The 41,198-nt window shown below is 60.7% G+C and carries 42 protein-coding genes and 1 pseudogene; 14 read left to right on the forward strand and 29 right to left on the reverse strand.

The genetic code is table 11. From position 1 onward, the window contains the following. Positions 1-51: 51 nt before the first annotated feature. Positions 52-354 carry a transposase gene (locus tag GM79_RS04455; protein WP_035559892.1) on the forward strand — a complete coding sequence of 101 codons (303 nt, stop codon included), beginning with the start codon at positions 52-54 and terminating at the stop codon, positions 352-354. After that, positions 351-1,232 (forward strand): IS3 family transposase, encoded by an 882-nt coding sequence (locus GM79_RS04460; RefSeq protein WP_051718507.1) that lies wholly within the window; start codon positions 351-353, stop codon positions 1,230-1,232. The genes GM79_RS04455 and GM79_RS04460 overlap by 4 nt, the downstream gene beginning before the upstream one ends. Here the strand turns inward: GM79_RS04460 and GM79_RS04465 are convergent. From GM79_RS04465 to GM79_RS04500, 8 genes are all read right to left on the reverse strand, one after another. Then, the gene (locus GM79_RS04465; protein ID WP_051718508.1) at positions 1,229-1,741 is read right to left on the reverse strand and encodes a dsDNA nuclease domain-containing protein; all 513 of its coding nucleotides are present in this window, start codon (positions 1,739-1,741) and stop codon (positions 1,229-1,231) included. The genes GM79_RS04460 and GM79_RS04465 overlap by 4 nt on opposite strands. A gap of 192 nt (positions 1,742-1,933) precedes the next feature. Continuing rightward, positions 1,934-2,620, reverse strand: a complete 687-nt coding sequence (locus GM79_RS04470) for a PD-(D/E)XK nuclease-like domain-containing protein (protein WP_035559933.1) — start codon at positions 2,618-2,620, stop codon at positions 1,934-1,936. Positions 2,621-2,655: 35 nt separating this feature from the next. Further along, complete coding sequence (locus GM79_RS04475) at positions 2,656-2,898, reverse strand: hypothetical protein (RefSeq protein ID WP_035559936.1); 243 nt, start codon at positions 2,896-2,898, stop codon at positions 2,656-2,658. Positions 2,899-2,963: 65 nt separating this feature from the next. After that, complete coding sequence (locus GM79_RS04480; RefSeq protein WP_235183917.1) at positions 2,964-3,695, reverse strand: hypothetical protein; 732 nt, start codon at positions 3,693-3,695, stop codon at positions 2,964-2,966. Positions 3,696-3,769: 74 nt separating this feature from the next. Next, a complete protein-coding gene (locus GM79_RS04485) occupies positions 3,770-4,084 on the reverse strand; it encodes a hypothetical protein (protein WP_035559939.1) in 315 nt (104 codons plus the stop codon). 57 nt (positions 4,085-4,141) lie between these two features. Beyond that, positions 4,142-4,336 carry a hypothetical protein gene (locus GM79_RS04490; RefSeq protein WP_035559941.1) on the reverse strand — a complete coding sequence of 65 codons (195 nt, stop codon included), beginning with the start codon at positions 4,334-4,336 and terminating at the stop codon, positions 4,142-4,144. 49 nt (positions 4,337-4,385) lie between these two features. Then, the gene (locus GM79_RS04495) at positions 4,386-4,793 is read right to left on the reverse strand and encodes a hypothetical protein (RefSeq protein ID WP_152559828.1); all 408 of its coding nucleotides are present in this window, start codon (positions 4,791-4,793) and stop codon (positions 4,386-4,388) included. Beyond that, positions 4,786-5,109, reverse strand: a complete 324-nt coding sequence (locus tag GM79_RS04500) for a hypothetical protein (RefSeq protein WP_152559829.1) — start codon at positions 5,107-5,109, stop codon at positions 4,786-4,788. Before GM79_RS04500 ends, GM79_RS04495 begins: the two co-directional genes overlap by 8 nt. 166 nt (positions 5,110-5,275) lie before the next feature. Here GM79_RS04500 and GM79_RS04505 point away from each other — a divergent pair, with 166 nt between their 5' ends. The 6 genes from GM79_RS04505 to GM79_RS04530 all read left to right on the forward strand — a co-directional run bounded on the left by GM79_RS04505 (position 5,276) and on the right by GM79_RS04530 (position 9,753). Further along, positions 5,276-5,635: an SLOG family protein gene (locus GM79_RS04505; RefSeq protein ID WP_035559944.1), complete on the forward strand. Its 360-nt coding sequence runs from the start codon at positions 5,276-5,278 to the stop codon at positions 5,633-5,635. Between the two features lie 885 nt (positions 5,636-6,520). Continuing rightward, on the forward strand, positions 6,521-6,799 hold the full coding sequence (locus GM79_RS04510) for a hypothetical protein (protein WP_035559945.1): 279 nt from the start codon (positions 6,521-6,523) through the stop codon (positions 6,797-6,799). Between the two features lie 43 nt (positions 6,800-6,842). Then, on the forward strand, positions 6,843-7,250 hold the full coding sequence (locus tag GM79_RS04515; RefSeq protein ID WP_051718509.1) for a M15 family metallopeptidase: 408 nt from the start codon (positions 6,843-6,845) through the stop codon (positions 7,248-7,250). Positions 7,251-7,554: 304 nt separating this feature from the next. Beyond that, positions 7,555-7,968, forward strand: coding sequence for a LexA family protein (locus tag GM79_RS04520; protein ID WP_235183918.1), 414 nt, complete (start codon positions 7,555-7,557; stop codon positions 7,966-7,968). A gap of 108 nt (positions 7,969-8,076) precedes the next feature. Beyond that, positions 8,077-9,396 (forward strand): Y-family DNA polymerase, encoded by a 1,320-nt coding sequence (locus GM79_RS04525; protein WP_035559946.1) that lies wholly within the window; start codon positions 8,077-8,079, stop codon positions 9,394-9,396. A 57-nt stretch (positions 9,397-9,453) separates the two neighbouring features. Then, a complete protein-coding gene (locus GM79_RS04530) occupies positions 9,454-9,753 on the forward strand; it encodes a hypothetical protein (protein WP_035559947.1) in 300 nt (99 codons plus the stop codon). Positions 9,754-10,378: 625 nt separating this feature from the next. Here the strand turns inward: GM79_RS04530 and GM79_RS04535 are convergent. From GM79_RS04535 to GM79_RS04585, 11 genes are all read right to left on the reverse strand, one after another. Beyond that, positions 10,379-11,542: a cysteine desulfurase family protein gene (locus GM79_RS04535; RefSeq protein WP_035559948.1), complete on the reverse strand. Its 1,164-nt coding sequence runs from the start codon at positions 11,540-11,542 to the stop codon at positions 10,379-10,381. Positions 11,543-11,552: 10 nt separating this feature from the next. Next, on the reverse strand, positions 11,553-13,037 hold the full coding sequence (gene brxL, locus GM79_RS04540) for a BREX system Lon protease-like protein BrxL (RefSeq protein ID WP_081867553.1): 1,485 nt from the start codon (positions 13,035-13,037) through the stop codon (positions 11,553-11,555). A 14-nt stretch (positions 13,038-13,051) separates the two neighbouring features. Further along, the gene (locus tag GM79_RS04545; protein ID WP_035559950.1) at positions 13,052-15,367 is read right to left on the reverse strand and encodes a hypothetical protein; all 2,316 of its coding nucleotides are present in this window, start codon (positions 15,365-15,367) and stop codon (positions 13,052-13,054) included. 25 nt (positions 15,368-15,392) lie between these two features. Beyond that, positions 15,393-19,754: a hypothetical protein gene (locus tag GM79_RS04550; RefSeq protein ID WP_035559952.1), complete on the reverse strand. Its 4,362-nt coding sequence runs from the start codon at positions 19,752-19,754 to the stop codon at positions 15,393-15,395. Between the two features lie 66 nt (positions 19,755-19,820). Next, positions 19,821-20,393: a hypothetical protein gene (locus tag GM79_RS04555; RefSeq protein WP_152559830.1), complete on the reverse strand. Its 573-nt coding sequence runs from the start codon at positions 20,391-20,393 to the stop codon at positions 19,821-19,823. Then, positions 20,356-21,624: a DUF4007 family protein gene (locus tag GM79_RS23655; protein ID WP_072008534.1), complete on the reverse strand. Its 1,269-nt coding sequence runs from the start codon at positions 21,622-21,624 to the stop codon at positions 20,356-20,358. The genes GM79_RS04555 and GM79_RS23655 overlap by 38 nt, the downstream gene beginning before the upstream one ends. Then, entirely contained in the window at positions 21,624-22,454 is an 831-nt protein-coding gene (locus GM79_RS04565; RefSeq protein WP_035559959.1) for a phosphoadenosine phosphosulfate reductase family protein, read from the reverse strand. The genes GM79_RS23655 and GM79_RS04565 overlap by 1 nt, the downstream gene beginning before the upstream one ends. A gap of 14 nt (positions 22,455-22,468) precedes the next feature. Then, positions 22,469-23,155, reverse strand: a complete 687-nt coding sequence (locus tag GM79_RS04570; protein ID WP_035559962.1) for a hypothetical protein — start codon at positions 23,153-23,155, stop codon at positions 22,469-22,471. Positions 23,156-23,165: 10 nt separating this feature from the next. Next, entirely contained in the window at positions 23,166-23,573 is a 408-nt protein-coding gene (locus GM79_RS04575) for a RusA family crossover junction endodeoxyribonuclease (RefSeq protein ID WP_035559965.1), read from the reverse strand. 3 nt (positions 23,574-23,576) lie between these two features. Further along, a complete protein-coding gene (locus GM79_RS04580; RefSeq protein ID WP_035559967.1) occupies positions 23,577-26,960 on the reverse strand; it encodes a hypothetical protein in 3,384 nt (1,127 codons plus the stop codon). 6 nt (positions 26,961-26,966) lie between these two features. Next, complete coding sequence (locus GM79_RS04585) at positions 26,967-27,953, reverse strand: DUF4007 family protein (protein WP_051718512.1); 987 nt, start codon at positions 27,951-27,953, stop codon at positions 26,967-26,969. Between the two features lie 365 nt (positions 27,954-28,318). On the opposite strand from GM79_RS04585, the gene GM79_RS04590 reads away from it, so the two are divergent. Next, entirely contained in the window at positions 28,319-29,554 is a 1,236-nt protein-coding gene (locus tag GM79_RS04590) for a Fic family protein (protein ID WP_161787116.1), read from the forward strand. 134 nt (positions 29,555-29,688) lie between these two features. Here GM79_RS04590 and GM79_RS04595 read toward each other — a convergent pair whose 3' ends face one another. The 6 genes from GM79_RS04595 to GM79_RS04620 are packed head-to-tail and all read right to left on the reverse strand — an operon-like array spanning position 29,689 to position 33,853. Beyond that, a complete protein-coding gene (locus tag GM79_RS04595) occupies positions 29,689-30,339 on the reverse strand; it encodes a hypothetical protein (protein WP_035559970.1) in 651 nt (216 codons plus the stop codon). A 6-nt stretch (positions 30,340-30,345) separates the two neighbouring features. Continuing rightward, on the reverse strand, positions 30,346-31,800 hold the full coding sequence (dnaB, locus tag GM79_RS04600; protein ID WP_051718514.1) for a replicative DNA helicase: 1,455 nt from the start codon (positions 31,798-31,800) through the stop codon (positions 30,346-30,348). Positions 31,801-31,811: 11 nt separating this feature from the next. Further along, a complete protein-coding gene (locus GM79_RS04605) occupies positions 31,812-32,657 on the reverse strand; it encodes a hypothetical protein (protein ID WP_035559973.1) in 846 nt (281 codons plus the stop codon). Beyond that, positions 32,654-33,259: a hypothetical protein gene (locus tag GM79_RS04610; RefSeq protein ID WP_035559976.1), complete on the reverse strand. Its 606-nt coding sequence runs from the start codon at positions 33,257-33,259 to the stop codon at positions 32,654-32,656. Before GM79_RS04610 ends, GM79_RS04605 begins: the two co-directional genes overlap by 4 nt. Positions 33,260-33,269: 10 nt before the next feature. After that, on the reverse strand, positions 33,270-33,602 hold the full coding sequence (locus GM79_RS04615; RefSeq protein ID WP_035559979.1) for a helix-turn-helix domain-containing protein: 333 nt from the start codon (positions 33,600-33,602) through the stop codon (positions 33,270-33,272). A gap of 2 nt (positions 33,603-33,604) precedes the next feature. Next, positions 33,605-33,853 carry a hypothetical protein gene (locus GM79_RS04620; protein WP_035559982.1) on the reverse strand — a complete coding sequence of 83 codons (249 nt, stop codon included), beginning with the start codon at positions 33,851-33,853 and terminating at the stop codon, positions 33,605-33,607. A 256-nt stretch (positions 33,854-34,109) separates the two neighbouring features. Here GM79_RS04620 and GM79_RS04625 point away from each other — a divergent pair, with 256 nt between their 5' ends. Both GM79_RS04625 and GM79_RS22750 read left to right on the forward strand, forming a co-directional pair. Continuing rightward, positions 34,110-34,805, forward strand: coding sequence for a helix-turn-helix transcriptional regulator (locus GM79_RS04625; RefSeq protein WP_161787117.1), 696 nt, complete (start codon positions 34,110-34,112; stop codon positions 34,803-34,805). A 297-nt stretch (positions 34,806-35,102) separates the two neighbouring features. Next, positions 35,103-36,452, forward strand: coding sequence for a site-specific integrase (locus tag GM79_RS22750; protein ID WP_051718515.1), 1,350 nt, complete (start codon positions 35,103-35,105; stop codon positions 36,450-36,452). A 210-nt stretch (positions 36,453-36,662) separates the two neighbouring features. On the opposite strand, the gene GM79_RS04635 is transcribed toward GM79_RS22750, so the two are convergent. Beyond that, complete coding sequence (locus tag GM79_RS04635) at positions 36,663-36,857, reverse strand: hypothetical protein (protein WP_035560018.1); 195 nt, start codon at positions 36,855-36,857, stop codon at positions 36,663-36,665. Between the two features lie 71 nt (positions 36,858-36,928). Here GM79_RS04635 and GM79_RS22755 point away from each other — a divergent pair, with 71 nt between their 5' ends. From GM79_RS22755 to GM79_RS04650, 3 genes are all read left to right on the forward strand, one after another. Beyond that, positions 36,929-37,603 carry a thermonuclease family protein gene (locus tag GM79_RS22755; protein ID WP_235183919.1) on the forward strand — a complete coding sequence of 225 codons (675 nt, stop codon included), beginning with the start codon at positions 36,929-36,931 and terminating at the stop codon, positions 37,601-37,603. 55 nt (positions 37,604-37,658) lie between these two features. Beyond that, the gene (locus tag GM79_RS04645) at positions 37,659-38,288 is read left to right on the forward strand and encodes a DUF6266 family protein (protein ID WP_152559833.1); all 630 of its coding nucleotides are present in this window, start codon (positions 37,659-37,661) and stop codon (positions 38,286-38,288) included. A gap of 178 nt (positions 38,289-38,466) precedes the next feature. Next, positions 38,467-38,766, forward strand: a complete 300-nt coding sequence (locus GM79_RS04650) for a hypothetical protein (RefSeq protein WP_035559991.1) — start codon at positions 38,467-38,469, stop codon at positions 38,764-38,766. 560 nt (positions 38,767-39,326) lie between these two features. Here GM79_RS04650 and GM79_RS25355 read toward each other — a convergent pair. The 3 genes and pseudogenes from GM79_RS25355 to GM79_RS25360 form a co-directional block, all read right to left on the reverse strand. After that, a complete protein-coding gene (locus tag GM79_RS25355) occupies positions 39,327-39,473 on the reverse strand; it encodes a hypothetical protein (protein ID WP_161787118.1) in 147 nt (48 codons plus the stop codon). A 47-nt stretch (positions 39,474-39,520) separates the two neighbouring features. Next, positions 39,521-40,435: a WG repeat-containing protein gene (locus GM79_RS04655; protein ID WP_035559994.1), complete on the reverse strand. Its 915-nt coding sequence runs from the start codon at positions 40,433-40,435 to the stop codon at positions 39,521-39,523. Positions 40,436-40,447: 12 nt separating this feature from the next. Further along, a pseudogene (locus GM79_RS25360) lies at positions 40,448-41,198 on the reverse strand (ISLre2 family transposase); the annotation flags it as partial.

Here is a 41,198-nt window from a genome sequence, read left to right on the forward strand (position 1 = left end):
TGAGGTGGTCTAGCTAAGGCGGACAGAAGAAGGACGTATATTTCTTCTGTGATGACAGCTAAAAAGAGCGGAACGTCGCCCGATAAACGACGCAAATACGACGAGGCGTTCAAGGCTGAGGCCCTGCGCCTGGCCAGCGAGAGCCGCAGCACCCAGTCGGCGGCCCGTCAGTTAGGCATCAGCCCCAAGTTGCTCTACCGCTGGCAGCAGGCCCAGGTAGTAGCTGAGGTCGGCAGCGTGGAGGTCGCCCGCGACCCGGAGGTGCGCGCCCTGCGCGCTCGCTTGAAGCGGGCCGAGCAGGAGCTCGATATTTTAAAAAAAGCCTTGGTCATCTTTGGCCAGCCGACCCGGTGAGCACCTACCAGCACATCGCCCAGCGGGCCAGTCAGGTGCCGGTACGCTCCCTCTGCCAAGTGCTCGGCGTGGCCCCGGCCGCCTATTACGCGTGGCAGCGCCGCCAGCAGGTGCCGGCGGTCGAGCCGGCCTGGCAAGTGGCCGTGCGCGAGGCATTTGCCTACCACAGCCAGCGGTATGGCACCCGCCGGCTGCGCGTGGAAGTACAAGCCGACGGCCATCGGGTGGGGCGTTGGCGCATCCGACGCGTGCTCAAAGCGCACGGCCTGCGCGCGCAGCAGCCCCGTTCGTTTGTGCCCCGCACCACCGACTCGGACCCGGCCGTCCAAGCTGCTCCCAACCGCTTGCTCGGCCAGCCGGCCCCCACCGCCCCCAACCGGGTGTGGGTCGGCGACATTACCTACTTGCCCCGCCAGGGCGGAGGCTGGCTCTACCTGGCCGTGTGGCTGGACCGCTGCTCGCGCAAAGTCGTGGGCTGGGACGTGCGCGAAACCATGCCCGAAGACCTGGTCAGCGAGGCCCTGCGGCGGGCGCTGGCCGTGCGCCGGCCCCCGGCGGGCCTCATCGTGCATTCCGACCAGGGTAGTCAGTACCGGGCCACCCGGTTTAAGGACTTACTAGCGCGCCACGGCGCGCAGCAAAGCATGAGCCGGCGCGGCAACTGCTACGACAATGCGCACGCTGAATCGTTTTGGAGTCGCTTCAAAGCCGAACTACTCGACGGCGGCCGCTTCTCCGGGCTGGAAGAAGCCCGGCTCGAAATCAGCCACCACATCGCCTACTACAACGCCGAACGCCGCCACTCGGCTCTCGGGTACCTCGCCCCGAACCACTTCGAAACCCACCTTCAAACCACGTCCCAATTGTGTCCAGCTTAGCTAGACCACCTCATTGCTTCAACCAACTGCTTCTTTTGTCCTGGCTTTAGGGCCTTGAAAATATCGAACAGTTCTTGTAATTCCTGGCTCTTCGATGTGTTTGCCACATCCAGTAAGTCCTTAAGCGCTTCATCGGTCTTGCGCTCAGTCAGGCTGTCGCGAAGCTTGTATGCAATGGAGCCCTTAACTGCTTTAGCAGTTGTAATTAATGTCAGCTTAGTCTGCAGTGGGTCCCACCTCTTTTCTTTCAGGCCTTCACTCCACACCCGTATGCTTTTCCACAAATCTGCGCTGGTATTCGACAGCGTCGCCTGCCGCTTCGTGCCAATATGGTGCTTGAGTTGCTGTAATTCAAAAAAAGAAGCCCCATTTAGCTCCACATCATCTAAGCCTTCGATAACGATGGAATTAGCTTCGTCGTCATCCGCTTTGAGTAGCGTCAATAACGCGTATTGGATTTGGTATAGGTAGCCTAGGGCCTGTGGCCCGGCTGCAAACGGAGTGCTCATGAAGGGAGATGGTAGAAATATCCGGAAAACATGAACCTATTGTTCACAAGGAAGGGAATGCAATCTAAATGAATAATTGTAAGCATATACTTTTAAAGCTTCTTTTTTACCTTACCCGCCTACGCAAGTCACCCGCCAGCTCCGCCTCGACCTGCTAACCAAAATTAGTATTGCTCTCATGCTGCTCACCTTCTAGGCCATCGCCAACGGCGCGGGCACGGTGAGGGGAATGGACAAGCCGGCGACTTGCCGGGCGTGGTGGCGTAGCAGGGCAGTGTACTTCTTGCGGCCCTGCTCAATGAGGCCGGGCATGGCCGTTAGCTCGACGCGCCAAACTTCGTGCGGGGCCTTCTTCTGCACGCCGATGATGAGGAAGCGCGTGGACCCGAGTGCATCAAGGTACAAGGCAGCCTGGCGGTCGTAGTCGTACTTCTCGATGGTGGTGAGGAAGTGGGCGCGGTCGGGGCTGCTGGTGGTTTTGAAGTCGATGAGCGTGAGCTGGCGGCCGGCGCGGCTGTGTACCAACAAGTCGGGGCGCAGCTTTACTCCTATCCCCGTGTCCGTGTGGGTGGCGGTGTAGGATTGTTCGGCTTGGCCCCGATACAGCAGGTCGCGGCAATAGCGTTGGCGGCGCACCTGGCGGGCCAACGTCTCCAGGTCGGCCCACTTGATGCCGCGCTCCTCGGTGCGGGCGTAGTGTGGGGGTTCCAGCACGGCGGTGTGGAAGTGGGAGCCGTAGGCCAGGGCCACGGGGTTGAGGGTGTTGGGCTTGCCGAGCAGCGCGGCCTTTAGATTAGACAGGTCGGTGTTGCTGACGTTGGGCAAGGCGCGGTGCTGGGCCTGGGTCAGGGCGGGGTGATGGGTAAGGGCGTGAAACATGACTTTGCGCTTGATGAAGAATGAGTAATCAGGAATTAGCAGATGAGGGCCAGGCGCTGGGGGTCGTCGGCGCGAGCCAGCCAGATGTGGGCCCCGCCGCAACCGACTCGATAGGCGGGCTCGGGAAAGAGCTGGCGAATGGCCGGGGCTAGGTCGCGCAGGTCGGGCAGCGGCTCGGTGGTGGCTACCAGGTTGGTGAGCTGGGCCAGGCTGACGGCTTCGGCCTCGTCGTGGGGCGGCTGCTCGATGAGCAGTTGGGGCGGGTCGGCGGGATTCATGATGGGGTATTTTGGAAGTGAGGAGCCAAGTGGCCCCCACGGCGGGCACCGTGGGGGCCGGAGCGTTAGGCAGCCTGGGGCAAGGCAAGCGGTTCGGCAGCGGCCGGCTCGGGGCTGTTGGGGTCGTCCTGGGCGGGCACGGTGTAGCCGTGCTGGATGCGCAGGTCGGCGTTGCCGGTGTAGGTTTCGGCGCGCCAGATGGGGAAGTCGCGGGCGAAGTCGCGGCGGGCGGCTACCTCGGCCGCGTCAGCGGCTTCGTAGCTGAACTGGGCGATGTAGTAGGTAGCGGTCTTGCCGTCCTTCGTGGTCTGCTTCTTCTCAGCCGTAACTTTTACCGTCACGTCGGCTAGGGTGAGGTCGTCGTAGAACAGCGGCTCAATCAGGCGGTACAGGTTTTCGACGCTGTAGCCGTGGAAGAGCACGGCGCAGATAGCGCCTTTCTCGTCGGCAAAAAACAGCTCGGCCCACAGCTTGCGGCCCATGTTCAAAATGTCATCCTGGAAGATGCGCCAGGCCAGCGGGATGAAGGAAAGCGAGTTGCCAAGCGGCACGGTGCCGCCGATGTTGAACTGGCCGGCCTTGGCATCGAAACGCACCTGACGGGGGTGGCCGGGTAGGTAGCGGAAGCGCGAAACCTGTACGACTTCGCCAGTGGCCTCGTCGGCCTTTTCGGTGAGGTAGGCGGGCACGGCCGTAATGGGGCCGCTGAGGGTGAACACGGGAGCCTCGGGGGCGGTGGTGGATGCGGTACCGGCTTCGGTGGTGGCGGTGCGCTGAGCTTTTACTTTGGTGGACATGATGGGAAATAGTTGGGGGTTGGAAATGAAAAAGGTGGGGCCTATTGGCGGCCGGCCCCTACGCCGTGGGTATGCTATTTGAATTGCTTATCGTGGCACAGAATGGCGCGGCCCACGATGGAATCCTGGCCCCGTGCTTCGGGCTGGTGGTGGTACCACAGATAGGTGGCCACCAGATTGAGGTAAGCGGGGTTGCGGAACTTGCCTTCGTCGTCGATTATCAAAATCAGCTCGGGCGTGAGGCGGATGACATCGACCAGCTGGCAATCGAGCAGCCGGTACAACTCGGCCAGCTTGAAGCTGCGGCCGTTGGCGGGGCTGACCGGCTGCGGCTGGGCGCTGTGCGGGTCTAGCAATTGGGGTTGGTAGGTGGTAGCGGTTTTGGACATGATGGGACGGTTTGTGGTGGGGCCGCCCGGCTTGGCGGCCCTTGGTGAATAATTGATTTAGTAGCCTTCGACCTCGAACATCATCTGCTCGTATTCGCCCTCTTCCCACGCTTCTTGCTCTTGCTCGTGGTGGTAATAGGCCTGGCGTTCCCACTCCTCTTGCTGCTCGTAGTAGGCGTCCTGGGCTTCATCAGCGGCCATTTCATCGCCGCTCAGGCCGTTTAGCTCGGCCTCCGTTGGTTCGTACTGCATGATGGGGGGGGGCTTTTGGGCCCGCGCTGCTACGGCGCGGGCCGGGTGACTAAAAGCGGGGGTACTTGGCACGGGCGGCCTGCAGAGCGGCACCGGCGGGGCTGGCGTGGAAAGCAGTGGCGGCGGCGGCATAAGCGGCGCGGGCCTGCTGGTAGCGAATGATGGCGGCGCGCAGCTGGGCAAAGCGGCCGGGCCCGGAGCGGTAATCGTCGCGCAGCGCGTACTTGGCGGCGCGGGCATCGAACATGGCCGAATGAGCACGGGCCAGCGCGTGGCGGGCGGTGGTGGTGGCTGGGTCGATGGGAGCCGGCGCGGGCGCGGGCGCTACCTGTGGCCGGGGCGGGTACTTGGCCGCCAACCGTGCCAGGGTGGCCTGCAAGGCGGCCATTTTGATAGCAGCTTGGCCAACAGCCGCACCCGTAGCGGGCGCGGCTGGGGCTAGAACCAGGCTAAGCATGGGCCAGCACGCCGGCAAACTCATCCTCGGCCTTGATAACCTCCCACACGGCCCCAAAGGCATAGCCGGGGTGCGTGGCGCGCATGGAGCGGAAGGCCTCGCGCAGCGCGTGAAAGGGGCACTTGCCGGTGCCTTTGAAGTCCGGGCGGGGCTGCCCTTCGGCAGCCGGCTCGGCCAGCTTGAGGCTGATGTACCAGGAGGTGCCGCCCTGGTCGTAAGTGGCGGCGGACTGAGATACCCAAATGCCGGCGAACGGGCAGAGGGCGGGGCCTTTCCAGGCGGCAGCGGCGAGCTGCAAAAGTTGATTGGGTTGCATGGCTGTATGTGTTAGCCGTGGGGTGCCCGCGCCGTAGGCCTCCGGGTGGGCGAGTAGCTAGGTCCTTCCTTTCTACTCTCTAAAGATACAAACAAAATTTGTAATTACAAACTAAACATTTATAAAATTTTGCTTTACCACAAGTATTTATTTCGTATCTTTAAGCATGGAAAAAGACAATAAAAGAGTAGTAGCGGTGGTGGGCAGCAGGGACGTAAAAAGCTGCGCCGCCCTGCTGGCGCGGCTGGCTGAACTGGAGCCGGCGGAAGTGGTGAGCGGCGGGGCGGCCGGGGTGGACGCCCTGGCGGCCAACTGGGCACGGGCCAATGGGGTACCGCTGCTGGAACTGCGGCCCGACTATGCCACCCACGGCCCCACGGCGGCCACCCACGTGCGCAACGCCGAGATAGTGAAGCGGGCCGCCCTGGTGCTGGTGGTGTGGGATGGCCGCAGCAAGGGCACGCTGAGCACGCTGAAGGCCGCCCGACGCCTGGGCCGCAAGGTGGAGCTGCTGCCCCTGGACTAGCGGCCCCTACCCGACCGGAAACGGCACCGGGCAGGCGCTGACACAACAACCTAAATGCCTTGCCCTGGGGGCTTGGGGGCGGGCTGAAGCCCCCAATGGATACTCGGCGGAGCCGGCCGCTTGAGGGTGGAGCGGCCAACCAACGGGAGGTGGCGGAACCCGAGGAAGATGACCGGGCGTCAGCCGGGGCATGGTGGCGGGGGCTTGGGGTACTCCCCAATGAAACCCTCCGCGAAGCGGGCCTAATGGTTTGGCCTGCGTGGCCTGAACGCAGACTTTGGGGATAGGTGGCCGGCGTTTTCCAGCCGGTGGCCTGCGGCCGCATCAGGGGGTGCTGACGGGCGGCGTGAGGGCCTTTTTTGGGCCTTGCGCGGCACGGCAGCGGTGCGGTGGGTCGGCGGTGGGGGCTGGCTGACCATCGGAAAGCGGGCCGTGGGGTGGTTTTTCGGTAGCGTAGGCTGGCCGAATGCAGCGCCCGGAGCCATAGCAAGCTGAGTGAAGAGGGACGTCAGGAGCGATGAACGGGGCGCCGCGTTGGCGTAGGGAGCGAAATGAGGTGGGCCGGAGCGCAGGGCGGTCGTCGCACTAAGCAGCTGCAGCGTCGGGGGAATGCGGGAAGGATGGGAAGGGCACGACCAACGGGAGTGGTGCGCAGCACGGCAGCGAAGCGGACCCCTGGACAGCCTGACCCCGGCCCGGAGCAGCGTGGAGGGCCGGGGGGCCGCCCAACTACTGCATGTTACTCAACATGCCAATCTTTCAACTATTAAAAATGCAATTACACTGGCATTTATGAGGCCGTCTGCTATATGCAACCAAAATTGTCTATTCAGTGTAAATTTGCAAGGTCAATAGTGACTAGCAACTTTTTTAGACAACATGCATATGTTCAGCAGCACGAAAGCCGGGCACTTGGCCCACATTGGAATGACGGCCCTGCTTGGGCAAGTGGCCACTCACGAATTAGTGCCGCCCGACCCGACGGCGATTGAGCACTACGGACGGCTGATAATTCAGGCACTGGTGGCCATTGTGACCATTTGGGCGACGATACGCAAGACCCTGCAGAAGCCCGAGGAAGTGGTGAGGGTACCGGTGGAAGCAGTGCCCGGGGAGAAGGCCGGCAATAGCGGCAACGGGAGCAATGGTAACGGAGCAGAATAGCGCGTCGACGAGGTTACGGCTGCTTCCGCCGCCGCGGCTGAACGTGGCGCAACGGCTGCGGCAGGCTACGCGGCTGTCGCAGGTGCGGACGGAACTGGTGGAAGCCTACCAGGTAGCATTGCGGCGCTGGATGGGTGACCCGGTTCTGATGGCGCTGGGGCTGCCATTTGTGAGCGAAGGGTACCGGTCACCGGAACGGCAGGATGAGCTGTACACCCACGGGCGGAGTGCGCCGGGGCCTATCGTGACGTATAAGCGCGGCGGGGAAAGCAAGCACAATACGCTCCCAAGCCGGGCACTGGACGTGGCCTTTCTACTGGCCGATGGGTCAGTGTCGTGGTCGGGGCTGCTGCTGAGCAAGTTTGCGCGGCTGATGAAAGCAGCCGATGCACGGGTGCATTGGGGCGGCGACTGGCCGGGGTTTAAGGACCGGCCGCATTTTGAGGTGTAGGGAGGAAACAAAACGAGCGGGCCAGATGGTCTGCTCGTTTTGGTTCGCGGCATAATTGAATGGTACTACGGGGACTGTATACTAAATTTTATTATGCTATAGGTCAGTTTATTAAAACTAAAATTGACATCATATTTAGCAATTACAAACTAAATTTGTTAGTCAAGTCGTATACTTGTGGCGGCTAAGCAACTAAAGTAACCTTAGCCGTCTACAATATTTAACAGCCCTAACCTATTTTCAGATGGACCATGTCATTTTATTGGGCAAAGCCTATCCCCTACTTTCAGCGCCTCCCCTGCCCATGATGAATATGTTGCTGTCGTGCGGGTTTCCATCACCGGCAGCCGACTATGAATCGGAGCTGGTAGATTTGAACCGGTTGATGTTGCGGCACCCGGACGCTTCGTTTCTGGCGCGGGCCCATGGCCAGAGCATGACGGGCGCGGGCATTCACGATGGCGACGTGCTGGCGGTGGACCGCAGCATGCTAGCCCAAGACGGCGACATTGTGGTGGCCTGCGTGGAGGGGGAGTACACGGTGAAACGGTTGTCGCAGCGGGTGGACTCGGTGGCGTTGGTGGCGGAGAATCCAGCCTATAAGCCCATTGTGGTGCGGAATGCCGATGAATTGAGAATTTTTGGGGTGGTGGTGTTGGTGTTGCATCCTCTCGTGACGGAGGGAAGAAGGGGACTGAGCTACGTGCGGCCCCAATAATTGCATAGGCTCCACGGAGCCCCTAGCTTCTTAGGCAAAGAGCACCTGACTTATTGGTTTTTACCCTGGCCCCTTCCGAGAGAAGTGAGTCCACTCCCCTACTGCCGTATGTTTGGCCTGGTCGATTGCAACAATTTTTACGCTTCGTGTGAGCGGGTATTCCGGCCGGAACTGGAAGGGCGGCCGGTGGTGGTGCTGTCAAATAATGACGGGTGTGTCGTGGCCCGGTCGCAGGAAGCCAAGGCGCTGGGGCTGAAAATGGGCGTGCCCTACTTCCAGGTGAAGGCGGAATATGAGCAGCGCGGTGGGGTGGCGTGCTCCTCGAACTATGAGCTGTACGGGGACATGAGCCGGCGCGTGATGTGGTACCTGCAGCAGCGGGCGCCGGCGGTAGAAATCTATTCGATTGACGAGGCATTTATGGACTTGCACGGCATGCAGCGGCATTTTGACCTGGCGGGCTGGGCCGGCGACGTGCGCGGGGCGGTTCGGCAGCGCACCGGTATTCCGGTGTGCGTAGGCGTGGCCCCGACCAAGACATTGGCCAAGTTGGCCAACCGACTGGCCAAGTTGGCCAACCAGATGGTCAACTCGACCAACCAGTTGGCCAACTCGGGCTCAGGGGTGGTGTTGCTGGATGACGAGGAGCAGCAGCGCGAGGCGCTGGCGCAGGTGGCGGTGGAAGACGTGTGGGGCGTCGGGTACCGGTCGGCGGCCAAGCTGCACACGGCGGGCATTCGCACGGCCGCGCAGCTGGCGGGCGTGGGCGATGCCTGGGCCCGCAAGAACCTGGGCGGCGTGGTGGGGGCGCGGATGCTACACGAGCTGCGGGGGTTTCCGTGCTCGAGCGTGGCGGTGGAAGACGAGGCGCGCAAGTCCTTGTGCTGCTCCCGCTCGTTTGGGCAGGTGCTGACGCGGATGGAAGACGTGGCCGGGGCGGTGGCCTCTCACGCGGCGCGGGCCGGAGAGAAGCTGCGGGCGCAGGGCATGGCGGCGCGGCTGATGACGGTGTTTATCGAAACCAGTCGGTACGGCAACATGCCCCCGCCCTACTCCTTCTCAGCGCAGCTGACCCTGCCCACGGCGACGGACGACACGCTGGTGCTGACGGGCTGGGCGCGGCGGGGATTGGAGCGGCTGTGGCGGCCGGGCATGCGGTTCGTGAAGGCCGGCATTATGCTGGATGGATTGGAGCGGGCGGGGGCGAGCCAACAGGCAGCGCTGTTTGCGGATACGGCCCGGTCACCGGAGCGCGCCAAATTGATGGGCGCGCTGGATGCGCTGAACAAGCGCTATGGGGGCGGTGCGGTGCGCGTGGGCGCGGCCGTGACAATGGCAGGTCAGCCGGAGCCGTGGGGAATGAAGCGGGGGGCGAAGAGCCCGGCGTTTACGACGAAGTGGGGCGAGCTGTGGCAGGTACGGTGCTAAACCATTCCCGCCCTGAATCAAACATCAAATTATTTGAGCAGATTTTACAGAAACGAAATGGCAAACTTGATAATGTTGCTGGGAGTACGGGTGGAGAGCACACCAGGGATGGTGCGAGAATTGGTGGTTACCCGACCGGGCGCTTCCTGGGAGTGGCGGGCCGGGCTACCGGCGCTGATGGACCAGCGGCCGGCCCCGGCCGTGCTGGTGGAATATCTGGTGCGGCTATTTCAGCGGCAGCGGCCTACTGAAGCGGCGTCGGTGGGGTTGCTGAGTCTGGCAGCGGTGGTACGGATGGCGCTAGCAAGAGCGAATGAAGAAGACGAGGAGTGGGAATGGGCGCAAGAGGTGGCGTGAGGCGTGTCCGACACACGAGCTGAAACGCGCGGTAATCGCAGCAATCTGGACGAGACCAGCTTGGTCCCTTTTTCATTAGAGCTTGGTCCCTATCACTGACTAAATGTGAGCAAGAAGGTGACAGTGGCACTTTTACCCAAATTCAGCTTAGTCCCTACTGGTACATTAGCGCGGCCGTTGAGGTAGCAATGAGGTATTGGAAATGGGCGTAGCAAATGGCATGAGACGTATCCGGCACGTACGCGGATATCTGTGTCCGCGAAATGGGTATTTGTGTCCGTGCGTCGGACACTTATGTCCGCAGGGTTTGGTGTTTGACCGCGGTTTGGCCGCCTGTTAAAGCTCAGAACAACTAAAGAGCGACAAGGGAAAGTCAGTAGTAACCGACAAATAGAGAGTGCGTCTAAACAGGCACAGTTTGAGCCCATCGTGAGCCTTTTCTTAATGAGCTTAAAACGCCTACATACGGCTGTGTGGCACAATTTAGGTGATATTATATGCTACTGTGAGCCCATCATGAGCCCTTCAGCGTGTTGGCGAACTTAGAGGCGCAAAGTCTCTACTAATAGGGATACCAGCGCTTAACGGAACCAATTTGAGCTCACCAAACAATTTAATACGTTGTTCAATAGTTATTTATCAATAAATCCAAGTGTCGTACCTGCTGGGTAATAGCAGCGCTGGCATCAAGCAAATCCGGCCAGATTGTGAGCCTTCCTAAACCCACTCGTACAGTGGCACGGGCATCATCACGCGATAAGCCGATAGCCAACAGCGTGGGGGATGGTTCGATGGTGCCAGCATCGCAGGCAGAGCCAGTGCTCAAGGCCAGAGACGGCAGGCGGGCTAATAAGGCATCAGCTTCGATGCCGGGGAAGGTCAGGCTGGAGTTGTGGGGCAGCCGGGATAGAGTGTTGCCGTTGCGGTAAGCATTGGGAATGGCGGTGAGGATAACCGATTCAAACTCATCGCGCAAAGTGGCCAGACGGGTACTCTCCTCCGCTAGCACCTGGGTGCAACGAGCACATGCGGCACCAAAGCCGACGATGCCGGGAACATTGGGGGTGCCAGGACGCCAGCCCCGCTCCTGCCCACCGCCGTAGCCTAACGGTTCGAGTTGGGTGCGGCGAGGATGCCGGACGATAAGAGCCCCGATACCCTGGGGACCATAGAGCTTATGACTGCTAATGGAGAGCATATCAGCGCCCCAAGCCAGCATATCGACGGGAATTTTACCGACGGCCTGAGCAGCGTCGGTGTGGAAGAAAGCACCGGCGGCGTGGGCTAGCTGGGCTAGTTGCTGGATGGGCTGAATAGTGCCGACTTCGCCGTTGGCAGCGTGAACAGACACGAGCAGGGTATCGGCGTTGATGGCCTCAGCGGCTGCAGCCATGTCTATGGTGCCTTGCGCATCGACGGGCAGGGTAATTATTTCAAACCCTTCGCGGGCTAGCTGCTTAGCGGGGTTGATAATGGCCTTGTGCTCGATGGCCGAAATGACGATGCGGCGACGGGGATTAGTGGCGCGGGCAGCACGGGCGTAACCGAGCAGCGCGAGGTTGTTGGCCTCGGTTGCCCCGCTGGTAAAAATGACTTCACCAGGCTGGGCTCCTACCAAGGCGGCTACCTGCTCGCGGGCTTGCTGCACGGCATCGGCGGTGCGGGTGCCAGCGGCATGGGCAGAAGACGGGTTGCCAAACTGCGCGGTGAAGTAGGGCAGCATGGCTTCCAGCACGAGTGGGTCGCAGGGCGTGGTGGCGTGGTGGTCGAGGTAAATGAGCGGTGGCATTGATAGCAAATTAAGGAGCCACGAATTGCCCGTACTTGCGATACTCGGGGTCGAGGTTGTAAAGCTGGTCCCATACCCCTTGGCGCAGGTCAGTGGCAGGTTGAACACAGTACTTTTTAAAGTCATCGTCACTAACCTCGCCGTGGGGGAAGAGAAGTTTCATGTAGCCACTGGACAAGGCCCGAATACTTTCCTGATTGCGCTGATAAGCATCGGGACCGAGGTTGATGTGGCGGGCGCAGTAGGCATCAATTTCCAAGTCCTGACGCAGTAACAGCAGAATATCGCTGAAATAATCGGCTTTGAGGCCGCTCTGTTCGGCGAAGCTGGCAGGTGACAGTTTGGGTATTTTCCAACCTGGGATGAGGCCCCGGATACGGTCAAGAAAGGCTGTTTCTTGCAAGAAAACGGGCAACTCGCTCACAATGGGTTGGCGAGCGGGCCGTTGGTTGGCATCAAGGGTAATGTTGGCCAATAGCACAAACCCGCAGTCGGAGGCCATTTCGTGCTTGCCACCCCGCGATATTTTACCGTTGGCCAAGTAACCCTTGAGGCCGCCGACGATTTCGGCCGGGTTCTCAAATTTTAAAGTCTGTACTTCATCGAGTACCACAACAGCATAGCGGGCCAAGATGCCGGGCTGGTTGGTTTGGTTATTGACGAAAAGCACGGCGGGCGACACGTTGCCGCCGCTGATGAGGCGCACGAGGGGCGAGATATTCTCATACACGTAGCTTTTACCGGTGCCCTTGGGGGCTAGTTCCATGAGATGCACGTTCTTTTGCACCAATGGCAACAGGCGGGCCAACACTAGTAATTGAGCTTCGGGGGTATAGGCAGCGGGATTATAGCCCATGGTGAGCATGAGCAAGGAGCGCCATTCCGGAAGGCTAAACTCGCGCCGGGCTTCGCGCCAACGGCTCAAGTCCACGGTAGATTGCATGGGCTGGAACTCGGTGATGACAATGCCTTGGTCGCGGATGTAAAGCAGCTGGGCCACCCCCCACATTCCTTGTTGGAGCAGGGCTGGGTATGCTTCGAGCAGGTGTTCGGCAATCTGGGCTCGCTCCTCACCAATCATGGGCAGCTTGGCCACACGTTCAGCTTTTTTGCCAGTCAGGTTCACATCCACCTGTACGGGCGTGAGGATACGCACGGCCTCGCCATTTAGCAGGCGGTTGCGGATTAGATTACCCTCGTCGGCCTTGGGCACGACGCGGGCCGCCCACTCCAACACTGTAGTTGCATCTTCGGCCGAAAGAGGCCCTCGGCCTGGGGCTCTGGATTCAAGTACCCACTCGGCCACATAACCAGGGATGCCCCGGCTTTGCAACTTGGAAGCCGGCAGGCGACGCTTATCGATAGATACGTTGCCGAAAACCCGCACTACTTTGGCTTCGAGCGCAACCAAGTCGACACCGTTCACGAGGTTGGGCAAGGGCAGGGTGCCTTCGTCAAAGAGACTACCGAATAATTCATCAGAAGCAAGTGCCATCGGAGCAGAAATAATTAGAGGTCGCCAAGCAGGTCGGCTTGGCGGGTTTGGAATTCGTCGGTGCTGAGTTGATTGGTCAGCGGAAACTGCTGTTCGCGGCCATCGGCCAGCTCGACGGTGAGGAGTAAAGTGGCCGTGCCGATGCGCAAACCATCGGGCCAATTCGGGAGTGGCACGGGGACGGACGTGCTCTGCTGGTCAGGCAGGGTTGTGCTCACATCAGCTTCAATAAATGAGGTACCCGACCAGCTAATTTGCAGCCGACGTAAGCGAACGGAGCGGTCGGCTTCGTTGAAAAGTTGCAGGGTGATGGTGCCGAGGGTGCCCGCCCGTGCCCGGCCGGTGGCAGTGCCCGTGACCTTGATGGGTACGGCATCGCGCTGGAGCGTGAGCCAGGGCACTACCACTTCTTCGGGCCAGATGCCGCCGTGGGAGAAGTTGTCGGGGCCACCGGACTGGCTGCCGTCTTTGCGGAGCTTGAGAAAGCTGCGCTCGTCGCGCACGACCCCAGCCCAGCCGGGTAGGCTGAAAAACTCGGGGTCGAGCCATTCAATATCTGGGGAAGGCGCAGGACGGGGGCCGGGGGCCAGGCGGTAGGCCACCCGGCCGTGGGCTTCGAAACCGTCGGGTACGGCCACTGCGCGGGTGCCGGGGCCAGCCATGCGGCCATGGTCGGTGGTGAGCAATACCCGCAGGGCCAGGGAGCGGGGAATTTCCTGGGCTACGTCCACAATGGTTTGGGCCAAAGTAGCAAGAATGCCCACCGCATTGCGGCGCACCACCGTAGCTTGGGCCGACTGGTGGTAGGTGGCATCGGGTTGCAGGGGCTTCCAGACCAGAAGCTGGCCGCCGCCGAGCTGGCGGGCGTGTTGCACGGGGTCCTGGCTGTCGCGCACGTCAGCCGCCGCTTCGGCATCCAGTTGGGGCAAACGACCCAGGGTGTTTTGGTAAGGAATGCCCGCCCGAACAGGCACTTTGGTGAAGTGGGTGATGGTGGGCAGCAGACCAAAGCAGCGAGCCGCTTCGGTGGTAGCTAGGCGGTTGGCGGACAACTCACCTATTTTCTGGGCCACGAAACGGGCATCGGCCCAACTCAGGCCATCGGCAATTACCCACACTACCACTTCGTTGGGAGACTGTGGAAGTACCCGGCTGGGCTGGGACCAGTAGAGGTGCTGGTACGGATGGGTGGCCCCGGCCAAGCGAGCGGGGTAAGTGGCCAACAGCCAAGCGCCAAATGCCAAGGCGTGGTGACGCACGGTGGCAATGGCGGCTTCGTCGGGCTGGTCGAGGGCCGCTTGCCAGAGGCGGTAAGGTAGGTACTCGTCGGTCGTCCAGCGCAACACCGCCTCGGGCTCATCAGGCAGGGGGCCGGGTTCGGGTGGGGGCAGGTAGCGAACCAACCGGGCATAATCCTCGGGAGCCATACTGGCGCGCAAAGTGCGCAGAAGGTCGGCGGTGAGAGCAGCCCGGTGCTGATAAACATACTGCACGGCTACGTTGAGAACCAACGGCAGCAAGTCGGGATGCAAGAACTGGTTATTGGTTTGCGCCCACCAAGCGGCAACTGCTAAGCCAGCCTCGGTGCCGGTGGGTCGGGCATCTACGTAGCGCGGCAGGTCGATTTCCCAGTGCTGACGGGCGGCGGCGGCCCACGGGGCGGGCACTGGCACTGGGCAAGGGCCAGCCCAAGCGAAAGCCTGGCGCAAAGGCCGGGCTAGCGGAGCCGGGGCCAATCCTACCCAGGCCTGGTAAGTAGTCAGGGCTATGTCCGGGTCAAGCGGCATCAGAAGGACTGCCTGGGGGGCGGCTTTTTCCCACTCAGCCAGCCATGCGGTCAGCAAGGCAACGTGTTGCGGTGGCCACTCAACTCGGTCGGTATGGTGCAGCCAGGCCAGCCACTGCCCGGCAATGGCCACCACGGCGGCAGGCTCGGCATCAGGGGCTGCTTCCCACAATGCCTGGGCGGACGGGTATAGTGCGGTGATGACGGCCGGCAGCGTGAGCGGAGCGGGCCACGTGTCAGCTCCCCAATGGGTATGCAGTTCCTCCGCTACGGCCTGAGCGGTAGCGGTAGGTAAGGTAGCTACCAGGCGTTGGAGCGTGTAGCCGGGCGAAGCCAACTCCTGGCACTCGCCGCCTTTAGCTTCCCACCACTTGCTGGCCCACTGCGTGAGCGCGAGGCCACGCACCACAACGGGCGGGACTGAGAGGCCGGCGCTGGTGGTTTCGCGTAGCCATTCCAACTCGGTGGCAACGACAGCATAACCCACCGGAACGCGGGCATCACCGTGGGGGTCAAGCAGCAGAAAAGAGGTAACAGCGGGCACGATATTGAACAGGTATGACGGAAGACTAAGCGGTTTGCAACTCTAACAACTGCTGGAGGCGTACCAACAGCGCCTTTTGCTCGGCGCGGCTGCCAATGTCAAGAAAGGCCTTTTCGGCGACGCTGGCGCGGTCTTTAGCTACGCGGCGCTTCAGGTCTTTCTCCAACGCATCGCGGCGGGGTTTATCTTCGGCGGGTAGAAATTCAAGTTTTCTCTCCACATCAGCCAGCAGCGAAGCGGGGGCTTCCTGGGCTTCGTTGCGGCGGATTAGCTCATCAAGCTTTTCACGGGCAGCCTGGCGCTGTTGGTCGAATCGGCTCTCGAATTCGGTGCGTTCCTGGGCAACGAGAGCAAGCTGGGCCTCGGCCAAGCCATCACGGGCTGCAAGGCGCTCGTATTCCTTGACAACGCGGCGCATGTCGTCGGCTGTTTTGGGCCTCTCACGCCGCAGTTCTTTAAGGTCGGCCAATAAGGTAGTAGTCCGCTTGGCGTGAAACTCCAATTCCTTGATTTGTTCGGCCTCAGGGGTACCCTCAAACTGGGCGGCGCGGCGGTTGAGGTCGCGCTCGAAGGTGGCGATGGCGGCACCTTCGGTGAAGGCCTGGGCCCGCTCCTGCATGGACAGCAGCCATGCTTCGGCCTCCTGGCGCTTGGTGGTAAGGGCAATAGTGGCCTCGGCTACCATTGCTACCGTAGAATCAGCTTTGGGGTCAGCGTTATCAAATAGATTGAGCAGCTCCCGTACATCGGCTAAAGCATTGGCCTTACGCGACTCGGTCACCTTATCGCGAATGTCCTTATCCAGTCCTTCTTTACCGAACTCTTCATTTAGTTTTTCCAGCTGCTGCTGGGCATCGCGCACCCGGCGCTCCAAGTCGGGCTCGCCCAAGGGAGCGAGCAGAACCAGTAGTTTATTCAGGTTCTGCTTGTTAAGCTCGTAACTCCGCACTGAGGCGTTGGCCAGTTCCGAGCATACATCGCTAAGCAGGGGCCTGAGCTTAATACTGGCACCCTTCTGAGCCTGGCCGATGGCGGCTTGGCTGGGGGGCAACACCCGGCCTAACGGTACCCCGGCTTTGGTGGGGTCGCTGAACAGCTGGTAAAGGTCAACAAGCTGCTTGATGCCGTTGGCGGTAGTGGGCACGGCTTCCAGACTGCCGAGGCCGTCAGTTATGCGAGCTTCGTACTCCTGGGCCTGCTTCACTTCATGGGTGAGCTGGCGGGCAGCTTGCTCCGCTTCGTCGCGTAGGTGGGGTTTGCTGCCTTCGGTGCTGGCAAACTGGGTAAGCTTTTGAAGCACGGTATCGGCCTCGGCCAGCGCCATGGGTGTGGGGTAGCGCAGCTTGCTGAGCAACTCCTGCACTTCGTCTTCTACCATTTCCTCGTCGCGGCGGGTAGCCCGCAGGTCGTAGGTGTGCAGTATGGTTTCGAGAATAGTCTCAAAATTGTTGCCAGTACCCAACCATGTTTTGTAATCTAAAACTTTGCCGGTAGCATCAGTTATCTGGAGCTGGTGGCGGTTCACGCCGCACCAAGTAGCAAAAAGCAGGCCCAGCGACCACGGGTCATAGCCGTATGGAGCGTTGAGCAATTGCAGTAGCACCGGACGCAGGGGCTGGGATTCAGCACCTGGAGGCACCGCGGCTTCGAGCAAATCCCAGGCGTGTTTCACCAAGGACAACTTGGGCGCAACAACCCGTTCGCTGGTATCGACAACGCCCCAGGAACCGGGCGAACCAATGCGCAGCACCTTGCTGTAGAGGTCGCGGGCACGGCCTAGATTGCCCCGCTCAGTATTAGCCGCCCAATCCAGGAAATTGCCTTTGTAGAGACGTACTGCGGCCAGGCCCACGGCCTCGCGCAGTTTGGGGCCGCGGGTGGGCTCGCCCAAGTAGGGCGCGAAGCGGTAATACACCGTTTCGTAAGCAGCGGCCAGCAGATGGGTCAGGTTTACGAGGCGCTTGCTCGTGAGCAAACGCTCGATACCGGAGCGGTGCAAGGTAGGCACGGCGTATTCGGTAGCGGCGCGCACTTCGGCTTTGAGCACATCGAGGGCACTTTGTACGGTGGCGCGCACGGCGGCACGGCGCAAGGTGAGCGGCTCGGTACCAAGGTCACGTTTCTGCGCTTCGGACAAGTTGGCCAGCACATCCAGCTCCAGCACCGCATTGAGCAGGGCTTCGTGGGGCTTTTTGGGTAGCACTACTACCACGGGGGGCACCTGCTGCCGGTCGGCGAAGGTGGATACAGCCTGATTAAGGTCGGCCTCGGCGTGCTGGCGCAGCCATTGCACGTCGCCTTCGGTAGCGGCCAGAGGAACCAACACATAGCCCCGCGCCGCGGCCGAGAGCCTGCCGTTTTCCAGGCACCGGGGCTTGAGCAAGTCGGCTAGGTAAGCCGAATTCCACAGCTGGCGCGGCACAAACATCACGCTGGCGCTCCAGTCGGCGTTGGTAGAGCCGTGGAATACGACTTCGCCCACCGGCGCAAACTTGGCTTCTTCGTCTTTCAGCCCCCGGTAAAGGGCGGTGAGCATCCGGTTATCATCGCGCCGCAATTTTTCGAGGCCCTCAGCTACTGCTACACGGACCTGAGAACCGTCCTGGTTGTTGGCCCAAAAGCGGTAAGTGGCGCTCACTGGGTCGAGTTCGATGTAGCCGGCGCTTTCGAGTGTTTCGAGGGTGCGCTTCACCAGGGGCCGGGCCAGGCCGGTGAGCACCGCCAATGCCCCTGAGTAGTCGGTAGCGTCGGTGTCGCCGGGCGAGAAGCCGGCGGTACTATAGAGCAGCATGGCCTGGAGCGTGGCCTCGGTATGAGGAATCTTTGCGGGGGCCGCTTTGCCCAACGTGGTTTGGAACTGCTTCCAATCATCATCGGATACGAGCTGGTGCTTGTAATAAGCCACCAAGGCAATGGGACGCACCCAGCACAGGCGTTGGTCGTCGGCCAAGGCGCGACGGCCCTGCATGTCCTTCATCGTGTCGGTAACGAAGGAAAGTACCGTGCGAGCGGCTGAGCCAGCCCGTAGAGTGGCCGAACACAGCAGGGCGGTGGTGAGCGGGTGCAGCGGGTGACAGCCGTAGGCCAGCATGTGCCGGATGCGGTCGAGCGTCCAGCCAGTAGCATCGGTGTAGCGCTGGGGAAAGAAGTTGCGCACGGCATCTACGGCATCGACTACGTCGTTGTCGGCTACCGAGTCGTCGGGTGTGAGTTCTTCCCACACGGATTTGTCTTGCTTGAGGTAGGCATCGAGCACAGCCTCCATGGGCGAGTAGAGCGGGTTGCGGGCCTCGTTCGGCAGGCGAGTTAGTTCTTTTTTGAGGTCGCCAAGGGCGCTTTTGGTGGCGCCGCGCTCGCGCATGGCCAACTCGGCAACGTCGTCGGGGTCTTGCTGAGAAAAGGCTAGTAGCACGGCGCGGTTGCGCTTGCCAACCTGGCCGGGGTCGGGCTTCTGCAAGTCGCTGATGCCGTCGAGTAGACTTTGCAGGGGCTGACTATCGGTGTGGCGGCCATATTGCCGGGCGTAGGCCTCGACAAAAGCCGCGAACTCATCAAACAGAACCAGGATGCCCGCGAAGGGCTTATCGGGGCCGCAGAAGTCGCGGCCTACTTTGTTGAGCAACTCACGGGGCGTGAGGGCAGCCCCAAAATTGGGGTACACGCCCAGCACATGCTCAACCAGCTGGTGGGTCAATTCGCGGTGTCGGCCGTCGCGTAGGTCACCGTGTAGTGTTGCCCGCAAGGCTCCCAGGTCGATGTTTTCGCCGGGAGCAGTGGCTTCAAGATACTTATTGGCGATGGCGACTTGCTCGGGGCTAAATTTATCAAGGGCGGTGAGCGCCTTGTCGAACCACAGGCCGAGGTCGGTGCCGCGGGTGTCGGGGTTTTCGTTCAGCGCCTTTTCGAAGCCGCGCACTACGGCGGCGGACAGGCTGTCATCGCCGCCCCCGGTGAGGCGCAACACCAAATGGGGCTTGCGGTCGGCTTTGAAGGTGCGCAGGCGGGTTTCTACGCCAGGAGCGACGTGCTTCACGCCAGCCAGAATGGCCTCTACTTCGTCCGAGCCAGAAGGTTGGCCAAAAAAGTTGGCCAAGGCGAGGGCCAAATGGGACTTGCCGTGGCCATAGGTAGCCTGTAACACCCGGCGAGGGTCTTCTTTTTTATTGGAATCGTGAGCACTGTACTCATAAGCGTTGCACACCGTTTCTAGTACCTGCACCGACGGTTGCTCGTCGGCCCCGATGCGCTGGTTCGTCCACTGGTAGGCTTTGGCCAAAGCCAGGTTGTCGGGGTCGGCGGGGTATTGGCTTAGCCGCACGTCATACACGAAGCGGAAATCGGGATTAGGGACTGTTACATCACCAATGAGGGTAGAATTGAGTTTCATTAAAGGCAAACGCTAATTAGGACGGAAGGAACCAAAAATCAATACAGTAGTCGGTAAGGCAGCATCTCAGAGTTCTACCCCCCGGCAGGGCTCGGCCTGGAGCCAGCGGTTGGGTTCAGGGGGGCCGAAGTCGCGGTAGGTCTGGGGCAGGGCCAACAGCAAGGGCGGGCGCTGACGCAAGTCGAAAAGGGCCGCCCAAAACACCTGTATTTCGGCCGTGGGCAGGCGGGTGAGTAAAGCGTCGAGGCCCCAAAGCCAAGTGCCGGTGGTGCCGGCAGTAGCGGTATGTAGATGACGGAGCAGGTCGGAAGCACTGGCAGGGACGCGTTGGGTACCCTGGGCTTCGCAGGTTGCCAGCACTTCGCGGCCCAGGTGCCGGGGCTGTAGCTCGAGGCAGTGGGTAGCCCAGCGGGGACCGGCGGTGTAAGCAGCTGGCGACAGCCACAGCACTGCGCAGCGCCGGGTGGTAGTGCCGCTGGCCAGTGCTCGCACCAAGGCCCGCACGGGCATGGGCACAGCGGCGCAGTCGAAGGCCGGTTCATCGTCGAACCAGTCGGTTAGCAGGGAAGCAGGTGGGGCGGGCGACATGGTGGCGCGGGCGTTAGCGGTAGAGGTGGGTTTGCCAGAGGGTGGCCGCATCGAGGCTAGGCTGGCGGATAATCTGGTACGGCAGGTGCTTGCGCTGCCGCTTCACAAGGGCCATATCGGGGGCAGCAAGGGAGCCGAGCAAGTCGTTTACCTTGTTTTCGCTCAGCAGCAGCACCCGCGCCAATTCACCCTGGGTTACTTGTTCAAGCAGCACATCGGCGCGGTCGGGCCAGTGGCGTTGCCAGTAGTCGGCCAGTAGGCAAGCAAACGCACCAACCGACAGTGCCCGAGGCTGGCGTACCGTGTACTGGCTGCGGCCTTCAGCCTCTTCGAGGATGCCTAGTGAACCCAATGAGTCTAGGTCGCTGTAAGTGCCAATGAAAACAGCCGCTGCCTCGCGATATGTGTCAGGAGCCAAGGGAGCCGCCCCCCCTTCTGTTGTAATTTCTCTTATGTCGTCAGCTAAGTGAGAGCTGGAAACAGGTCGGCCAGGTGTAAAACCTTCATTTACAAGCCTATTCCAATACAAAGGGCCAGGCATATGAGAAACACTCATTCCATAATGCAAACACCATTGTGTATCCGCTTCGGAAAGGGAAGAATCATTCTCAACTACTGTCTGTCCGAACGGAGTAAGAGTTAAATCTTCGTTAGTTAGCCCTGATGCTTTGAGATAGTTACGGTAGCTTTTAACTTGATTGTTTCCTAGCGTGGTAGCTTGCTTGAAATCATCATAGACCAGTGTATTACCGGGCTTATTGTTTTCAACAACGCGAAGCATTTGCGCCAAGCCATTACGATTTAATTTGAACTGCTCGTGAAATGCAGTCCCTAATTTTTGGCTAACAATCATGCTGTTTATGGTTTCACGGAGCCGCGTCCTGAAGTTTTGTTCTTTTATAATTAGCCATGCCTTATCGCTAAAACGGGCAAAATCAATATTTTCAGTTATTTTCTTCGAGCCTCCGCCTGGTGTCGATATTTTATCGTACTCGGGTTTGCGGCCTGGTTTGATTTCGTGTTCCCAAAAGCTGGAACTACGCAGGTGAAAGAAGGGCTGACTTATTTGCATCCAATCACCCGCATCTGCAAGCAAATTGAATTGTTCGCGAAATGCCTTGCCTAATTGGTCGTCATAGTAAATCCGATTCTCGGAGATTTTACCAGAATCAAGCAGGTCAAATACTGCAAGCAAAAGCAGTAGTTTATGCGGCTTCTCACGGTTATTAATGACCCGTCTTTTAAGCGAGGAAACTTCGGTTATTAGGTCGTCTAAGCTCATCACAGATGGCAGATGTTACAGCCGTTTTCAGAATCATCATCCTCGCCAAGCAAGTCAATTAGCGAAGGGTTGGCCTTTTTACCGGCTTCTTTTCGCGAATTGAAATCAGCCATGATTTTGGCAACTCTTTCGGGTTCCGCCAATTCTTCAAGGCTTTCCTTTTGGTTCCAGGTGTAGCGCCTTCCACTTTCTTCATCGAACTTTTCAAAAGCCTTGGCTTTTTCGAACAAGTCGGGGTGGCGCTCTTTCAAACCTACCCACTCGTTGCGCTGCTGGTAGAAGCAGAAGTAGCATCCAGAACGGGAACGCCACTCGTAATATTTAGGCAAGCCTAACCCGCTGTCATCGAGAATTTGCATGACATCATCGTAACCTAACCCATCGTCTTTAAATGGTAGAATCGGAATGATGTTAGGCTTGCTGGAAATGTAGCCGGAACGGTTTTCGTCGCCACGGATGCCAACGTAAGAATAAACTAAGTCGTCGCCAACAAAATCCTCGAAAGGCTTTATTTTAAGTACACGAGTACACCAGCGGGTACGGGCGTCCGGCAGCATATTGTTCCACAAATCCAGAAAGTGCTGAAAAGGCCTGTCGGGATTGAGCCGGTCAATTTTCTTACCTAATTGGGCTTCGAGCAGGGCAAGGTAGTCGTAGGTTTCGGGCAGCTCCTCACCGGTGTCGGCGAAGGCATACTCCATATCGGGCACCTTATCGCGCATATACAGGGCAAGGGCTGTAGAGTCTTTGCCGCCGGAGAGGCAGAGGATGTGGCGCACCTTGGCTCCTTCTGGGTGGAGGGGGCCAGTGTAGTTAGGCTGATTTAGCATGGATAAGAGCGGTACTAGGCAGCGGGAGATGCTTCGGCGGCCCACTCTTGGAGTAGGTCGTTGAGCAAGGCCAGCAGCTGGTTAGCGGCGGGTTCGATGGGCTGGGTGGGCTGGAAGCCGTGGGTCAGCTCGTCGCGCAGGGTGAGGGCTTCGAGGGCGAAGTCGTAATGGGGGATGGAGAGGTGGCCGAACGAGTAGAGCTGGCGGAGCAGGGAGAGGTCGGCGAGTTGGTCGAAGGGCAAGGCCTGGGCTTCGGCGTGGCGGCGAAGCAGGGTTTCGAGGGCCGCCCAAGCCAGCAGGAACGCGGATTCGGAGTCGCCAGTGGCCAGCAGATGCTGGGCCCGCTGGGCGCGGGCGCGGGCACTAGCCCAGGGCAGCAGCTCGGTGGTGCGTCGTAAGTGTTGCACCGGCTCAGGGCGGTCGGGGGTGACGAGCAGAAAGCGCCAGCCGGGGTGTTGGCGCACGGTGAGAATCAGCTCCTGCAAGCGTTCTATTGGAATAGGCGCTTGCGCACCCTTGACTTCGATGAGCAGGTGTTCATCTTCCTTTTCGGCCAGCAAGTCGGGGCGATAACCGCGGAGGTCAAATGGCACGGCCGTGGCGGGCGGCCCGACGCGGACTTTGTAGCCCTGCTGGATATAGCGGCTGGCCAGCTCAGGAATGAAGTCAGCTTCAAATTGGCGGGATATGGTAGCAGGCATAACGAGCGGGTTAGAATAAGGCAAGTGGAGTGGGCGCTGGCCCGGCCGACACCTGCACGTACACACATTCTTTTTCGTTGCGAATGGCGGTGATGAGGGTCTTGGGCAAGCGGGTGAAGTCAGCCGGGTCGGCAAACTGGCGACGGTGGGCTACGAGGTCGGTTATGAGTACGTCGTCGGGGTAGACCACGCCGTTCAGCGCATCGAGAATAGGCTTGAGAATGTTGTCAATATCAATGGGGTCGGTATCGTACAAGAACACAACAGTGGCGGCAAATGCCGGTTGGGCCAGCACTGGGCGATTCCACAGCTTTTTGGCCTGACGGCGCACCTCGGCTATCCAGGCCTGTTTTTTTCCGCTATCGGCTTGCACCGAAAGCGGGCGGCGCTTAACAATCATTTCGAAAACAACGTGCATAACTTATTCGGCGGTCAGGTCGTCTTCGAGGGCATCGAGCCATTCGAGCACAGCGGCCCGCACGAGGTGGGCAGGCGGGCGGGGGCCAGCCGCTGGGCGGGCAACCTGGTCGAGCTGCATCACTAGCTGCTTGACCTGCTTTTGCTCGGCCCGTGAAACACGGGGCCGGGCGGGAGCGGCTACCGCCCCGACGCCACTCCAGGCTGCTTGCAGCGCCGCACCGAAGGGGGCGGCGTAGCTGGGGAAGTTAGTCAGGTCGGTATCGCGCCAGAGATTGGGCGGTCGGTTGGCCACGAGAGCTAGCACGCGGTCGAGGTCAGCAGTTGGGTCTTCGGTATCGGTAAAGCGACTGACGAAGGGGCCAAGCAAGGGAGGCAAGGTGAGTGCCGGCAGCGTTTGAATGCGCTGGTGGAGGGTGAGCCACCCTTCGGGGCCGGTGGACAGGCCACAGGCTTGGAGCAGGTGGTCGCGGGCTTGGTCTCGGGCGGCGGGGTAGGCGGCAGCCCAAGCTTGCAGCGCCTCGTTGAGTTGATTGAAGAATTGCTCGACGCGCACCGGGTCGGGGTCAGCATCGGCCGACCATGGCGGCAGGTTGAGCGCTGCCGGGGCCGACTGGAATAGCACGTACTCGGGGGCGCGAGCCTGCTGGAAAGCATCGCGCAGGGCGCGGGCCGGAGCAGGCAGGTGGCGGGTTTGCTGGGTGTATTCGGGCAAGCCGTCCTGCATGCGAAGCAGGCGGCGCACCACGGACACTAGTTGGGGCCGTACTCCAGTGGCCTGGGCGATACGCTCGACGACTGCCAGGCGGGCACCCGCGACGCGGGAATCGGCGATGGCAAACATATCGGGCCGGCGCACTAGCAGCTCCCAATCGGCCTCTTTCTCCTCGGCTAGAAACTGACCTTCGCGGTAGAGCGAGGTATCGCCTTCGCGAACGCGGCGGAACGTGGCCAGCAGCACGGGCAATACCCCGTCGGCGATGCCGTAGGGGGCGGCGCGCAACTGCTCGTAAAGGGCGGGCAGCGCCAGCGGCTCATTGGACTGGAATACCAAACGCTCGATGGCTTCCCACACGGGCACTAGGTTGTAGGGGTCGTGGTTATCGAGCGCAGCAGGAGCACGCCAGGCCCAAGTGCCAGCATTGGTGAGGTAGTGCAGGCCAGTGGCTGACAGCACCGAGGCATACATAGCGAACTCAGGCGGGAAGCCAGTGAAGCCGAGCCGGGCGGTGTCGCCCTTGGAGAGCATTGCCTTGACCAAGGCCCCACGGGCCGCCGCGCCGGCGGAAGAGAGCTGGCGGCGGTTGAGAATTTCGTTGCGCAGCGTGGGCGTGCGGCTGAAGGTATGGTCAGCCATTAAAGAAAGCTGACGGCTGAAAGCGCGGGCATCGGCCAGCGGCTGGGGTTCGCCCTGCCAGTACCAGTTTGCAGCCAGCGCGGCAGCAGCGGCAGTGGCAGGTGTAGCACCTTCACCACCCAAAGCCGAACCGAACAGGCGGCCCCACTCGGCTCGGAACAGGTTCTCGGCTTCGTGGCGGCGCAATGCCAACTCGCGGCGGCCGGCGCGGTCGCCCGCCAGGGCCGTCACGGTATCGGCCACGACGCGGGCGGCGGCCAAGTGGTAAGCAGCTTCGCGCAGGGCCTCAGTTTCGAGGGCAACGGCGACAAGTAGGTTAGGCTGACGCAGGCGCTGGGCTTCCTGCTCCGCCAGGGCTTGCGTCTGCGGGTCGTTGGCGAGGCAGAGCAATACGGCTAGGTCGGCGGGGCGCTCAATGGCGCGGGCCAGCAGCTGGTCGGGGCGCAGCACCTCCACTCCTACCGGGCGCAAGGTGCCGGTGCGGAACGAGTGACGACGGGCCACCAAGCGGGGCAACGGGAATAGCGTAGCGTCGCCAGTAGCGGCCAGCAGCACATCGCCGGCGAGGGCGGCACGGGCGGTGGTCAGCTCGGCTTCGATGTCAACGTCGCCGGCTTCCCACAGGCGGAAGCTGCCCCGGGCCCGGCTCCACACGACCAGGGAGCGGCGCTCCAACTCATCGAGGGCGGCGGGGGTATCGGCACCTAAGGCAGCGGTTAGCACTACGCGGGACGCCGGCAGGCGGGTTTCGCGCAACCAGCTCAGCAGAGCAATGCACTTGAGGGCGCGGGTGGCCAACGGGCTGAGGGCGGGGTCTTTCTCCTGGGCCTGGGCTACCAGCTCCACGGCTTCGAGCCAGGGGCGGGCCGTGGGGCCAGTGTAGTGGGCCAACAGCACGTCGCGGCCGTAGTCGAAAAGGCCATCAAGCGGGAAGAACGCGGGGTCGGCAGGGTCGTAGGCCTGCTCCAGCAAGAAGCTACCCAAGGCACCGTTTTCCTGGCCTTCGAGGAAGTTGAACAAGCTGCGGTGGCTCTGGCCGGCTCGCCGAAACAAGGCGGGCACAGCTAGTAGCGTTACCGGGTGCAGCGGGTAGGCGGCGCGGGCCAGCTTTTCGAAGCGGCTGCCCGCCAGGCCGGTCGGCAGGAAAGTGCTGTCGGGGGCAAGCACCGGTACCAGCAGGTCGGACAGGTGCCCGTTGAGGTGCAAGCTGGGCGACTGACGCAGGGCTCGGCCGATGAGGTCCATACGCTCCACGTCGGAGGGGAACAGCGGGAGCTGGCGGAAGCGCTGGGCTACTTTGGCCCACTCGGCCTGCTGGGTGCGGCCGAGGCGGTTGGCGTAGGCTTCGGCGTTCTGGTGCAGCACGGTAATCACCCACAGCGGGGCCGATTCCGGAGCACGAGAGGCCGCTTCGGCCAGTTCCTGCAAGGCGAAGATGTCGCCGGCCTGGGGGTGATTAGCCGCGTATTCGAGAAACTTGCCGGCTTCATCAACTAGCAGCAGCAAGCCGGCATGGTGGCCGGCGGCGGCTACCGCCTGGGATGCGGCCAGGTAGGCATTGGCAAGGGTCCGGGGATTGGGCTTTTGCTCCGCCGTGAGCAGCGCGGCGGGGATGGCCGGCCCACCGGGAGCTGCTTCCAGGGCGTTGCGCAAGGCATTCAGCAGTGCAGGGCTGAGCGCCGAGCGGGAGCCCACGACGGGCACCGGCAGCAGCTTCGGCACCGCCGGAAATTTGGCTGGCAGCTTAACCTCCTTCTCGAACTTGGGCTCGGAAACCAGCCGGGCCAGGAAGGTAACGAAGGCGCTTTTGCCAGCGCCGTAGGGGCCGATAAGCGTAAGGGCGCGGTCGGTGGGCGTGTGCTGGGCGCGGAGGACCCCTTGCAGGGCCTCAAGGGCCGAGGGGGTAAGGTAGTAGTTGTCGGGAGTGGTAGTGCGGGCCGCTAGGTCACGCTCCAAATGGACCGAACGGCCGAAGCGGGGCCGTACGGAAACGATGTCAGCAAGGGTTTGGATGGTGGTAGCAGTGGACATTTAAAGCTAGGCAACAAGGGGCGTGGAGGCGTAGTGCATCAGCAGCAGCACGGCGGGAGTGAGATGCGTATCAGTGGTTTGAACCACCTGTCGCACGAGGGGGGTATCTTCGAAACGAAGCGTGCCCTGGGTGAGGGTTTCGAGCTGGTCGAGGTAAGCCAGGGTCGAATCCTCGTCGAGCTTAAACACCACACCCGGTGAGCCTTCGGCGTGGGCAATGTCGCGGGCGGCGATGGTGTGGCTGCCGGGGTAACGCCACTCCCAAAACTGTAGCAGCGCCCAGGCGAAAATGGCGACGGGCAGGCTGGGCTTGGGGCCAATGGCGAAGGTGAATTGCTGCTGGCCGCCAAAACCGGGACGCAGCAAGCCCAGCTCACGCAGGGGGCAGTCGAGGCCGTCTTCGTTGTTCTGGCTGCGCTCGGTGGGTGCCACGTAGGTTTGCAGGAACACGCTTACGTCTCGGTCAATAGTCTCTGGAGAATATGTTTTGGAGCTACTGGCGAGGGCAGCCGCTTGCACGGAGGCAGCCAAGGCGGGCACGGTCCACTCCCACTCACGCCACACGTTGAAGGCGTATGCCCAAGTGTAAGCCAGCGAGCCGGGGCCGCAGAGGTTCCAGTGCAGCAGCCAGAGGGTAGCGGGGTCTTCGAGATAGGGGTCGACGCCGTCGTCGGTTAACAGGAATTGGCCCAGCGGGGTGGGCTGCAGCTCGCCACTGCGCTCGGAGGTGGTAGTGGCCAGCTTGGTAACCAGCAGCCAGTGCCGGACAGCAGAAACCATGTTCTTGCCGACGCCCAGCTTGACCAGGGCATCTTCGTCGGCGAAAATGTGAGCATTGGTTTGCAGCTCATCAAGGCCTTTTTTGAGCCAGGCCGAGCGGAGAGCAAAGGTTTGGTGGCCAGCGAAGCTGGGAGGGCTGGGCAGCAGGGACTGCGCAACAGTGGCCGCTTTGAACAGCTCGGTAAGGGTGGTTGCGGGGAGCTGAGGGGACATCTTAGTACTTTAATTTACCAATAGGCAAGGCTACGGCGCAATCAAAGTAGAAAGGTCGGCAACTAAAGTTTAGGGAACAAGGGTGAAGGCAAGGTTATAAGCAGCACTGCTTCTTCAGAAAGTCAGGACTGACTATTTAGCAACCACTTGGATGGATTGGGCCCGTCTGTTTTTTTAGCAATTGTTAAGAATTAAGCAGCAGAAGCAAAAGTGGCCGTGTTACCTCCCTATCTCTCCTACTCGACCGGCTATAGCAATCACGGAACTGTTGTCGGAATCAGTTGACAATAATCAAATCTATCGCCTTGTTTAATTGGTGATTACCTATCGGAATAGGTTTCGGAATTTATGCCGTAGTATTGGGCGTGGAAAAGCTAGTAAAACTGTACCGCGACCCGGCGGCCATTGCCCCGCTGAAGCCGAGCGAGTTGCCGGCGGAGCTGCGGAACCAGGCGTTGGAAATTGTGGAAGCGGCGGCGCGGCTGGCGGGCTCGCTGCACCCGGTGACGGCGCGGGCCATTGCTGACTTTCTGCGGCCGGCGAACAGCTACTACTCCAACCTGATTGAGGGACACGACACGCACCCGCTGGAAATTGCCCGGGCGCTACAGGATGAGTATTCGCCGGATAGCCGCAACCGCTCGCTGCAGCTGGAGGCCCTGGCGCATATCGCCGTGCACAAGCGGCTGCCGGAACTGCTGGAAGCCGTGGATAATAACCCTTACACGGAAGGGTTTTGGCGGGCGCTGCACGAAGCGTTTTATGAACACCTGCCGGATGAATTCCGCTGGACGACAACCGCAGAGGGGGAACGGCTGGAAGTGCTGCCGGGCGAGTTGCGGACCACGGAAGTGCGGGTGGGGCGGCACGTTGCCCCGGCAGCCGATGCGCTACCGGCTTTTATCCGGCTGATTGAGCAGGGCTACCGGCCGGCGGCGGAGCATGACCGGCTGGCGCGCATTGTGAGCATTGGCGCCGCGCACCACCGGCTGGCGTGGCTGCACCCGTTTCTGGACGGGAACGGGCGGGTGATGCGGCTATTCAGTGACGCGGCTTTTAGGGCCGAGGGACTGGATGCGGGCGGGCTGTGGTCGATGGCACGGGGACTGGCCCGGAGCGAGAAAGAATACAAGCAGGCCCTGGCGGCGGCCGATGCACAACGGATGAATGACTACGACGGGCGCGGTAATCTGTCGGAAAAGCAGTTAGTGGCATTCTGCCGGTTCTTCCTGGGCGTGGCCCTGGACCAGATTGGCTACATGACGCAGGTGCTGGCCATTGATGGGATGCTGGAGCGACTGCGCGGGCTGGTGGGGCTACTGGTGATTAAGCGCAAATGGCGGCCGGAGGCTTACTACGTGCTGGAGGCGGTATTTCTGAAGGGCAGCGTAGCGCGGGGGGAAGTGATGCGGCTAACGGGCCTGTCTGACAAAACCGCTAAGGATTTGGCGCAGCTTCTCCTGGATGCCGGACTACTGGCTACCGAGGTAAGCAACCGCTTTGCGCCATATCGGGCGGCCTACCCTATTGCTTTTGCGCCGGCGTTGTTTCCGGGGTTGTATCCGGCGGGCAAGGAGGTTGATATTCTAAATGCGCAGTAGGAGCTATTTGTGAAGAGTCCCAATTCTTGCGACAGTGTCGCAAGAATTGGGACTCTTTGTGTAAATCCACTGGCAAAGCGGACGTAATCATGGCGTAGCAAGGGCGTTTGGATGGCAGTGCCAGATGCAGCGGATTAACTCGTTTGCTGCGCAAGCATGGAGACCGGACAATTTGATTCAAAAACGGCACGGGAAAAGCCGGCTGGGGTAACTGAGCGGAGGTTGGCGCGGTTCTTTGAATCAGGCATGTTGTGCATTTTAGAGCCGAGGATGGGCACCACGGCCTTGGGTTCAGGCAACCTAAAGCCGCCACCGGTCCAGAGGCAGGTGCGCTTGGTATAGGCTTCGCTGAGCTGGCGCTCGGCAGGCAGGTAACCGGCAAAGTCGCAGGGGTCGAAACGAAAGTCCGGGGGCCGCCAATAGGTGCTGACGGTGCTCACTGGATTCTCGATGAAGTAGGGAGCCTGGCACCAGGCGGCGAGGCGGGCGGACCATTCGAACAGCTGCAGCGCCTTAATGACACTGCCGAGGCCTTTGCGGCGGAAGTGGGCCCGGCCGGAAATGGCGGTGTCGGTACAAGGCGGAAAGAACGCAGCGAAGGCCACGGGACCGTAGGGCGGCAGCCACTCGCGCACGTCGATGCCGACGCGGATGATGTTGCCCTCGCGGGTCTCGCCGGGCGGGTGCTGCAGGTCGACGCAGTAGCAGAGGTAGCCAGCCTCAGCCCACGGCTGGACAAGCGTGGTAGTAAGGTCGAAGCAGCTAATGACGATGGGCGTTGGCATGGCACCTTAGAAAGTTGGTTGTTCGAATTGCGAGGCCGGAAGGGAGCCGGTGGAGGCGTAGGATGCTAAATCCTGGAAAGTGCCGCGGCGCATCGAGCAGGCCGCGATGACTTCATCCGTGGCACCGTTGCGGTGCTTGGCGATGTCGAGCAAGATGGTGTCGGCGGTGGCGGTGCCGTCCTGGTACTCAGTGATGTTGTAATATTCGCCGCGCCAGAGGAAGATGATGCAGTCGGCGTCCTGCTCCAGGCTGCCGGACTCGCGCAGGTCGGAGAGCATGGGGCGCTTCTCTCCTCCCCTTTTCTCCACGTCGCGGGAAAGCTGACTGAGGGCGATGACGGGTGCATTTAGCTCTTTGGCCAGCTCTTTCAGGCCGCGGCTGATGCTGCCAACTTCCTGCTCGCGGTTGCCTTTGGTGTCGCCGCGCATGAGCTGCACGTAGTCGACCAGGACCAAGCTGAGCGGCTGCTGGCTGTGGAGGCGGGCGCACTTGGCGCGCAGTTGCTGGATGCTCAGGCCGGGCGTGTCGTCGATGTAAAGCTGGTGGCCCTGGGTTTGGATTCGTTGGGCCTGCTGGCGGATGTGGGCCACTTGCTCGAGGCCGCCAGGGAGGTTGCCACGGCGCAGGTCGGAGTTGGAGTAGCCGGGGACTTCGCTGGCCACCATGCGCTGCATGAGCTGCAGCGTGGGCATTTCGAGGCTGAAAGCGGCCGTGTGCTGGCTGTGGTCGAGGGCGGCGGTGCGGGCAAAGTGCAGCAGGGCAGCGGTTTTGCCCATCCCGGGCCTGGCAGCGAGAATGATGAGGTCGCCGGGCTGCCAGCCGCCGGTGAGGCCGTCGAGGGCGGCGAGGCCGGTGGGCACGCCGGTGAGGCCGCGCTGCTGGACGGCCTGGGCGAGGCGTTCGAAAGTGGGCTCAAACGCATCGGCGGCGGTTTGGCCGGGGCGGGTTTCCAGGGCCCGGTGCAAGCCCGTGAGGTGGGCCTGGGCATCGGCCAGCAGCTCCAACGGGTCGCGGGTCTGGTCGTAGCCGTGAGCGGTTAGCTCGGTGCCGACTCGGATGACGACGCGGCGGGCGTGCTGCTCCTGCAACAGGCGGCAGTGCGTTTCGAAGTGGGCGGCGGAATTGATGCGGCTGGTAAGGCCAGCGACGAAGTATGGGCCGCCGGTGCGGTCCAGGGTGCCGCGCTGGCGCAACTGCTGGGTGACGGTGAGCAAGTCGGCGTGGTCGCCGCGCTGCACCAGGTCGCGGATAGCCAGGTACACCTGCTGGTGGGCAGGGCAGTAGAACACGTCCTCGGTGGGCAGAATTGCCAGCAGAGTGCGCTGGGCGTCGGCTTCGAGTAGGGCGGCCCCAAGCACGGCGGCTTCGAGGTCAAGGGCCTGGGGCGGCAGGTGGCCGCCAGTGGGAGCCGAAATGGCGGGGCGGCGGGTTGCGTAGGGTTTGGGCTGATTTTCAGACATAATGAAAGGGGTTAGCTCCAGCGGGAGGGGTCAAGAGGTTTAGGGGAGGTGCGAGCCCGGGGCGGCGGGGTTGCGGATGCGGCACCGGCGGGCTGGAACTGCGCGCGGCGGTGCATCCAGCGGCGGAAGGCGGCGCGCCAGTCAGCCATGGGGGTTTTGCCGCTCACGCGCCAGCCGTTGCTTTGGAAGTGGTCGCAGAACGCGGCCGCCTCGGCTTGGGCGTCGGCGCTGTTGGGTTGGTACTCCGCGGCGTAGGCCTGGACCTCGGCCAACGTGGGCGGCGCGGGGGGGCCTTTCTTCCGGGCGTCAGCCGGATTTTTAGCTGACTTCTCCTTCACATTTTTTTCAATGAGAAGAGCGGGCGCGGTGGCGTCAGCCACCTCTCTTTCTTCTATTGAAGATGTAATTGAAGATGAAGATGAAGGGGTTGGAATTTGCTTAACCCCGGTGGTTGGCGTTTGCTTGGCGGGTTGGTTGGCAGTTTGGTTGGGAGTTTGGTTAAGCAAACGCGGATTTCCGCCCTTTTTGCCCGATTCGGTCCGCACTTGCCGCAACCGCTCGTCTTTGACCATGCGGCGGCAAAACAGCGCGCCGTCGGACTCGCGGCGGCTGGCGACGCCATAGGTTAGCAGGGTGGTTAGGATTTGGTTGGCACTTTGGTTATCCAAACCGAGGCGGCGGGCAATAACCGAATCGGGCATGGGAGCACCGTTGACGAGCAACACACCGCGCTCGTCGCTGTCGTGCATCATCAACAGTAGCTCGAACCAAGCCCCGCGCTGCAGCAGGTCGAGGGCCTGGACGCCCTGGTCTTTGTGCCAGTCGCCGGGGTAGAATTGGATAGCCGGGAGCTTCATGCCTCGGGGCGCGTGGACACCAGAAGGACGTTGGCGGTGCCGGGCTGCTCAAATAAGTCGAGCTGGCGGTACTCGGTGCATTTGCCTCGTAGGGCGGCTTCAACCTCGGTCAAAGCTTCACTTAGCTCGGTTTCCAGCAGGGGGGCGTATGCGTAGGCGGCTTCAGTTTCGTCATCGAAGCTGACGTAGGGGCTGGTCAGGTTGAGCACCTTGCCGGCCGTCAGCTGGCGCTGGCCGATGAGGGTAACGCCGGACTGGCCCTTGCCCATTGAGAAGCCGGTGACAGTGAATGACTGGAAACGGGCGGGCAACTCCTCGGCCGTATCGGGCCAGAAGTCGGGCGTTTCGGTCAGCTGCTCGGTGAGCAGACACAAGTGCGGCACCAGGCGGCTGAGGCGGTGGGCCAGGTCGGGGTGAATCTGCTCGGCGCAAGTGAGAGCGAAAGCCCGCGGCGGAGCCTCCTGGGTGCGCTGCTCGGTGAATTCGCAGGTCAGGTGCTGGTCTTTGAGCTTGACCTTTTGAATGGTGATGATGGATGCGGTGGCCTCGGGCGCACCGGGGCCGGGCCCAACCGGGCCGACGATGGGAAGTAGCGGGGACATGACGGAGGAATTAGGCGGCTTGGGCCATCAGCGGGCGGCCCAAGGGCATGGTGGTTGGGGGTGGCAGCTGGCGGTGGTAGCGCTTGACGTAGCGGTCGAGCTCGGAGAGGCGAAAGCCCCACTCCTTCTCGTTGAGACGCACGCCGGACAGGCGACCGGCGCGGCGGGCCTTGCGGATGCCTTCGGGCGTGAAGCGCAGGTACTCGGCGGCTTCGCGGACGTTGAAAAGGCGGTCGGGGGGCGCGGGGGCGGGCTTGGTGGCATCTTCCAGGGCCTTGAGGCGCTGCACGTCGGCCAGCAGCTGCCGCCACTCTTGTTCGGGAACGAGGAGAGCTACTTGCATGGCTAGGCGGCGGTGGCTTTGGTAGCTCGGACCTGGAGGGCAGCAACCCGCTTCTTTTCGGCCTCCACCACGCTGATGAAGGCCTCGGCCACGTCGGTGTTGTGGTAGCGGCCCAAGAGGATGTTGTAGACCTGCTGCTTGGAGTAAACCAGGCCCTTGGTGGCCAGTAATTCGACCGTGCGCTTGGCAAAATCGTTGCGCTTGGGCAGCGTGGCCCGTAGCTCAGAAATAATCTTTGCGAACTGTTCCATTTTGTTTGCTATTACGTATCTTTGTTTAGACTTCAAAGCCCAAATGTGGCTACTAAAGTTTGTAACAGCAAAAAAAGTTTGTCGAGTAACAGCAAAAATAATGGACCCTAGAGCACACGTTGGCACACGCATCAGTGCACTGATGACCCATTACAACTTGTCGGCTTACCAGTTAGCCAAAAATTTGGGCTATGAAGGTCCACAAAAGTTGTATAAGCTAATTCAGAATAAATCCAAGCCGGGTTATGAAACTCTGATGGATATTCTGGACCATTACCCGCAGATGCGTTCGGAGTGGCTGATGCGCGGCGACGAGCCGATGTTCAAGACCACGGATGCCAGGCCAGAGGTCAAAACAGCACCCAGCTACACCGGAATGCCCTCGGTCGTGACGGTGGATGCCAATGGTAAAGAAGTCATCATCGTAGTGCCGAGGAAGGCCGAGGCCGGCTACCTGCTGGCCCGCGACGTGGACGATACCATGGAGGAACCGGAGACGCTGAGCATCCCGGACATGCCGGGCGGTAAGACGGTGCGGGCGTTTGAGGTGTCCGGCAACAGCATGCAGCCGACGCTGAACCAGGGCGACCTAGTGGTGGCCACCTGCACCGAGCGGCTGGACCTGATTCAGCCCAAACACGTGTACGTGGTGGTGGCCCGCGACCGGATTATGGTCAAGCGCCTGCGGGGGCCGGTGAAGCGCGACGAGCCCATTGAGCTGCTGTCGGACAATCGGTTTTACGACCCGTTCATCCTGCCACAAACTGATTTGAAAGAATTGTGGCAGGTGCAAGCCGTGGTCACGCGCAGCGTGCCGGCCAACACGAACGAGGCCTTTGACCGCATGCTGGTGCTGCTGGAAATGCTGGCCCACGACTCGACTCAGCTGCGCGGCATTTTGCTGGATATTGCGTCCCGCTACGATGTAAAACTGGTGGGCGAAGCGAGCTAATCAAGCTGCTGCTACCAATACTGCTACCAAGACCAAATCAACCGCTTAGTGAGGCGGAGTGAATGGGTAGTAAATGAAGGAGTTAGGGCCGTAAATCCGGTGGCTCCTAGTACCCCGGCTCCGGGTACATTTACCAGCTACGGGAACCCCCGAATAGTCGCTTACTACGTAGTAGAAGCACTTTTCGGGGGTTTTTGCGTTTGGCTCACTACGGGGTGTAAACCGACTTACTACTAAGTTTACGCCCCCATTTGCGCCCCCACAAACGCCCCCACTCGCCCCCAATCTTTTTTCATCATGACGATTCAATTTGAGCGGCGGGCTGACCGCCCCGACGCAGCCGGACGGTGCGTCATCCATCTCAGGGCCTATTTTGACGGCCAGCGGCTGCGGCTGGCCACGGCGGAAAGGTGCACCATTGCGGAATGGAACGAAGACAAAGGACGCTTCCGAAAATCTTTTAGCGGGTATCAGGAAGCTAATGAAGGACTGGATGCCCTGGGGGAGCGGGTAACTAAAACCTACCGAGAGCTGCGCACGGCTGGTCAAGTGGTGACCCCTGCCCTATTGAAAGAGGCGTTGGCACCGAAGGTGGCGGCGGCTGACCTGCCGCCTGCGCCGCTGCTGACCGACTTGTTCGGGGCGTATATAGAGGTGTTGCGGGCTCGGGGCTTCCGGTTTCACACGTTGAAGGGCTACAAAACGGCGCACAATACCCTGCTTGAATTTGCGGATACACTACCGGGGCGGTTGACGACGGCGGATTATGATGCGGGGATGCACGATGCGCTGCTGGGGCATCTGCGGGATGTGCGCGGGTCGGCTCAGAACACGGTGGCGGGGGTGGTGAAGCAGATTAAGCCGTTTCTGGCGTGGGCGCGGGATGACCGGGGCCAGACGCTGGCCGTAGACCCGGCCAAGCTGAAAGTGGAATGGGAGGACATTGAAAAGGTGTGGCTGACGGCGTCGGAGCTGGCCAGCCTGGAAAAGGCGCTGTTGCCGTCCAATCTGGTGCAGGTGCGGGATGCCTTCTTGTTTTGCTGCTACACGGGACTGCGGTACTCGGACCTAGCGGCCCTGCACGAAGGCAACGTGAAGGAATGGGATGGCGGGCGCATACTGCGGCTGACGCAAACCAAGACGCGCACGGGGGTGAGCATCTACCTCACGCCGCCGGCGGCGGCGCTGCTGGACAAGTACGTCGGCACCCGGACGCAGCTGATGCCGTCGACGGCCAACCAGGTGATGAACCGCTATTTGAAGCGCATTTGCCGGCTGGCGGGGATGGAATCGTTGGTGGAAGTGGTGGAAACCATTGGCGGGCAGATAATGAAACGTCCAGTTTCCAAATGGGAGCTGGTGAGCATGCACACAGCCCGGCACACTTTTGCTACCCAAAGCCTGCTGCGTGGGATGCCGGTGGAAGTGCTGCAGAAGGTGCTGGGGCACTCCAAGATTCAAACGACCATGATTTACGCCAAGGTGGTGGAAGATTTGCAGCATCAGACCATGCGGCGAATTTGGGAAGGCAGCGCGGCGGGTTCGGCCGCGGGCTCGGACATTCAGGCCAAGGAGATTTGTGCGGTGGTACCGGAAGCGGGCTTGGACAGGGGCGCTACTTCAGGGCTGGACCAGGCGGCGGCTTAAGCTGCTGGTGGGGGGCTCCTCTCCTACTCGGGCAAATAGTCTTGCAGGGGCTAACACCGGGTTTCTGTGGTTTCGGTTTGGTGGCTCCCACTCTGGCTATTCTGCGGCAATAAATCAAGGGCCTGCTTCTTTGGGAGCGGGCCTTTTTTATGCATCGTCGCCAATGGCCACTGCTTTTCCGATACGTTCAGGGACCGGTAGCGCTACGCGCTAGCTGCGGGCGAGGGCGGCGCGCACTTCCTGCTCGGGCAGGTGGGTGTAGGCGCAAAATTCCTGGATGGAAACCAGGGCGCGGCTGGGCTTCCCGAGCTGCACGCGGATGCGCTGCAAGAGGCGCTTGCCAGCTTGGTAACCGTTGCCGGTGACGGCGGCGGCTTCCTTCGGGTAGATGCAAACCTGGGACATAATGGGTACGCTTGGGGTATAGTTGGCTAGGCGAATATACAACCTATTCGAGGGGAAAGTAGGTTCGTGGCATGAAACTACTCCTCTGGCTGCGCCTACTGGTGAAAATTGGACTGACGCTGGCAGGAATGGCCTTTGCACTGGCGGGGGCGGTAGTTTGCTGGCCGGGGCCGGGTGGCGCGGGTATGGAGCGGGCCTGGCAGCCGGGGCCGGTGCGGGCGGCGCGGGTGCTGCGGCAGCCGGTCGTGACGCCCGTGGTACTGCCGGTAGTGGCGGACTGGCAACTGCGCCGGGTGGTGCGGGTGCTGGATGGCGATACGTACGAGGTGCAGGCCGACCAGGGCGTGGCGCGGCTGCGGCTGGTGGGGGTGGATGCGCCGGAGAGTGGGCAGCCCTTTGGCCGGCAGGCGGCGGATTCGGTGCGGCGGGTGCTGGGCCGCTATGCGCTGGTGCGTGTGCTGGGCGTGGACCGCTACGGGCGAAATCTGGCGGCAGTGCGGCTACGGCCGATGGCCTTTAGTACGAACCAACCGGTGGCGCTGGATAGCCTACTGGTGGCACGGGGCTGGGCCTGGGCCTACGCGCCGGGCGGGCAGCCGGTGACTTGGGCAGCGGAGCAGGCGGCGGCGCAGTCGGCGGAGCGCGGGCTATGGAAATGTGGAATCACGACGGTGGTGCGGCCGGGCATCTGGCGGGCCTACAACCGAATAGAAAAAGCGCAGGCCGGGGTGGGCTGTCCCTGGTAGCGGCGCGAATAAAACAGCCGGCAATTCATCTTTTACCCTTTTATTTATTTTCCTTATGGCTCGTATTCGTTCCATGCTCGGCACCATTGAAGGTAGCGCGGGCGGTCTCACGTTTGCTTCGCAGAATGGCTTGAACATTCTGCGGCAAAAGGTGGGCAAAAACAACAGCAAGACCCTGCCCCAGCAGAAGGTGCGCAACCAGTTTAAGGCGCTGGCCCGGCTTTATACCGCGGGCGGGTCGGCCTTTCTCAGCCGGGGTCTGCTCAAGCAGGGCGGCAAATCGTCCTACAACCGCTTCGTGGGGGAGAACTACGGCCTGGCCACCAGTGCCGACGCGCTGGCGGTGGCGGCGGTGGATTACACCAAGCTGCGGCTTTCGAGCGGCGCGGTGCTGGGCGTGGCCGGCCTGGTGGCCACGGCTGCGGCCAACAGCATGTCGGTAGCTTACACAGCCAACGCGGACGGGGCCTCGGGCCTGACCACCGACAAGGTGACGGTGGTGGTGATGGAAAAGCTCACCGGCAAGTCGTACTCGGCTACGGGCGCCACGCGGGCGGCCGGGCCGCAGGTAGTGGCCGTGCCGGGCCTGACGGCGGTGGGCAAGGCCGGCTACGTGGTCTACGCCTTCTTCACCCGGGCCGATGGCTCGGATGCCAGCCCGACGGCCTACGCCGTGCCGGCGTAAGCTGACTTAGGCGCAACAGAGAGCCCTGACCGGACTGGTCAGGGCTTTTTTGTGGCCCTTGGTATTTCGTCCGTTCATTTTTACTTTCGGGGGCTCGCTGTACAGTTGGGCACCAGAAGCCGACGCCGTGTGCTGGCCCTTTTTCACCCTTTCAGGTCCAGTTAATCCGCCCCGCTACATGGAAATTCACCTGGAACCGCAGGCGGTTGCCCTGCTTTACCACCAAGCCAAAGCAGACTTCCAGGCTTGCATCAATGACCCGGACAATGCATTTCTACAAGAACAAGTCCCGCTGCCCCTGCGAGACATTGTCGTACGCGAAGCAGATGTGAAGCTCGTGTTTGCGGCGGGCAGCGGAGTGGTAGCCCGGCGGGAAGTACACTTGGACCTCTATGACAACGGCACCTGGATGGGAGCATACGTTTCCATCCGGGCGGCCACGGGAGAGCGCCTCGACGACAGGTTGGTTTTTCACTAGGAGGAAGGCACTTGTTCCGAGTGGCACGTACGCCGGCTTCGGCAAGGGGCCCGGCCGCTGCACCACTTAAACGTTTCGATGGTAGCATAGCCCACGCTGATAGCGTCGTAACAAACTGGACCCTATGACACCAAAACACCCGGCCGGAGTGGTCGGGTGTTTTAGTATTTGGGGGGGTAAGCAGGTAGCTGGTTGGCGCTTAGGCGCAAGCTGGGAGACACATGGGAGACACATGGGAGGCTGCTAGGGGGGCTTTAAGGGGCTGGATTTGGGGCGCCGACGGGGGGGCTGCTTCTTCCTGAACCCGTTTTGAGCCAGCTATCGGAACGGCTTGGCCCAAATAGTTTAGAGCCTGTTAAGAATTAGCCAGTTACCATGTTGCGCGATACTATTTCTAGCGTCTAATAACACTTTTGTAGCAGTAATTCCATTGCACTGACTACGAAAAATGGCTGTTTTCCGTCTATCTGAGCGAGGTAAGTATTTAGAAATTCTAATTTTTAACAGGCTCTTACATACTGTAGCCCACCATTTGCAGTATGTAAAATATCCCGCTTGGACTACAGCGCGGGGTGGAGGGCAGCCAGGCCCAGTACTAGGAGGTGAAACACTTCTACGGGCTGGTGAAGGAACTCAACCCGCAGTTGGAGCAGGAGGCGCAGCGCCAGGTGGCCCAGCAGCGCCTCCACTAGGACGGGCAGCAGCACAGCCGTGGCGGTGGATTAGGTATGTAGAAGGGCTCAGTTCTGTCATCTCAAGGACACTCAAAGTGAACCACAGGGTCATATTTTGAACGAATATCCCTGAAGTTGTCGCCTGTGTCCTCAAAACGTGGCTTTATTTTCCAACGGCCTTTTTTGTCGATAAAGCCCCATAAGCGTTGATGCTTAACTGCGGCCAAGCCGTGGCTGAAATTATGTGCCGCCTGATAAGTAAAAGAGATGCCAATTGTGCCGTTTGGTCTAATGAATCCCCAGTTTTCAGCGATTCTAGCTGGGGCTAAGCCTTCAGAAAAATAGGTGAGATAATCAAAATCAGGCCCGATGATAAATTTGCCATTCGAATCAGCTAGGCCATATTTTCCCTTTAGTCTAAACCAGAACACGCTGTCTTGGGCATAGCCGAAGTAATCATAGATAGGGGGCATCACTATTTCGCCGCTCGGTTTTTTGATTCCCAATTGTCCGGCAGTCCCTATCAATTCTCGCTTTCTAACCGTCGATTTGGAGGTTGCGGGCCCTATAATTTTCCCTGTCTTATTGATATACACGTCGTCTTCTCCCAGAGTCACTTCTGCTGTATCACCCCGAAAATCTTTGTTTACAGCATCGAATAGGAAGGGTATGACTACGTGGTTCTGCTTATCAATAAATCCCCACTTACCTGACTGATTCTGGACCCCTGCTAAATCTTCCGCGAAATCTTCCGCGTCCTCAAACTGAGGGGGTATGACCTCTGAAGTGGTTAAATTATAGAAGCCATACTTATCATTGTTCAGTATCAAGCACATGCCGTTTTCTGCGTTCCCTACAAAGTCGTAGACAGGCTCTATAATTATTCTGCCAGCCTCATTGATAAGCCCGTCTTTCTTCTGTTTGGTGAAAATGCTTGCGTAACCATCGTAGAAGTTGCTAGTGGAGTCAAACTGAGGCTTTATCACCGGGTGCAATTCAAATTGTCGCTAGGCCTCTCTTGCGGGATTGAAGGGTTCAATTTGCTGTCGCACCAGTTGCCATCGGTTACTCATGGCGCAGACGCGCAGGGTCAAGACGCGTTGGGCGCCGTTTTTGCCCCAGCGTTGGCCCGCCCGCTTCATGCGGCGTTGCATCACCGTGCGGTGGGCGGCCTCAATGGCACCCGAGCCAATCAACAAGCCGCGTTTGCGGTAGGCTTTGTAATCCATCCGGTCGCGGTTGGCTTCGAGGTAAGCACAGACCGATTCGCACAGGGCCGGGGCGATGGCGAGCTGCTTTAGATGGGCTAAGACATGGTCTAATTTACTGTCCAGCAGTAGCTTGCGTTGTTCTTTAAACCAGCCGGAAGCCGCTTTTCCGCTCCCCCAACACGCCTTGCCGGCCTGGCCAATGTGTTCCATGGCATGGTAGAAGTCCAAAATCAGCGTGGCCCGGGGACAGGTTTTTTCGATGAACTGGCGCAGCCAAATGGCCCCGTCGCTGATAAAAACCAGGTCGCGCCCCTGGTCTTTGTAGGGGGCGAGTTGCGCCGCAAATTTGTCCCCAAACGCGGCTGCCGTCCCCAGATGGCCCACAAAAATCGACGCGGCAATGTGCCCGCCGCGCTCCTCGACCACGCTCGTTTGCAAGGCCGTCGCGGCAAAAATGCGGCCCAACTTGGCTTCCTTGTACCCCTCGTCGGTGAGCAGCATCGCCCCGTCGGCCTGCGCATAGACGATGCCCGCTGGGGCGGCTTCA

It is taken from the genome of Hymenobacter sp. IS2118, from assembly GCF_000715495.1.
Taxonomy (GTDB): domain Bacteria; phylum Bacteroidota; class Bacteroidia; order Cytophagales; family Hymenobacteraceae; genus Hymenobacter.

What these genes read in the sequence shown, in the direction of transcription:
- GM79_RS04625 (WP_161787117.1), top strand. Translation starts at nt 34,110, where the DNA reads ATGGATATTCTGGACCATTACCCGCAGATGCGTTCGGAGTGGCTGATG.
- GM79_RS04520 (WP_235183918.1), top strand. Translation starts at nt 7,555, where the DNA reads ATGATGAATATGTTGCTGTCGTGCGGGTTTCCATCACCGGCAGCCGAC.
- GM79_RS22750 (WP_051718515.1), top strand. Translation starts at nt 35,103, where the DNA reads ATGACGATTCAATTTGAGCGGCGGGCTGACCGCCCCGACGCAGCCGGA.
- GM79_RS04610 (WP_035559976.1), bottom strand. Translation starts at nt 33,259, where the DNA reads ATGTCCCCGCTACTTCCCATCGTCGGCCCGGTTGGGCCCGGCCCCGGT.
- GM79_RS04550 (WP_035559952.1), bottom strand. Translation starts at nt 19,754, where the DNA reads ATGAAACTCAATTCTACCCTCATTGGTGATGTAACAGTCCCTAATCCC.
- GM79_RS04500 (WP_152559829.1), bottom strand. Translation starts at nt 5,109, where the DNA reads ATGCAACCCAATCAACTTTTGCAGCTCGCCGCTGCCGCCTGGAAAGGC.
- GM79_RS04530 (WP_035559947.1), top strand. Translation starts at nt 9,454, where the DNA reads ATGGCAAACTTGATAATGTTGCTGGGAGTACGGGTGGAGAGCACACCA.
- GM79_RS04585 (WP_051718512.1), bottom strand. Translation starts at nt 27,953, where the DNA reads ATGTCCCCTCAGCTCCCCGCAACCACCCTTACCGAGCTGTTCAAAGCG.
- GM79_RS04505 (WP_035559944.1), top strand. Translation starts at nt 5,276, where the DNA reads ATGGAAAAAGACAATAAAAGAGTAGTAGCGGTGGTGGGCAGCAGGGAC.
- GM79_RS04535 (WP_035559948.1), bottom strand. Translation starts at nt 11,542, where the DNA reads ATGCCACCGCTCATTTACCTCGACCACCACGCCACCACGCCCTGCGAC.
- GM79_RS04575 (WP_035559965.1), bottom strand. Translation starts at nt 23,573, where the DNA reads ATGCACGTTGTTTTCGAAATGATTGTTAAGCGCCGCCCGCTTTCGGTG.
- GM79_RS04465 (WP_051718508.1), bottom strand. Translation starts at nt 1,741, where the DNA reads ATGAGCACTCCGTTTGCAGCCGGGCCACAGGCCCTAGGCTACCTATAC.
- GM79_RS04480 (WP_235183917.1), bottom strand. Translation starts at nt 3,695, where the DNA reads ATGTCCACCAAAGTAAAAGCTCAGCGCACCGCCACCACCGAAGCCGGT.
- GM79_RS04595 (WP_035559970.1), bottom strand. Translation starts at nt 30,339, where the DNA reads ATGCCAACGCCCATCGTCATTAGCTGCTTCGACCTTACTACCACGCTT.
- GM79_RS04475 (WP_035559936.1), bottom strand. Translation starts at nt 2,898, where the DNA reads ATGAATCCCGCCGACCCGCCCCAACTGCTCATCGAGCAGCCGCCCCAC.
- GM79_RS04565 (WP_035559959.1), bottom strand. Translation starts at nt 22,454, where the DNA reads ATGCTAAATCAGCCTAACTACACTGGCCCCCTCCACCCAGAAGGAGCC.
- GM79_RS22755 (WP_235183919.1), top strand. Translation starts at nt 36,929, where the DNA reads ATGAAACTACTCCTCTGGCTGCGCCTACTGGTGAAAATTGGACTGACG.
- GM79_RS04495 (WP_152559828.1), bottom strand. Translation starts at nt 4,793, where the DNA reads ATGCTTAGCCTGGTTCTAGCCCCAGCCGCGCCCGCTACGGGTGCGGCT.
- GM79_RS04470 (WP_035559933.1), bottom strand. Translation starts at nt 2,620, where the DNA reads ATGTTTCACGCCCTTACCCATCACCCCGCCCTGACCCAGGCCCAGCAC.
- GM79_RS04650 (WP_035559991.1), top strand. Translation starts at nt 38,467, where the DNA reads ATGGAAATTCACCTGGAACCGCAGGCGGTTGCCCTGCTTTACCACCAA.
- GM79_RS23655 (WP_072008534.1), bottom strand. Translation starts at nt 21,624, where the DNA reads ATGAGCTTAGACGACCTAATAACCGAAGTTTCCTCGCTTAAAAGACGG.
- dnaB (WP_051718514.1), bottom strand. Translation starts at nt 31,800, where the DNA reads ATGTCTGAAAATCAGCCCAAACCCTACGCAACCCGCCGCCCCGCCATT.
- GM79_RS04525 (WP_035559946.1), top strand. Translation starts at nt 8,077, where the DNA reads ATGTTTGGCCTGGTCGATTGCAACAATTTTTACGCTTCGTGTGAGCGG.
- GM79_RS04490 (WP_035559941.1), bottom strand. Translation starts at nt 4,336, where the DNA reads ATGCAGTACGAACCAACGGAGGCCGAGCTAAACGGCCTGAGCGGCGAT.
- brxL (WP_081867553.1), bottom strand. Translation starts at nt 13,037, where the DNA reads ATGGCACTTGCTTCTGATGAATTATTCGGTAGTCTCTTTGACGAAGGC.
- GM79_RS04570 (WP_035559962.1), bottom strand. Translation starts at nt 23,155, where the DNA reads ATGCCTGCTACCATATCCCGCCAATTTGAAGCTGACTTCATTCCTGAG.
- GM79_RS04555 (WP_152559830.1), bottom strand. Translation starts at nt 20,393, where the DNA reads ATGCGGCCACCCTCTGGCAAACCCACCTCTACCGCTAACGCCCGCGCC.
- GM79_RS04615 (WP_035559979.1), bottom strand. Translation starts at nt 33,602, where the DNA reads ATGCAAGTAGCTCTCCTCGTTCCCGAACAAGAGTGGCGGCAGCTGCTG.
- GM79_RS04510 (WP_035559945.1), top strand. Translation starts at nt 6,521, where the DNA reads ATGTTCAGCAGCACGAAAGCCGGGCACTTGGCCCACATTGGAATGACG.
- GM79_RS04485 (WP_035559939.1), bottom strand. Translation starts at nt 4,084, where the DNA reads ATGTCCAAAACCGCTACCACCTACCAACCCCAATTGCTAGACCCGCAC.
- GM79_RS04645 (WP_152559833.1), top strand. Translation starts at nt 37,659, where the DNA reads ATGGCTCGTATTCGTTCCATGCTCGGCACCATTGAAGGTAGCGCGGGC.
- GM79_RS04635 (WP_035560018.1), bottom strand. Translation starts at nt 36,857, where the DNA reads ATGTCCCAGGTTTGCATCTACCCGAAGGAAGCCGCCGCCGTCACCGGC.
- GM79_RS04620 (WP_035559982.1), bottom strand. Translation starts at nt 33,853, where the DNA reads ATGGAACAGTTCGCAAAGATTATTTCTGAGCTACGGGCCACGCTGCCC.
- GM79_RS04605 (WP_035559973.1), bottom strand. Translation starts at nt 32,657, where the DNA reads ATGAAGCTCCCGGCTATCCAATTCTACCCCGGCGACTGGCACAAAGAC.
- GM79_RS04580 (WP_035559967.1), bottom strand. Translation starts at nt 26,960, where the DNA reads ATGTCCACTGCTACCACCATCCAAACCCTTGCTGACATCGTTTCCGTA.
- GM79_RS04455 (WP_035559892.1), top strand. Translation starts at nt 52, where the DNA reads ATGACAGCTAAAAAGAGCGGAACGTCGCCCGATAAACGACGCAAATAC.